This is a genomic window from Pseudomonas sp. EMN2, assembly GCF_009650555.1.
Lineage (GTDB): Bacteria > Pseudomonadota > Gammaproteobacteria > Pseudomonadales > Pseudomonadaceae > Aquipseudomonas > Aquipseudomonas sichuanensis.
Window position 1 is genome coordinate 1 of record NZ_VZZR01000038.1, and the last position, 55736, is coordinate 55736.

Below are 55736 nucleotides of genomic sequence, written 5' to 3' on the forward strand. Positions count from 1 at the left end.
AGCTTGAAGCGCTCGGTGTACTTGCCCATAAATCCCCCAAGGGTTGGATTGGTGTCCAACTTCTTGGGGGCAGTCCACATTGTGGGAGCCGGCTTGCCGGCGATGGCGAGGGCATAGGCAACGCCGAAGTCTCGTCAGAAGAACGTCCCGACCACCAGCTGCAGATAGGTCCCGGTATCCCGGCTACCCAGTTGCACCCCGCCGTTGTCGGCATTGCGCTCGGGTTTGTAGAACCCCACCAATGGGCTGATCAGCCAGTGCTCATTGACCATCCATTCCAGATACAGGTCCAACTCGCGCCCACCGAGATTGCCCCTGTCGGTGCTCAGCGGATCAAAGTCGAAATACAGCGCGCCCACGGTCAGCCCCTCACGGGGCGTGGCCTTGAGTGCCACATGGTGCACCTGACTGTTGCTGTTGAACGGCCCGGCATAGTTGGCCGCCACTTCACCCTGGAACCAGGTGCCGTAACCGCGGCTCAGGCCATAGAACAGCGGGTCGAAGCGTTCTGAAAAGCGGCTGTAGCGGTAGGTGGCGGTGGGTGACCAGGGCAGGCCGGAGAAGGTCCAGTTGCCTTCCAGGTACCACGCATCCTCACGCCCGCCGGTGCGGTCCTGGGTGACATATTCTGCCGCCAGCTCCAGGTCCTTCACCCCCAGGTTGCCGCGCCCGCGCAGGCTTACCGTGTCCATGCCATCGCGGTGCTCGAGGCCGAGGATCTCGGCGAAGCGCCGGTCCACGTCCAGGCCGTGGATCCAGCTCAGGCCGACGGTGCCGGCGTCGGCCACATGCTCAAGGTTGGCCACGGCCATGGCGCTGTCGGCCTGGAAGTGGTTGTCGGACTTGAGCCACATCAGGTCGCCGCGCCACCCCTGCTTGCCGCCCAGGCGCAGCACGGCGGTGCGGTCGAAGGCCTTGCGCGCGGCCAGGTAGTAGGCGCCGCCCCGGTCGAAGTTGGCGCCCAGGTCGACGTTGCCGGCGTTGACCGGGTCGCCCTGGATCAGGAAACCATCGCCCAGGGTGACCAGCTGGCGGCCACCGGAAATATCGATACCGTCTTCGCCCAGCGCCGGGAACAGGGTGCCGGAGCGCCAGCCCAGGTACAGGTCTTCGACGGCGGTGCGGCGTTCGTCGCCCAGGGTGAAACCGGCGGCGTCGCCATCGCCCCAGGTGGCGGAGCTGAGCAGGCTGAACGCGCCGTAGAGCGCGCCGCTGTCGGCGATGGCCTGGCTGGCGCTGAGGCCGTACTTGACGTAGCCCTCGCGCCAGTTGCTGCTGCCGGGCTGACGGTTGCCGAACTGGTTGAAGCTCTCGTCGCTGTGGAAGATGCCGAACAGGGCTTCGAGGTTGGCGTCGAGGGTGGTGCCGTTGTGGTTGTACAACTCGTAGGCTTGGCTGGCGGGTGCGCAGAACAGCAGGGCCAATGTGCAGGCGAGTGTGTGCCTCATGGTGTGCTCCATGTTTTTGTTGTTGTTTATGAGGTGGCATGTGCCGGCCCTTTCGCGGGTGAACCCGCTCCCACAGGATCACCACAGATATGAAAACCGTGGGGTCCTTGTGGGAGCGGGTTTACCCGCGAAGAGGCCGGTACAGGTAAAAGATCAGAGCTTGATCAGCACCGACTTGAGCTCGGTGTAATGCTCGATCGCCGCCGCGCCCATCTCGCGGCCGACGCCCGAGAGCTTGTAGCCGCCGAACGGCAGCGCCGGGTCCAGGGCGCTGTGGCAGTTGACCCAGACCGAGCCGGACTTGATCCGCGGGATCATCCGGTGCACTGCGGCCAGGTCGTTGGACCAGATGCTTGCCCCCAGCCCGTAGGGGTTGTCGTTGGCCATGCGCACCACCTCATCGAGGTCATCGAACGGCATGGCCACCAGCACCGGGCCGAAGATTTCCTCCTGCACCAGGCGGTGGCGCTGGTCGACGTCGACGATCACCGTCGGTTTGACGAAGTAGCCCGGGCCGAAGCCTTCGCCGCCGCAGGCGATGGTGGCGCCCAGTTCACGCCCCAGCTCGATGTAGCCGGTGACCCGGTCCTGCTGCTTGGCCGAGATCAACGGGCCCATCTGCACCGACGGGTCCAGGCCGTTGCCGAGCTTCATGCCATTGGCGATGCCGGCGATGTCGGCCACCACGTTGTCGAAATGCTTGCGGTGCACGTACAGCCGCGAACCCGCGCAGCACACCTGGCCCTGGTTGAAGAAGATCGCCGTGGCAGCACCGGCGGCGGCCTCCTGCAGGTTGGCGTCGGGCAGCACGATGGTCGGCGACTTGCCGCCCAGCTCCAGGGTGACGCGGGTCATGTTGTCCATGGCCGCCTTGCCGATCAGCTTGCCAACCTCGGTGGAGCCGGTGAAGGTCAACTTGTCCACGCCCGGGTGGCGGCTCAGCGCGGCGCCGGCGTTCAGGCCAGTGCCGGTGACCACGTTGAAGACCCCGGCCGGGTAGCCGGCTTCGTCCACCAGCTCGGCGAGCTTGAGCACGGTCAGCGGGGTTTCGTCGGCGGGCTTCAACACCATGGTGCAACCGGTGGCCAGGGCCGGGCCGAGCTTCCAGCAGGCCAGCAGCAGCGGGAAGTTCCAGGCGACGATGGCGCCGACCACGCCAACGGCTTCGCGACGCACGAAGCCATGGAACTGGTCGTTGGGCATCAGCGGCAGCGAAGGCTCGACCGTGCTGCCCTCGACCTTGGTGGCCCAGCCGGCCATGTAGCGCAGGAAGTCGATGGCCAGTTGCACGTCCATCACCTGGGCCACGGCGGCGCTCTTGCCGTTGTTCAGGCATTCCAGTTCGGCCAGTTGCTGGGCATCGCGCTGCATCAGCTCGGCCAGGCGCCACAGCAGGTTCTGCCGTTCACGCGGGCGGGTGCGGCTCCAGGCTGAATCGTCGAAGGCCTGGCGCGCGGCGCGCACCGCGCGGTCTACATCCTCCGGGTCGGCTGCGGGCACCTCGCCAAGGACTTCGCCGGTGGCCGGGTTGCGAAAGATCAAGGTGCGACCGCTGGCGGCGTCCTGCCAGTCGGCGCCGATGCGCATCCTGAGCTTGCGGGCGAGGAAGTCGCGGGTGGCGGGGAGGATCGGCAGTTCGGAATGCATGGGGGCGGTGCCTCTTGTCATGGTTGTGACCAGGGCTGGGGCAATGGGCGTGCCAAAGGACTCGGATGCCGGGCAAGGCCCGGCTGGCGGTGGTTTTTGCCGGATTGGGGGTGAAAGGAATCAGGGGTGATCTGTTGCATATTGAGATTGGGTGAGACGTCATGCGATACAGGTTTACGGGCGCTGGGGCCGCTGTGCGGCCCTTTCGCGGCACAAGGCCGCTCCTACACAGGCGACCGCGATCCTCTGTAGGAGCGGCCTTGTGCCGCGAAAGGGCTGCGAAGCAGCCCCAGCATCACCAGCCCCGGCGGTTGTCTCAAGGTGAAACACCCAGTCGCGAAATGGGACGTTCACCTACAATTCCAAACACTGGCCCATACCCGCAAAACCCAGGCAACTCACTGATCCAAAACATTTTTGCTGCAACTGGCACACTTCCTGTATCGCAACTGTCACATGCACACCGCAGTACCCAAGCGTGCAATAACGATAAGAACAACACCGTGGAGGTCTGACCTTGAAGACGACTCGACTCCGGCGGCAGGCGGGCACACTGGCGCTGGTCGCCACCGCACTGCTGTCCGCCCAGGCCATGGCGGCCGAGCAGGGCCCGAGCCTGTTGCAGAACAAGTGCATGGGGTGCCATATCCCCGAGGGCAACGACAGCTACAGCCGTATCAGCCACCAGCGCAAGACCCCCGAAGGCTGGCTGATGAGTATCGCCCGCATGCAGGTGATGCACGGTTTGCAGATCAGCGACGACGACCGCCGCACCCTGGTCAAATACCTGGCCGACAAGCAGGGCCTGGCACCCAGCGAAACCGACGGCGTGCGCTACGCCATGGAGCGCAGGCTCAACACCGTCGAGCACTTCGACGATCAACTCAGCCAGATGTGCGGGCGTTGCCACTCCGGTGCCCGGGTTGCCTTGCAGCGGCGCCCGGCCCAGGAATGGGAACATCTGGTCAACTTTCACCTCAGCCAGTGGCCGTCCCTCGAATACCAGGCCCAGGCCCGCGACCGCGACTGGCTGGACATCGCCCTCAAGCAGATGGTGCCGGACCTGGCCAAGCGCTTCCCCCTCGACAACCCGGCCTGGGCCGAATGGCTCAAGGCTCGGCCCAAGGCCGACGCGCTGGTGGGGCAGTGGGCGTTCAGCGGCCATATGCTCGCCAAGGGCGATGTGCGCGGGGTGATGAGTGTCAGCGCAGGCGAGGGCGACACCTTCAAGGTCGAGGTCAAGGGGGCTTATGCCGACGGCACGCCGTTCAACGGCAGCGGTTCGGCGATCCTCTACAACGGCTACGAGTGGCGCGGCAACGTCAAGGTCGGCGAGGCCAACCTGCGCCAGGTGTTCGCCGCCATCGACGGGCAGATGAAGGGCCGCATGTTCGAGGCCGAGCATGACGAGCGCGGCCTGGACTTCAACGCGGCCAAGGCTGGCCAGGGGCGTTTGCTGGCGGTGCAACCAGCCTTCATCAAGGCCGGCAGCGACAGCGAGATCACCCTGGTGGGCAGCGACCTGTCCGGCAAACCGGACCTGGGCGCGGGCGTGCAGGTGACCGAGGTGCTGGAGTCGACCCCGACGCTGATCCGGGTCAAGGCGCGTGCCGCCAAGGATGCCGCCGCCGGCCAGCGCGAGGTGTCGGTGGGCGCGCTCAAGGGCTTGCAGTTGGCGGTGTACGACAAGGTCGACGAGGTCAAGGTGGTGCCGGCGTTCTCCATCGCCCGCATCGGCGAAAACGGCGCCTCGGTGCCCAAGGTCCAGGGCCGTTTCGAGGCCGAGGCCTGGGGCAAGGACGCCAGCGGCCAGCCGCTGCGCATCGGCTACCTGCCAGCTACCTGGAAAGTCGAGCCGTTCAACGAACGGGCAGTCGAGGACGAAGACGTCAAGTTCGCCGGGCAGATGCAGGCCGACGGCGTGTTCGTGCCTGGCGGCGCCGGGCCCAACCCTGAACGCAAGATGATGACCAACAACGCCGGCAACCTGAAGGTGGTCGCCACCCTGGCGGACGGCGGGCAGACCGGCGAGGGCCACATGATCGTCACCGTGCAGCGCTGGAACAACCCGCCGCTGCCATGAGGGCAAGGGCGAAGCGCGTAAACACCTGACGAATCGATTATCGGGAGGTCGCCATGGGCGCACTACTGAACCTGGTCGAACGCAACCTGCACGAAGTGCAGGTGGACGCCGACCGCATGCTGTTCCATATCCCCAGCAGTTCGCTGTTCGCCACCGATGCGGTGACCGGCGGCATCATCGACACCCTGCGCCGCCAAGGCTGCTCTGCCGAGGAGCTGATGCAGCAGCTCGGCCAGCAGTTCGACGGGCAGGACATCCAGGAAACCCTGCGCGAGCTGATCGCCCTGGAAGTGGTCAGCGACGGCTCGCCGCTGACCCCGGAAATCGCCCTCAAGCAGGTCGAGCGCACGGCGCTCAACACCGTGGTACTCAACGTCAACACCGGTTGCAACCTGAGCTGCACCTATTGCTACAAGGAAGACCTCGACAAGCCTTCGGCCGGCAAGAAGATGAGCGCCGCCACCGCCGAGGCATCGGTGGAGATGCTGCTCAAGGAGTCGCCCGACGAAACCCGCTACAGCGTGGTGTTCTTCGGCGGCGAGCCGTTGTCCAACCGGCCGTTGATCGAGCACATGGTGGCGTACTGCGAGCGGCGTTTCGCCGAGGCCGGCAAACAGGTGGAGTTCATCATGACCACCAACGCCACGCTGCTCACCGAAGAGATCGTCGACTGGCTCAACGCCCACCGTTTCGGGCTGTCCATCAGCATCGACGGGCCCAAGACCGTGCACGACCGCAACCGCATCACCGTGGGCGGGCAGGGCACCTACGACGTGGTGCGGCGCAAGGCCGACATGCTGCTGTCGCGCTATGACAGCCGGCCAGTGGGGGCCCGCGTGACCCTCACCCGCGGCATCACCGATGTCGAGAGCATCTGGAACCACCTGTTCAACGAGATGGGCTTTGCCGAGGTGGGCTTCGCCCCGGTGACCTCTGGCGACATGGCCGACTTCAACCTCACCGGCGAAGAGCTGGTGCAGGTGTTCGACAACATGAAGGCCCTTGGCCGGCGCTACCTGGAGGCAGCGTTGGAGCACCGCAACATCGGCTTCTCCAACCTGCACCAGTTGATCACCGACATCCACGAGGGCCACAAGAAGGCCCTGCCGTGCGGTGCCGGGCTGAAGATGCTGGCGGTCGACCACCAGGGCGAGCTGAACCTGTGCCACCGCTTCACCGGCTCCAGCCTGCCGACCTTCGGCAACGTGCACCAGGGCGTGAAGCAGGCGCAGCTCAACGACTTCCTGTCACAGCGCCTGGACCGCACCGGCACCGGCTGCGACAGCTGCCGCATCCGCAACCTGTGTTCCGGCGGCTGCTACCACGAAAGCTACGCCCGCTACGGCGACCCGCAGCACCCGACCTACCACTACTGCGAGCTGATGCGCGACTGGGTCGACTTCGGCATCGAGGTCTACAGCCGCATCACGGCCGCCAACCCGGCCTTCATCGATCGCTACATCACCCCCAGGAAGGCGCACTGACATGAAGCACCTCAAACCGCTGAACAACAAGGCGCGCATCCTTGAGCAGGCCGCCGCCGAGGACCGTGTCGAAGAAGTGCTGGCGATGAGCGCCGTGGCTGGCTGCACCGCCACCACCGACCCGGGTTGGGAAGTGGACGCCTTTGGTGGCGTCAGCTCGCTGTGCCAGCCGATGGAGGCCGACCTGTATGGCTGTTCCGACCCTTGCTGGTGGCCGGCCCAGGTGCCGGACATGATGAGCACCTACCAGGACTGGAACGCCCAGGCGACCAACTCCGCCGAAGACTGGCGCAACCTCGGCACCGTGTTCCCGAAAGACAAATAGAACGACAAGGGGAAACCGCATGAAACCTGGATTCTGCGCGCAACTCGCGCTTACCGTCGCCGCCACGGCCTGCGCCTGGGCGGCCCAGGCCGACGACGCAGGCAAAGCCCTGCAGGCCGGCCACGAATACCTGATCGCCACCAACTACCCGAACAACCTGCATGTGGTCGAGGTGGCCAGCGACACCCTGTACAAGACCTGCCGCATGCCCGACTCGTTTGGCCCTGGCACGGCGATGATGGCGCCGGACAACCGCACCGCCTACGTGCTCAACAACCACTTTGCCGACATCTATGGCATCGACCTGGACAGCTGCAAGACCACCTTCCACGCCAACCTGTCCAGCGTGCCAGGCGAGGTGGGCAAGGCCATGTACTCCTTCGCCATCAGCCCCGACGGCAAGGAAGTCTATGCCACGGTCAACCCCAGCCAGCGCCTGAACGACCATTACGTGGTCAAGCCGCCGCGCCTGGAGGTGTTCCGCACCGGCGACGGGCTGGACGCCAAGCCGGTGCGCACCTTCCCGATGCCGCGCCAGGTGTACCTGATGCGCGCCGCCGACGACGGCAGCCTGTATGTGGCCGGGCCGGACATCTACAAGATGGACGTGAAGACCGGCAAGTACACCGTCGCCTTGCCGCTGCGCAACTGGAACCGCCCCGGCTACAGCGCACCCGACGTGCTGTACTTCTGGCCGCACCAGAGCGCGCGGCATGAGTTCTCGATGCTCTACACCATCGCCAAGTTCAAGGATGCCAAGCAGGACCCGGCCACCGCCGAGCCGCTGTACGGCTACCTGAGCATCGACCTGAAGACCGGCAAGGCCCACACCGAGGAGTTTGCCGAGTTGACCGAGTTGTATTTCACCGGCCTGCGCTCGCCGAAGGATGGCAACCAGATGTACGGCGTGCTCAACCGCCTGGCGCGCTACGACATCAAGCAGAAGAAACTGGTCAAGGCCGCGAATCTGGAACATACCTACTACTGCGTGACCTTCGACAAGGCGGGCGACAAGCTGTACCTGGGCGGCACCTTCAATGACCTGGCGGTGTTCGACCCGAATACCCTGGAGAAGGTGAAGAACATCAAGCTGCCAGGCGGTGACATGTCGACCACCACGCCGCAGGTGTTCGTCAGGTAACCCCATCGCGGGGCAAGCCCGCTCCCACGTGGTGAACTACTCCGTGGGAGCGGGCTTGCCCCGCGATGGCGTTGGTTCAGGTAGACCAGAACTACAAGAGATACCCATGACCCAGCCAAGCTATTCCCAAGGCAACCCCGACAAACCCTTGCTCAACCACTGCATCGGCGACGCCTTCGACGCCACCGTCGCCCGCTTCCCCGACCGCGAGGCCCTGATCGTCCGTCACCAGCAGTTGCGCTACACCTGGCGGCAACTGGCCGAAGCGGTCGACCAGCACGCCCGGGCCCTCATGGCCCTTGGCGTGCAGGCCGGTGACCGCCTGGGCATCTGGGCGCCCAACTGCGCCGAGTGGTGCATCACCCAGTTCGCCAGCGCCAAGGTCGGCGCGATCCTGGTCAACATCAACCCGGCCTACCGCAGCAGTGAGCTGGACTACGCCCTGGGGCAGTCCGGCTGCCAGTGGGTGATCTGCGCCGATGCGTTCAAGACCTCCGATTACCACGCGATGCTGCTCGGGCTGGTGCCCGGCCTGGGCGATAGCCACCCCGGTGCCTTGGCCAGCGAGCGCTTGCCCGAGCTGCGTGGGGTGATCAGCCTGGCCAGCGCGCCGCCGGCAGGTTTCCTGGCGTGGCCGGCCTTGCAGGCCAGGGCCGGGGAGGTGACCGGCGAGCAACTGGCCGCCCGTCAGGCCAGCCTGCGCCCGGACGACCCCATCAACATCCAGTACACCTCCGGCACCACCGGTTTCCCCAAGGGCGCCACCCTCAGCCACCACAACATCCTCAACAACGGCTACATGGTCGGCGAAAGCCTCGGCCTCACCGAGCACGACCGCCTGGTGGTGCCGGTGCCGCTGTACCACTGCTTCGGCATGGTCATGGCCAACCTCGGCTGCATGACCCACGGCAGCACGCTGATCTACCCCAACGACGCCTTCGACCCACTGCTGACCCTGCAGGCCGTGGCCGAAGAGCGCGCCACCGCGTTGTACGGCGTGCCGACCATGTTCATCGCCGAGCTGGACCACCCGCGCCGGGGCGAGTTCGACCTGTCCAGCCTGCGCACCGGGATCATGGCCGGCGCCACCTGCCCGATCGAGGTGATGCGCCGGGTGATCGGCGAGATGCACATGGGTGAAGTGCAGATTGCCTACGGCATGACAGAGACCAGCCCGGTGTCGCTGCAGACCGGCGCCGATGATGATCTCGAGCGCCGGGTGACCAGTGTCGGCCGCACCCAGCCACGGCTGGAGAACAAGATTGTCGACAGTGAGGGCGACACACTGCCGCGCGGCGAGATCGGCGAGCTGTGCACCCGTGGCTACAGCGTGATGCTCGGCTACTGGAACAACCCCAAGGCCAGCGCCGAAAGCATTGATGGCGAGGGCTGGATGCACACCGGCGACCTGGCGGTGATGGACGAGCAGGGTTATGTGCGTATCGTCGGGCGCAGCAAGGACATGATCATCAGGGGGGGCGAGAACATCTATCCGCGGGAGCTGGAGGAGTTCTTCTTTACTCACCCGGCGGTGGCTGATGTGCAGGTGATCGGTGTTCCGTGCAGCAAGTATGGGGAAGAGATCGTTGCCTGGGTTCGTTTCCATCCAGGGCACAGTGCCAGCGAGGACGAACTGCGCGAATGGGCTAGGGCGCGCATTGCGCATTTCAAGGTGCCGAGGCACTTCCGATTTGTTGATGAGTTTCCGATGACGGTGACGGGGAAGGTGCAGAAGTTCAGGATGCGCGAGATCAGTATTGGGGAACTGTCTGGGCGTTGAGCATTGCTTTCTTTGGCCTCTTCGCGGGTAAATCGCACCGGCGCACCGCCGCTCCCACAGGTACAGCGCCGACCTTGTGGGAGCGGGTTTACCCGCGAAGAGGCCGGCACTGGCAGTCCCCGATGATTCAGTCCTGCAGCAATTCCGGGCTGTTGAAGTTGCTCAGCCGCTGATCATCCTGCGCACACTCCAACCCCTGCACAGCCCCCACCAAAAGCGCCTTCTGTAAACTCCGCTCACCCGCCGCCCAAGCCTGCTCCAGCACCGCCAGCACCCGCCGCGGCAGCACACTGAACATCGGCTGCCAATACCCCCCCTGACGGACCATGGCCGCACTGTCGTGCTCTCCAGCCAGCTTCAGCAGGTCCTCTATCAGCCCTTGATCAACCAAAGGCGCATCGCACGCCAGCAGCACCACCCATTCATGCCTGGCCACTGCCAACCCGGCAATCACCCCAGCCAGCGGCCCAGGGAAGTCGACCTCGGCATCGCCAACCAGTTGGTCGGCATAGGGCCGATACAGCGCCTGGTTGCGATTGCAGGAAATCACCACATCGTCGGACAACCCACGCACCACCCGCTGCACATGGGCCACCAGCGGCTCGCCGCGCCATGGCACCAGGCCTTTGTCACGGCCGCCCATGCGCTGGCCGCGGCCGCCGGCGAGGATGAGGATCGAGCAGGGGGGCAGGGCAGTGGGCATGAAAAAGGGTTCCGGGCAGTCAATGCCGGGAACCCTCTCATTCAACGCAGGGGCTTGTCCAGTCAGCTTTCGCTGGCCACTGGCGTGCCTTCCCTGGCCCGGTCACGCCCGGCCAGGCGCATCACCACCACGAAGAACACCGGCACGAACACCACGGCGAACGTGGCGCTGAGCATGCCGCCGATCACCCCGGTACCGATCGCCTGCTGGCTGGCCGAGCTGGCGCCGCTGGCGATGGCCAACGGCACCACGCCGAGGATGAACGCAAGCGAGGTCATCACGATCGGCCGCAGGCGCAGGCGCGCGGCCTGGATCGCGGCCTGAGTGGCATCGACGCCCTGGTCGACCAGTTCCTTGGCGAACTCGATGATCAGGATGGCGTTCTTCGCCGACAGGCCGATCAGGGTAATCAGGCCGACCTTGAAGAACACGTCGTTGGGCAACCCGCGCAGGGTCACAGCCAATACCGCGCCAAGCACGCCCAGCGGCACCACCAGCAGCACCGCAGTGGGGATCGACCAGCTTTCGTACAGCGCTGCCAGGCACAGGAACACCACCAGCAGCGACAGCGCCATCAGCAGCGGTGCCTGGCTGCCGGACAGCCGCTCCTGCAGCGACAGGCCGGTCCACTCCAGGCCGGCGCCGGCAGGCAGCTGCGCCACCAGGCGCTCGATCTCGGCCATGGCTTCGCCCGAGCTGTAGCCGGGCGCCGGTTCGCCGGAGATCGACACCGCCGGGTAGCCGTTGTAGCGGGTCAGCTGCACCGGGCCGCTCTGCCAGTGGGCGGTGACGAAGGCGCCCAAGGGCACCATCTTGTCGCTGTTGTTGCGCACATGGATCTTGAGCAGGTCCTCGACCTGGCTGCGCTGGTCGCCTTCGGCCTGCACCACCACCCGCTGCATGCGGCCCTGGTTGGGGAAGTCGTTGACGTAGTTGGAGCCCACCGCGGTGTTGAGCACCTCGCCGATGGCGGCGAACGATACACCCAGCGCATTGGCCTGGCGGCGGTCCACTTCCAGCGCCACCTGCGGGCTTTCGGCCAGCGAGGCTTCGCGCACGTTGACCAGCAGCTTGCTCTTGCGCGCTTGTTCCAGCAGTTGGTCGCGGGCCTGCATCAGCTCGCTGTAGCCCATGCCGCCCCGGTCCTGCAGGCGGAACTCGAAGCCGCTCGACTCACCCAGGCCGTCGACCGGCGGCGGCAGCACCGAATAGGCGATGGCGTCCTTGAGCTGGGTGAAAGCCATGGTCGCGCGGTCGGCGATGGACTGCGCGCTGTCGTCGCTGCCGCGCTCGGACCAGTCCTTGAGCGTGGTGAAGGCCAGCGCCGCGTTCTGCCCGCTACCGGAGAAACTGAAGCCCAGGATCAGCGTGGTGTTGGCCACGCCCGGCTCTTCGGCGTTGTGCGCCTCGATCTGCCGCGCCACTTCGATGGTGCGGGCCTGGCTGGCGCCCGGCGGCAGCTGGATATCGGTGATGGTGTAGCCCTGGTCTTCGGTGGGCAGGAACGCACTGGGCAACTGGCTGAAGCCATACACCAGCACCCCCACCAGCGCGGCATACACCAGCAGGTAGCGGCCGCTGCGCGCCAGGGCGTGGGTGACCCAGCGCTGGTAGCCGTTGCTCATGCCGTCGAAACGGCGGTTGAACCAGCCAAAGAAGCCTTTGCGCTCGTGGTGCTCGCCCTTGGCGATCGGCTTGAGCAGGGTGGCGCACAGCGCCGGGGTGAGGCTCAGGGCGAGGAACGCCGAGAACAGGATCGACACCGCCATCGACACCGAGAACTGCTGGTAGATGACCCCCACCGAGCCTTTCATGAAGGCCATCGGCAGGAACACCGCCACCAGCACCAGGGTGATGCCGACGATGGCGCCGCTGATCTGGCCCATGGCCTTGCGCGTGGCCTCTTTGGGCGGCAGGCCTTCCTCGGCCATGATCCGCTCGACGTTTTCCACCACCACGATGGCGTCGTCCACCAGGATGCCGATGGCCAGCACCATGCCGAACAGGGTCAGCACGTTGACCGAGAAGCCCAGGGCGTTCATCACCGCGAAGGTGCCCATCAGTGCCACCGGCACCACCAGCGTCGGGATCAGGGTGTAACGGAAGTTCTGCAGGAACAGGAACATCACCGCGAACACCAGCACCATGGCCTCGACCAGGGTGTTGATCACTTGCTTGATCGACACTTTGACGAACGGCGAGGTGTCGTAGGGGATGTCGTATTTCACCCCGGCCGGGAAGTAGCGCGACAGCTCATCGAGCTTGTGCTTGACCAGGGTGGCGGTTTCCATGGCGTTGGCGCCTGGCGCCAGCTTGACGCTGAAGGCGCTGGTGGCCTTGCCGTTGAGGCGGGTGCCGTACTGGTATTCCTGGGCGCCGATCTCGACCCGGGCGACATCGCCGACGGTCACCGCCGAGCCATCGCGGTTGGCCCGCAGCACAATGGCGGCGAACTCTTCGGGCGTGCTCAGCTGGCCCTTGACCAGCACGTTGGCGGTGATTTCCTGGGTCGGCCGGGTGGGCAGGTCGCCGATACTGCCCGGCGCCACCTGGGCGTTCTGCGCGGCAATGGCCTCGGCCACATCGTTGGGCGTGAGGCTGAAGCCGACCAGCTTGGCCGGGTCGATCCAGATCCGCATGGCCCGTTCCGAGCCATACAGTTGCGCCTTGCCCACGCCCTTGACCCGGCGAATCTCGTTCATCACGTTGCGCGCGAGGATATCCGACAGGGCGATCTCGTCGAGGCTGCCGTCCTCGGAGGTGAGGGTGGCCAGCAGCAGGAAGCCGGTGGACACCTTTTCCACCTGCAGGCCCTGCTGGGTGACCGGGCGCGGCAGGCGCGACTCGATCACCTTGAGGCGGTTCTGTACGTCCACCTGGGCCAGGTCCGGGTTGGTACCGGGCTGGAAACTGGCAGTGATGGTGGCGCTGCCCAGGCTGCTTTGCGAGGCGAAATACAACAGGTTGTCGGCGCCATTGAGCTCCTGCTCGATGATGCTGACCACGCTTTCGTCCATGGTCGCCGCCGAGGCGCCCGGGTACACGGCGTAGATTTCCACCTGCGGCGGCGCCACGTCGGGGTACTGGGCCACCGGCAACTGCGGCAGGGCCAGGCCGCCGAGCAGCAGGATGAACAGCGCGACCACCCAGGCGAAGACCGGGCGGTCAATGAAGAACTGCGGCATGGATCAGGCCCTCACTGGCCGTTGTGCTGGACGATGGGGAGTGCGTCCGGTTGTTCGTCGACCTGCACCTGGTCACCGGCCTTGACGTGCTGCAGGCCCTCGACCACGACGCGTTCGCCCGGCTTGAGGCCGTCGTTGACGATCCAGCGGTCGCCCTGGGCGCTGCCCAGTTGCACCTGGCGCTCGCTGATACGGTCCTGCTGGTCGACCACCAGCACCTTGGGTACGCCGGCGCTGTCGCGCAGGATCGCCCGTTGCGGCACGCTGATGCCCTGGGGTTGCACGGCCTGGTCCAGGCGCACGCGCACGTAGCTGCCGGGCAACAGGTCGAGGTCGGGGTTGGGGAACTCGCTGCGCAGGGTGATCTGGTTGGTGCTCGGGTCGACGCTGAGGTCGGAGAACAGCAGCTTGCCGGGCAGCGGGTAGGCACTGCCATCGTCCTGGATCAAGGTGGCCTTGACCTGGCCCTGGCCGACCTGTTGCAGCTCGCCGGCCCGCAGCGCGCGGCGCAGGGCGTTGAGCTCGCGGGTCGACTGGGTGACGTCGGCGTGGATCGGGTTCAACTGCTGGATGGTCGCCAGTGGCGTGGTCTCGTTCTGGCCGACCAGCGCACCTTCGGTCACCAGTGCCCGGCCGATGCGCCCGGAGATCGGCGCGGTGACGGTGGCATAGCCGAGGTTCAAGCGGGCGCGCTCGAGGGCGGCCTTGGCCTCGGCCACCGCGGCGTCGGCCTGCAGGAAGCTGGCGCGGGCATTGTCGTACTCCTGGCGGCTGACCGCCTTGTCGTCGACCAGCTGGCGATAGCGCTGCTCTTGCAGGCGGGCCTGGTAAACCGTGGCCTCGGCCTTGGCCAGGGTGGCGCGGGCGCTGTCCAGGTCGGCCTTGAACGGCGCCGGGTCGATCAGGAACAAGACATCGCCCTGCTTGACGTCGCTGCCTTCGCGGTACACCCGCTTGAGCACCACCCCGGCGACCCGGGCGCGGACCTCGGCGGTGCGCGGGGCGAGGATGCGTCCGCTGAGTTCGCTGCTGATGGCCAGCGCCTGCAACTGCAGGGTTTCGACCCGCACCTGCGACACGGGCGCCTGTTCGGCCTGTTCGGCAGCGTCATCGCAGCCGGCAAGCGCGAGGGTTAACAGCGCCAATAGCGCCAAGGGGCGCAGGCGCGGAGTGCTCAGAATGGACATACGGATCTTCCAGGGTTGATCGGGCCTATGCTAAGGCAAGCGTTCGCGGGGGCGCTGTTAAGCTCTGTAGGGGGTATGTGAAAAAGTGTGAAGCAGCGGCGGCACCCGGCGCAGGATTCGATATCCTGCCTCCCTTCACTCCTTCGTCAAAGCCCTTTATGCCGAACCTTCTCCTGGTCGAGGACGACAGCGCACTGTCCGAGCTGATCGCCAGCTACCTGCAACGCAACGACTTCCATGTCCGGGTGATCGCCCGTGGCGACCATGTGCTGGATGCGTTCCGCCAGCTCAAGCCGGACCTGGTGATCCTCGACCTGATGCTGCCGGGCCTCGACGGCCTGCAGGTGTGCCGCCTGCTGCGCCAGGAGTCGCAGAGCCTGCCGATCCTCATGCTGACCGCCCGCGACGACAGCCACGACCAGGTGCTGGGCCTGGAGATGGGCGCCGACGACTACGTGACCAAACCCTGCGAGCCCCGTGTGCTGCTGGCCCGGGTGCGCACCCTGCTGCGCCGCAGCAGCATCCACGAGCCACGCCTGGACAGCGAGCAGATCCTCATCGGTGGCCTGCATATCGACCTGGCCGAGCGCACGGTGAGCTGGCGCGGCGAAGAGGTGGAGCTGTCCAGCGGTGAGTACAACCTGCTGGTGGTGCTGGCGCGCAACGCCGGCGAGGTGCTCAGCCGCGACCGCATCCTGCAGCAGCTGCGCGGCATCGAGTTCAACGGCACCGACCGTTCGGTGGACGTGGCCATCTCCAAGCTGCGCCGCAAGTTCGACGACAGCGCAGGCGAAGCGCGCAAGATCAAGACCGTGTGGGGCAAGGGCTACCTGTTCAGCCGCGTCGAGTGGGAGTACTGATACGCCATGCTGAAGATCCTGGTGCGCCTGTACCTGGTGATCATCGTCGCCTATGCCGGCGCCTTGCTGTTGATCCCCGATGCCATCGTCGGCGCCTTCCACGGGCGCTTCATGGCCTACAACCTGGACCAGACCAAGGGCGTGCAGTCGTTGATCGTGCGCCAGTTCCAGCAGGCGCCGCGGGAGCAGTGGCCCGCGGTTGAGAAGGAACTGGCCGAAGCCTTCGCGCCGCTTGAGGTGCAGCTGCTGGCCATGGACAAGGCCGACCTCGACCAGGAAGAGCGGGCCCGCCTGGAGCACGGTCAGCACGCTGTGCGGATCGCCGACTGGGGCTATTACGAAACGATACTGGCTCCGCTGGACAAACAGTGGCTGGTGCGCCTGCATTCACCGCCCGACCCGTTCGATATCAACGTGCTGTCGTGGGGAGTCACCGTGCTGATCGGGGCCGCCATGCTGGGGTGCCTGCTGCTGTGGGTGTGGCCGCACTGGCGCGACCTGGAGCGGCTCAAGGAAACCGCGAGGCGCCTGGGGCAGGGCGATCTGGCCGAGCGCACACACATCCCGCCGCGTTCGAACATCGGCGAGCTGGCCGGGGTGTTCGACACCATGGCCGGCGACCTGGAACGCCACGTCAACCAGCAGCGCGAGCTGCTCAATGCCGTGTCCCATGAGCTGCGCACGCCGCTGACCCGGCTGGACTTCGGCCTGGTGCTGCTGTTCGACGAAGTGCCACCTGCCTGCCGCAAGCGCCTGCTGGAGCTGGTAGGTCATGTTCGCGAGCTGGATGAGCTGGTGCTGGAGCTGCTGTCGTACAGCCGCCTGGAGAATGCCAACCAGGCCCGCGAGCGGGTCGAGGTATCGCTGCTCGAGCTGGTCGACAGCGTGCTCGGCAGTTTTGCCGAAGAACTCGATGGCCGGGGTATCCAGTGGGAAGTACGCAGCGAGGGCGACTTGCCGCGCTTCGTGCTCGACCCAAGGCTGACCGCCCGCGCGGTGCAGAACCTGGTGCGCAATGCCATGCGCTATTGCGACGAGAGCCTGCTGCTGCGCCTGCGCCTGGAAGACGACGGCGCCTGCCTGCTGACGGTGGAAGACGACGGCATCGGTATCCCGGTGGAGGAGCGCGAGCGGATCTTCCAGCCGTTCTACCGCCTGGACCGTAGCCGGGATCGCAATACCGGCGGGTTCGGCCTGGGGCTGGCGATCAGTCGGCGAGCCATCGAGGGGCAGGGCGGGACCTTGACCGTGGCGCAGTCGGCGTTGGGTGGGGCGCAGTTCAGGATTCGCCTGCCAGCGGGGTGATGCTGCTCATCGCGGGGCAAGCCCGCTCCCACAGGCAGAGTGCAGGTCTTGAGTTCGGCGCGGTCAGGTGGGAGCGGGCTTGCCCCGCGATGGCAGTTCAGGTTGCCACCAACTGTCGTGTCCACAACACGAACCGATCCTTGCCGCTGTGCTTGGCCGCATACAACGCCTGGTCCGCGCGGATCAGCGCCAGGTTCAAGGTGTCGCCACGGTCTACCCGCGCCAGGCCGATGCTGATGGTCACCGCGTGCTCGCCGACATCCTCACGCACCCGCCGGCACAACGCGCCGACCTGCTGCTCGGCGCCTTGCTCGTCCAGCCCCTGGAAAAAAATGGCGAACTCCTCGCCACCCAGCCGGGCAATCTCGTAACCCGTCATGGCGGCCCGAATATGCGCGGCCACGCGTTTGAGTACCTCGTCACCGATGTCATGGCCGAAGCGGTCGTTGACCTGCTTGAAGTTGTCGATATCGATCATCGCCAGGTATTGCCCCGGTGCGGCCAGTTGCAACTGGCGCTCGGCCTTGGCCATGAACGAGCGGCGGTTGGGGATTTCGGTCAGGGCATCGATGTAGGCCTGCTCCAGCAGCACCTTGGTCAGGTAGAAGTTGTGCAGCTTGGCCTGGCGCAGGCGCAGGTAGCTGTAGATCACCAGACCGCTGAGGAACACCGCATAGCTGAGCAGCAGGGCGCCTTCGAGCGCGAAGGGCTCGACCCGGGTGTGGTGGAAGGGGTTGAGCACCACCCAGGCGATGGCCATGGCGCAGAAGAACGACCAGCGCCGTACCGGCAGCACCGACACGGTGTACAGCACGGTCGAGACGGTCAGCACCAGCCACACCGGGCGCACGGTGATGGGTACGCCTTCGATGACCAGGCGCAGCCCGAGGGTGATCACCGCCATGAACAGCAGGTTGAGCACATCGAAGTGCTGGCTGCGGCGGGTAAAGCCCAGCACCACCGTGAGGCAGCCGAGCACGGCCAGGAAAATCGCCGAGCGCCAGGTCAGGCCCTGGTCGCCCAGGTAGCTGACGATCAGGTCGAACACCACCCAGATGCAGATGCCGACGCAGAAGATCAGCAGGCAGAAGCGGCGCATGGCCTCGAATTCGTGCTGGCGGAACTCGGCGCGCAGGGCGGCCGGGGCGACCTGCTGGCGGATGTGGGCTTCGAGGGTTTTGTACATGTTCAGGGTTGCCTGCAGCTGATGTTTTGTTGTCTCGGGCCTATCGCGGGGCAAGCCCGCTCCCACGGAGCCCCGTGAAGGCACTCACTCCAAATGGCAGGGTTCAATCTTGCGACAGCACACCTTTTGCCCAAGGCCGGTAACGCAAGGCAAACACCGCTTCGGTATGGCATCCCCCGGTCAACATCGGCTGCGCGGGCTCGGCGCGAAACGCTTGCCCTGGCGCACTGACCTGGCGAAAGGCTTCGCGAACGATCCCCACCCGGCACGGCAGCGCCTGTTCGTAAGCCTGGCGCACCAGTGGTGGCAAACGCCCGGTACCGACGCCGTCCTGCCACCAGACACTCAGCCCAAGGCTGGCGAGCTCGTCGAGCCAAGCGCCGTTGACCCCTGGCGAGAGCTGCCCGGCGCTGAACGTACTGATATGCAGCGGCTTGTCCAGTTGGCGGTTGAAAGCCTGAAGTTGTGTTTGCAGCGCTTGCCGACGCTCGGGGTCGCGAAAGTGCAGATCGTCCAGTTCCATGGGCAGGTACCAGCCGGCTACCGGCAGTTGCCAGCTGTCGCGCAGGTGCTGATAGTGGCTCAGCGAGCGGCCCAGCTGAGCCTTGAAGTAGTTGTTCAGGCCTTCACCATCCAGTTGCTCCAGCCGCTGGTAGTAGGCCGGGTCCATGTACAGCCCCAGCACCAGCTCCAGCCCTTGGGCACGGGCTTCACGCAGGCTGGCGGCGAGCCAGCCGTCGCTGCCGCCGAAATCGCTGTCGCCATAGGCGCTCCACTGCACGATCAAGGTCTTGCCGCCTTGGGCCACGGTGGCGTGCCATAGCTGCTGCCATTGGGCTGGGGTGACCGTGGCATCGCGGTTGAGCGGCTGGTAGAACAGGCGCTGGTCGGCCTGCGCGGGCAGGCACAGGGCAAGCAGGCAAGCCAGCATCAGCGTACGCATCAGAAGTTCATCTCCACACCCAGCAGTACACCGTTGGCCCGCTCGTAGAGGTTGCCGCCCAGCGACTGCTGGTACTCGGCACGCACCTTGAGGGAGCCGCGATAGGCGTTGTAACGGTCGTCGTCGAACCACCACTGCCAGCGCACGCCCACGCCCGTGCGGGCATCCTGGCGCCAGTCGTTGCTTGGGTCCTGGCTGGAAAACTCGAGGAAGCCGTAGGGCATGATCGTCTGCGGCGAGTCACCGCGCAGCTTCCAGGCATGCCCTTGCTGGAAGCGCGACAGCCAGGCATGGTCGCCGGCGCGGGTCCACCAGGCAGCGTCGAGGTAGAGGAAGCGCTCGTCCCAGTCGTCCTCGTCGATGCGCCAGTCGTTGCGGTAGCGGCCCTGGTCGAGGAGCGACGCCGTGGCCCGCAGCAGCAGGTCGTTGCTCGATTCGGCGTGGTGACGCAGGTCGCCCCAGTTGCCGCCGACCTTGGCCGGGCTGAGCAGCTCGCCCAGGCTCAGGCCGCTGTAGTGGTCGTTGTCGATCTGGCGTTGGTGGTACAGCTCGGCGTACAGGTTGAGATTGGCCTGGCCCAGCGGCTTGTAGCGCAGGCCCACGCCGGTGCCCATGCTTTGCGCGTAGTCAGTGCGGCTCTGGCCGCCGAACATCACCCGGCCATACACCGACAGCGTGCTGCCGTTGCGGCTGGGCTCTTCGCCCAGGGCGTGGTCCCACATGGCCAGCTGGACGTTCTGCGATTGGGCACGGCGCGAGCTGCCGCTGCGCTCGCCGGTATCGAGGAACTTGTCGTTGGTCGAGGTGCCGGCCGGCGACCAAGTGCTGGCCAGGGTGATGCTGTCACGCCGTGACAGGGTCTCGTGGGCGCGGCGCTGGCGGTATTTGCGTGCCTCCAGGCTGCCGAACTCGTCGTCGCCGTCGACCAGGCTCTGCTCCACGTCCAGTACCCGACGCAGCTCGCGGCGGGCGGCGGCGCTGTTTTCGGCTTCGTCGTAGCGCAGGGCCAGGGTTTCGCCGAGGCGGTAGTCCTCGGGGAAGTCGCGGGTGGCCTGCTCCAGGTAAGGAATCGACTGGCGGCGCTGCTGCGGGTCGGGCGAGCCGGCCAGGCGCATGCCGTAGTCGGCGCGGTAGCGAGGCTGGTTGGGTGCCAGGCGCACCGCTTCGGCGAGCCATGCGGTGCTCTGGGCGCTATCGCCGGCCTGCTGAGCGGTGCCGGCGGCGGCATAGTAGTGGTCGGCGCGCGGCGCATGGCGCAGGGCTTCGCGTTGGTACGCCAGCGCCTGCGTGGTATCGCCCTGGCGCTGGGCGATGGCTGCACCCAGTGCCCAGTCGTCGGCGCTGTTGTGCGCTGCGGCGTCCCAATGGCGGCGTGCGGCGTTGACGTCGCCGGCATTCAAGGCACCGCGGGCGGCGGTGAGGCGGGCGTTGTCGGTCCAGGCACTGGCCGGCAGGCTGTTCCAGATCGCCAGGGCCGCCTGGGAATCCCCCGAGGCCTCCAGGGCGTAGGCCAGGGGCAGCCGGCTGCCGGTGTCGCCCAGGCGCTCGGCGGCCTGGTAGTAGACCACCGCTTCGCCGGGCCGATCGGGCATGGCACAGCGGCCCAGGGCGCGGTACTGGCCTGCCTCGCTCGGGTTGGCCGGGACCGCCCGGCGCACGGCATCGCAGTGGCCGTTCTCGGCCAGGCGGCCGAGCAGTTGCGCGCGGGTGGCGGCATCCACACGCGGCACCAGGGCAAGCATGCGCTGGCTGTTCAGCGGGCCGTCGTTGCGGGCGTAGAGGTTGCCCAGGCGTTGCAGCAGCGAGGGCGTGAGGCGGCCCTGACGGCGGTCGTAGGCCTGCTCGAGCAGTTGCCGGGCGCGTTCGGCCTGGCCTTGTTGCAGCCACATGAAACTGGCTTGCTCCAGCGCGGCAAGGTCGCCGGTCTGGCGGTAACGCTGCTCCCATTGCGCAGGCGTGTGTGGCTGCGGTGGGCGAGGCGGGTCGCCGTACAGGCGCTGCTTGAGGATGGCGTAAGCGCGTTGATTGTCGTTGGCCTGGCATTGGCCTAATTGCTCGCGGGCCAGCGCCGGGTCTTTGCGCGACAGCCAATCGACGGTCTCCAGGCACGGGCGCTGCAATTGGTTGCTCAGGCTGCGCACCAGTGCGGCGTCGTTGCCTGCGCGGGCCAGCTCCCACAATTGCTGGCGCTGTTCAGGCTGCTGCAATTGTTCGGCGGGCAGGCTCTGCAACCAGCGCTGGGCCTGCCGGTTGTGGCCCATGGCGATGGCCCGTTCGGCCATGGCCAGGCGCGCCTGGGTGGCGGCCTGGGGTGACGGGGCGCTGGCCAGCAGGGCGGTCAGGCCCTGTTCGTCGACCTGCTGGATATAGGCGTTGGCCAGGCGCTGCCAGTCTGCCGGTGGTAACTGACCCTTGGCGGCCAAGGGTTGCAACTGCTCGATGGTTTCGCCCCAGTTGCGCAACTGTTCGGCGAACGTGCCCCGGGCCAGGCGCAGCACTTTGCCGTCGTCCCGTGGCGGCAACTGGTTGAGCCAGTCCAGGGCGCGGCGTGCGCCACCGAACTTGGCCAGGCTCAGGCTGTAGGCCTGCCACAGGCGGATGCGCTGGTTGACGTCGCTGCTGGCCAGCCAGCCTTCCACCTGGCTGGCGGGTGGTGGGTCCTGTTCGATCCAGGTCAGGCGCAGCTCCAGCAGAGCGTTGGCATGTTCCGGGTTGTCGTCGAGGTCATCGGCGATGGCCTCGGCCTCCTTGTAGCGGCGTTGGTGGGCAAGGGCTTCGGCGAGCAGGGCGCGGGCTTCGTTGTTGTTCGGCACGCGCTTGAGCACGTGGCGGGTCAGCCGCTCGACCTCGGCCCAGTTGTCCCGTTGCGCCTCACGGTAGCCACGTTCCATGAACGGGTAGCTGGTGAACCGCTGGAAGTCGCTCATCGGCGCCGTTGGCGCGGCCAGGGCGCAAGTGCACAGCATCAGGCTGGCCATACTCAGGGAAAAGCGCGGCGTCATGCCACCTCCCGGGTCAGTTCATAGGCGGCCTGCTGCTCGCTGGCCTGTTCGTCGAGCGCCTGCTGCAACACGGCCTCGGTGATGATCCCGCGTTCGATCAAATGTTCGCCAAGGCTCTGCCGTTCGGGATCGAAGTCGATCAGTGCCTGGTTGAACAGGGTGGTCGGGACCATGCCGCGTACTTGCAGCAGGGTGCCGAGCATGACCTGGTGGGTGCAGACGTTTTCCATCAGCTCGGCATCGTCCTGGTGGCGCTCCAGCACCTTGAGCATCTGCCGGGTCTCGGGCTGCTGCCAGGGGCTCGGGTAGTGGTAGCGCAGGCCGAGCGTGACCCGGCCCTGGGGGGCCAGGCGGGCACGCACCGGGCGCTTGAGCTGGCGGCTGATCACCCCCAGCGAGACCTGGCTGACCGGGCTTTCGCTGGCCAGCACCAGGGTGTCGCCGTCTTCCTCCACCGGTAACACGCCGTAGTGGGTGGCGAGCTTGCGCGGCAGCTTGTCGATCAGTTGCCGCTCGATCTTGAAGGGGTTGAGGGGCGCCCACGGCAGGTCGAGCTGCTCGGCCAGGGTCTGGACCAACTGTTCGCTGGTCAGCCAGCCGCGCAACAACAGCTCACGGCCCAGGCGCCGGCGCACCGGGCTGGTAATCGCCTGCTCCAACTGCTGTTCGGTGATCAGGCCCTTTTCCATCAGGCGATGCCCGAGTGGCGTGCGCGCCGGGGTGGCGAGGGCAGGGAACTCATGGGTGGTCTTGTCCCAGGCCACCCGTCGTGAGTCGCCCATCTCCATCACCTGGCGCAGGGCGCGCAGGTTGGCGAAGAAATTGACGAAGTTGCTCCACATCATGCGCGGCGCCGACAGCAGCCCCTCGAAGATGCCGTAGTAGCGGGTGACGAACCAGAACCGCTGGAACAGCCGGTTGACCAGCAGCAGGCCATTGAGCCAAAGCAGCAGGCTGAGCAGCTTGCTGTCGCTGAGGATCGACATGAAACGCCACGACTCCGGCGCGATCACCGTGACCAGCCACATGGCCAGCAGTACCAGCAGCAACAGGTTGACCAGGAAACTCAGCAGGTAGGCGAACAGGCCACGGCGATCGCGCCAGAGGAAGTAGTTGAGTGCGCCGGTGCGGCTCCAGCCGAGGTTGCTGGTGCCCTGGAACACGATGCCGACGATCCACCGCGACTTCTGCCGGATGGCGTGCTGCCAGTCGCGGGGGAAGTGCTCGCGCACGCAGATCACCTGGGCGAACGCGCGGCTCATGCCGGGGCGCCACTCCTGTTTGAGGGCCAGGGCCGGGTCGGTGATGGAGTAGCGGGCGAAGATGCACTTCATGCCCTTTTGCTTGAGCCTGAAACCGATGTCGTAGTCCTCGGTCAGCGATTGCACGTCGAAGGCGATGCCGTCGCCGTCCTCGAGCAGGGCGCTGATCGCCCGGCGGCTGAAGCAGGTACCCACGCCGGCGCTGGGCACCTGGCCGGTGAGCGCCTCGCGCACGATCACGTCCTTGCCGTGGTTTTCGGCGAACTCGTCGACATAGTGCCCGGCGGTGAAGCCTTTCCATTCCGGGGCGTAGGGGTACACCGGGATCTGGATCATGTCCTTGTTCGGCAGCAGGTAGTTGAACAGGCGCAGTTCCATGGGCGAGATGACGTCTTCGGCGTCATGCAGGATGAAGCCGGCGAACTCGATGCGTGCGTCCTGCTGGAAGCGCAGGATGGCGTCGATGATGTTGTTCAGGCAGTCGGCCTTGCTGGTGGGGCCGGGGCGGGCGCAGACCACCTTGTGCACGTTGGGGTAGTGCAGGCACACGGCATCGACGTCGGCCTGGGTTTGCGGGTCGTTGGGGTAGGTGCCGACGAAGATCTGGTAGTTCTCGTAGTCGATGGTCGACGCCGCCAGGCGGGCCATCTCGCCGACCACGCCGACTTCGTTCCAGGCCGGGACCATGATCGCCAGGGGTTTTTCCGGCACCTCGAACAGGCGTTTCTCGTCGGCCTTGTCGTGCTTGTCGTAGATGCGAAAGCGCCGGATCAGCGTACGGCCCCAGTAGCACAGGTCGATGAACAGGTCGTCCAGGCCGAGCAGGAACATCAGCGAGGCCAGGATGATGGCAACGATCTTCAGGCCGAACAGTACGTAGGTGAGGAAGTCGACGAAGGCCAGGCTCATGCGTTGGCCCGTGCGGCATGTTGTTCGGCGAACCAGCGGCTCAGGCGCTCGGCGATGCGCTCGCTGGCATGGCCGTCACCGAACGGGGTGTAGACCCGGGCCATGCGCGCGTAGGCGTCGGGGTCGTCGAGCAGTTGGCTGGTTTCGTGGACGATGCGTTCGGTCAGGGTGCCAACCAGCTTCACCGTGCCGCCCTTGAGCACGGCGGGGCGCTCGGTGACCTTGCGCAGGACCAGCACTGGCTTGCCCAGGGCGGGGGCCTCTTCCTGCACACCGCCGGAGTCGGTGAGGATCAGGTGGGCACGGTTCATCAGCCAGACGAAGTGCGGATAGTCCTGGGGGGCGACCAGGTGGATGTTGTCGCGGCCGGACAGCACGCTGTACACGGCATGCTGCACCTGCGGGTTGAGGTGCACCGGGTAGAGGAACTGTACGTCCGGGTAGCGCAGGGCGAGCTCGGCCAGGGCCAGGCAGATGCGCTCGAAACCGCTGCCGAAGTTTTCCCGACGATGGCCGGTGATCAGCACCATGCGCTGGTCATCGCGCAGCACGTTCAGCGGCGACTCGGCGGCGGGCCGCCAGTTTTCGCGCTGCAGTTTGTCGCGCATCCACAGCAGGGCGTCGATCACCGTGTTGCCGGTGACCTCGATGTGCTCGGGCGGCACGCCCTCACGGATCAGGTTGGCGTCGGAGTCGCGGGTGGGGGTGAAGTGCAGGTCGGCGAGCACCCCGGTCAGGCGCCGGTTGGCTTCCTCGGGCCAGGGTTGCTGCAGGTTGCCGGTGCGCAGGCCGGCCTCGACGTGGCCGATCGGGATGTGCCGGTGGAAGGCGGCCAGGGAGGCGATGAAACTGGTGGTGGTGTCGCCGTGCACCAGCACGATGTCGGGCCTGGTCTGCTCGTAGGCCCGGTCGAGCTTGTCCAGCAGGTCGCGGGCCAGGCCGTTGAGGGTCTGGTTCTGGGTCATCACCTTGAGGTCCTGGTCGACCCGCAGGCCGAAGGCGGTGAGCACTTGTTCGAGCATCTCGCGGTGCTGGCCGGTGGAGCAGATATGCAGGTCGACTTCGGGCCAGTTGCGCAGCACCCGGGCCAGTGGGGCCATCTTGATTGCTTCAGGGCGGGTACCGAATACCATCATGACGGTGTAGGCCATGGTCTAACTCCTCGTTCGATTCCCTGGACGAAGTTGTAGGACAAAGCGCTCCTCGCGAATGATTGATACAAGCAGTCGGAGGCGTGGTTGTCCAATGGGGGAGTGGGCGCAAGCGGTCCAGGTCAATGCCATGGGTTTGCACGGCAACTTGTGGAGTTGTGCGTGCCGGCGAGGGTTCAAAATTTATTGCAGGCTTTTTCAAGGAGGCCAGATTTTGTTATGTTGTAGCTCTTTGTTTTCGGGAGCGGCACATGCAAGGCAAGGCCCGCAAGATCGTCCAGGCCATCCTCTACGAGGCCATCGCGGTGGCCTGCGTGGCACCGGCGCTGGAGCTGGCGTTCGGCGCCGGCATGGCCGAATCGGCGGTGTTGTCGATGCTCATGTCGGCGATCGCCATGAGCTGGAACATGGCCTTCAACTGGGCCTTCGAGCGCTGGGAAGCGCGCCAGCCCCAGCGCAGCCGCACCTTCCTGCGCCGGCTGTTGCATGCCCTGGGTTTCGAGGGCGGGCTGGTTCTGATCCTGCTGCCGCTGGTGGCCTACTGGCTGGGTATCAGCCTGTGGGCGGCGCTGATCACCAACCTGGCGTTGTTCGCCTTCTTCTTTGTGTATGCCTTTGTCTTCCAGTGGGGCTTCGACAAGGTGTTCGATGTACCGCTATCGGCACAGGACGCCGCGAAAGGGTGTTGACTTGCCAGAACTGCGCAGGATAAGTTCCCGACCCATGAACACATTCCCGCACCTGCGCACCGCGAACATTATTATTACCGCCATTATCGGATTGGCGGGCTAGCGCGTACGTGCACCGAACCCGCCCTGGAGGCGGGTTTCTTCTCTCTGACTCCTGGGCAACATCAACAAGACCAGGAGTCATCGATGACCAATCTGAGCGTCAGCCCCCGTACCACGCCCCAGCAACTGCTGTCCGAGCAGGTGCGCCGCATTCTTGGCGCGCCGGTGTACGACCTGGCCATCGAAACCCCGCTGCAACCGGCTCCTGCGCTGTCGGCGGCGCTTGGCAACCCGGTGCTGCTCAAGCGTGAGGACCTGCAGCCGACGTTCTCGTTCAAGATCCGCGGCGCCTACACCCGCCTGTCACGCCTGAGCGACGCCCAGCGCGCACGCGGGGTGATCACCGCGTCAGCGGGCAACCACGCCCAGGGTGTGGCCATGGCGGCCTCGCACCTGGGTATCAAGGCCACCATCGTCATGCCCACCACCACGCCTTCGCTGAAGGTCGAAGGCGTGCGCTCGCGTGGCGGCCATGTGGTGCTCCACGGCGAGAGCTTCCCCCATGCACTGGCCCATGCGCTGGCTCTGGCCGACCAGGACGGCGCGACCTTCGTGCCGCCGTTCGACGACCCCGACGTGATCGCCGGCCAAGGCACCGTGGCCATGGAGATCCTGCGCCAGCACCCTGGCCCGTTGCACGCGATCTTCGTGCCGGTGGGCGGCGGCGGGCTGATCGCCGGCATTGCCGCCTATGTGAAGTACCTGCGCCCGGAGGTGAAGGTGATCGGCGTGGAACCGGCCGACTCCAACTGCCTGCAGGCCGCCCTGGCCGCTGGTGAGCGGGTGATCCTGCCGCAGGTGGGGACTTTTGCCGACGGCGTCGCGGTGGCGCAGATCGGTGCCCACTGCTTCGAGCTGTGCCGGCACTTCGTCGACGAGGTGGTGACGGTCGGCAACGATGAGCTGTGCGCGGCTATCAAGGACATCTACGACGATACCCGCTCGATCACCGAGCCCTCCGGTGCCCTGGCGGTGGCCGGGATCAAGAAATACGTGGCCCGCGAAGGGCTGCAGGGGCAAGTGCTGGTGGCCATCGACTCGGGTGCCAACGTCAATTTCGACCGCCTGCGCCATGTGGCCGAGCGTGCCGAGCTGGGTGAGCAGCGCGAGGCGGTGATTGCCGTGACCATCCCTGAGCAGCCCGGCAGTTTCCGGGCGTTCTGCCAGGCCCTGGGCAAGCGCCAGATCACCGAGTTCAACTACCGCTATTACCCAGGCAAGGAGGCGCGGCTGTTCGTTGGCGTACAGACCCACCCGCAGCACGACCCGCGCGAGCAACTGCTGGCGAGCCTGGCCGGGCAGGGGTATCAGGTGCTCGACCTGACCGACAACGAACTGGCCAAGCTGCATGTGCGCCACACCGTGGGTGGGCATGCCGCGCCAGGGGTGAACGAGAAGGTGCTGCGCTTCGAGTTCCCCGAGCGGCCGGGTGCGTTGCTGGGCTTCCTCGAGCGCCTGGGCAAGCGCTGGAACATCAGCCTGTTCCATTACCGCAACCACGGCGCGGCCGAAGCGCGGGTGTTTGCCGCGCTGGAGGTGCCGGATGACGAGTTGCAGGGGTTGCCGGCGGCGCTCGACGCGATGGGCTACCGCTATTGGGACGAGACCGACAACCCGGCATACCGCCTGTTCCTGGGGTAAGGCCCAAGCGGTTGCAGCTCAGCTGGAATGGGCGATATGCCCTTCGACCAGTTCGTCCGCAGGCTCTTCCTCGCCCGGCAGGGCGGTGATGACACTGAAGTCGCTGACTTCGACTTCACCGCCGCCGTAGCCCAGCAAGTGGAAGGAAAACGCCTTGCGCTGCGTCGGGTTGTCGAAGTCGAACTCCATCTCCAGCGGCTGGCCAGCGGTCACCAGCACCTCTTCGGGCAGGCCCAGCTGCACGTCCTGCTCGCTTTCCTTGGCCTTGAGGCGGATATAGGCGTCGTGCTGCGGGTCGAGCGCGCGGACCTTGATGCGCACCTTGGTGCGCGAACCCTCGGGCATCTCCAGGTATTGGGCGCCGATCAGGTTGTCGGCCCAGTCGTCGCGGATGCGCTCATGCAGGGCGATGGGCGCCGGCCCGCCGAACTGGTAGCGCAGGTTGAGCGGGGTTTGCAGCAGCGACTGGTCGAGGGTGGTTGCCAGCAGGTTGATCTGCGGTCCGAGGCTGTCCTCGCCACGGCCAAGGAATTTGGCCTGCTCGGCGATGAAGCCTGTGCTGGCGTAACGCCGGCAGCGTTGCTGGAAGTCGCACTCGCTGAGGGTGCCCTGGCCATCGTGGTAACGCAGCACGCCGTTGGTGTAGGCGATCATCTCGCGCCCGGTGTCGTAGTCGCGGTACAGCGAGCGCCCGGCCAGGGCCGCGGGGATCGGCAGGGCATAGTAGTCGAGCAGCGAGGTGGCCAGGTCGATATGGCCGTAAGTGCCGCGCTTGAGCCGTGGCAGCTGGGCCTGCTCGGGGGCGAGGGTCAGGTTGAAGCCCCAGGATGACGCCAGGCGCACGCCATCGATGCCGTGGGACTCGTCCGAGGTGATCACCACCAGGGTGTCCTTGAGCACACCCTGGCGTTCCAGGTTGTCGAGGAAGCTGCCCAGGGCATCGTCGAGGTAGGCAACGGCGGCCTGCTTGGCGGTGTCGTAGCGTTGCAGGTAGTCCTCTGGCGCCGAATAGGGCTGGTGGGTGCCGACGGTGAGCAGGGTGAGCATCCAGGGTTGGCGTTGCTTGCGCAGCTCGCCGACATAACCCAGGGCCCCTTCGAAGAAGGCGCGGTCGTCCTTGCCCCAGGGGAATTCCAGGTAGTTGTCGTTGTTGAACCATTCCAGGCCATGCACCGCGTCGAAGCCGATGTGCGGCATGATCCGGTCCTTGGCCATGAAACGCAGCCCGGCGCCCTGCAGGTAGTGGGTGGAGAACCCGGCCTGGCGCAGTTGCGCCGGCAGGCAGGCCTGGTTGCGCAGGTCCTGGGTCAGCAGCTCGACGCCCTTGGGCGTGCCGTTGGCCAGCTTGTCGTAGTCGCCGCAGAGCATGGCGTACAGGCCGCGAATGGTCTGGTGGGTGTGCAGCACGTAGTCCGGCGTGTTCATGCCGCGCTCTGCCCAGCGGCTGAGGTTGGGCATCAGGTCCTGGTCGAAGTGGCTGCCGATGGCTTCACGGTTGGCGCGAATGTAGGCGCCGGGGATGCCTTCCAGGGTGATGACCAGCAGATTGCGAGCGCTGCCAGGGCCGGCCAGCAGCCTCTGGCCGTTGAGGTCGGCCTGGGTCAGCCCGGCGCTGGGCAGTGGTGTCACCGGGGTTTCGCCCATGGCCAGTACCCGTGCGCGCTGCTGCAGGTTGCCAGTGGCGGCCGAAAGCAGTTGGTGCGGCAGGTTGTACTGGCGCCATTGATCGGCGTCGGAGGGGAACAGCTGCTCGCTGCCCCAGTGGCTTGCCAGCAGCACCACGGGCAGCGCCCAGGCTGCGCGTGGCAGTGGTTGGCTGCGCTTTCCACGGCTGAACCAGCTGCTGGCCAGCAGCACCAGCAAGGCACTGCCCAGCAGCCAGGGTAGCCAGGGGTGGGCGAGGGCGCCGCCGGTGGAGTTCTCCATGAACTGCGGGTCGAACAGGTAGTGCAGGTCGGTCTGGTTGGGCAGGCGGCCGACCGCGCTGACCAGCTCGGCCGAAGCGATCAGCAAGGCGCCCCAGGCCAGCAGTACGGGCAGGGCCAGCCAGCTTGGCCAGCGTCGCAGCAACATCACCAGCAGGCTGCCGATGGCCAGGTCCGAAAGGTAGCCCAGGGGGTCGGACCAGCCCAGCAGGGCACGCACCACCAGGGGGATGACCAGCACCAGTGTCACCAGGGCAAACAACCGGGCGCGGGGGTGGCCGAGCAGGTTTCTCACGTAAGCATTCCTCTTGCCATGAAACTGTCACACAAATGTGCGCGATGATATCAGGCCGGAGGTATGAAAGTGCCTTAGGACAAGGCTGGTTACCAAAACGTGGGCTCGTCACGCGAGCCCTGTTCTGCTGGCAAGTTCAGAAGTAGTACGGGAATTTCAGGCTGAACGAGAAGTCCGGCGCATCTTCGGTCAGGCCAATGGCCAGGTTCGGCACGATGGTCAGGTTGTCGGTGGCGGCGAAGGTCAGGCCGACGTTGAAGTTGGCTGCGTTGTAGTCGCTGTTGGAGATCGACTGCCAGTCGCCACCGTCGGGCCTGATCTTGCTTTTGCGAGCGAACTGGTCGGTGACCGAGAACGACATGCTCATCCGCTCGTTCAGGGCGAAGGCGATACCGCCGCCGATTTGCCAGGAGTCGCCGAGCTTCACGTCACCCTTGACCTTGGTGTTGGCCTGGGGGCTGATGTCGCTGAACGAATCCTGCACGTTATAGGTGTAGGACAGGCTGCCGAACAGCACGGCCGGGTCGAAGGTCTTGACCAGCGAGATACCCGGGGTGATCGACCACACGCCATTGCCGGTCGGCAGGTCTTCGGGGATCGCCAGGTTGTCGTTGCCTGGGTCCTGCCGGAGTTTGATCCCGTAAGGGTCCTTGCCGGTCGGTGCCTTGATGCGCAGCGTGGCGACCGCGTCAGGCCAGTTCTCCGACTCGTCGATGAACTTGTAGGCCACCCCGACGTTGACGTCGCCAAGGGTGGGGTCGCGAGTGACGGTGCCTTCGGAGTTCGCCGCGGCGGCCCCCCCCGCGCCCCCGGAGGAATAGGTGGATTCGCGATACACGATGGGCGCGTTGATGTCGAACTGCCAGCGCTGGTCGACGTTGTAGCGTGCGGTCAGGTCCAGGGTCCAGTTGTCAGCCTTGACACGGTCGATGTTGATGTTGCCAAGGAAAATCGCGTCCAGCGCCAGAAAGCCGTTGAGGGTCAGCGCACGGGTGTCGTAGTGGGTGTAGGTCAGGCCGGTTTCGACGCTGAACTTGCCGCCACCAAAGAAGCCACTGGCTTCGTCGTACAGGTTGGAGACGCTTTGCGCGGGCTGGGAGTCGTCCTGCAGCGACTGACCGTAGGAGCTTCCGGTCGTGCCTGGTGCGCCAGTGGCCACGGTATTGGAACCCTTGACCCCTTCGGCGGGCGACTTGACCAGGCGTTTTGGGGCAGGTGCTGGCGGGGCTTCCTCGACTTGCCTCAGGCGTTGTTCCAGCACCATCAGGGCATTTTGTTGCGCTTCATAGCGTTGCTTCAGTTGGACCAGCTCCTGTTTCAGTGCTTCGACCTGTGGGTCCGATGCTGCCATCAAGGTGGCCGGGGCCAAGGTACTCAAACAGACGATAGTTCTGAACGTCAACAAACGATGCATGGATTAGCCGTCCCTTCTGACTGCAAACGATGAGACTGAGCGTAGATCAGTATCCGAGATTGCGAAGGCCTTTGAGTTGGTCCAGGTTGGCGTTCATCGGCCCTGCCGCGGCGTTGTCGCGCAGCACCACATTGAGCGAGGTGATGTTGCGCACCTGGTTGCTGGAGCCGAGCAGGGTGGTGCTCTGCATCAGCCCACCCTGGCCCAGGCGCTGCAGGGTATTGCCCTGGTTGTTGCCGGCGATGATGTTCATCTGCACGCCATTGCCGGCCGAAGAGACACTCAGCGAACCTGCACCGTTGGCTCCGGTCAGGGTCGAGCCTGCAGCCAGCGCCTGGCCTTGCGCTTGGTCAGCCAGTGGCTGGTTGCCCTTCACAACGGTGATCTGGACATCGTTGTAGGCACTGTTGTAGTCGCCCGCCGCGCGTACCACTTGGGTGACCCCTTGGGTGCTGTTGAGGCCAGCACCCCCGGTGACGGTACCGGTACCGGCGCTTTGGGTCTGCGACGAGCCGCTGCCTTTTTCATTGATGATCGACACATAGAACTGTGGCTTGATAGTCGATTGTTGAATCTGCATCGAGGAGGTGGCGCCGATCACTTCACCGTTGGCGTTCTGCCAGGTGCTGGACATGACGATGCCGAAACTGACGATCCGCCCCGGCATCACGTAACGCCCGCGTAGATTCGCCAGTTCCTGGTCCTTGAGCTCGATGGGTTTGAACGTTTCTGCCTGGGTTGGCAGGCTTGCGGCCAGGCAGGCCGCAATCAGCCAGATCGGAGTCTTCATGGGAGGTTCCCCAGGGCGTCATGCCCGATTCGTTAGAAGAAGTCGCTTCTGATGAAACCGAAATCCAGCAACTCTGCGTCCTTGACCGGGGTGAATTGGTTGACGCGGTTCTTGGCGCTGAGCGGAAGGGGTGGCTCGAGCAGCGCATTGCCCTTGTCGTAGCCTTGGCCGATGACGGCGAAGATGATGCCGTTCCAGCCCTTGACGAAATCGTCGATCTTGAAGCGTTTGTGGCCCAGCACCGGGTCGCCGATGTAGACCCAGCCCCTGTCGACCCGCTGCATGACCACGAAATGCTTGTAGCCACGGATATCCATCAGCACCACTACCGGGATGCGGATGTCATGCAGGGACTCTGGCGCTACCCGATAGCCACGGGCGCGCATGCCCAGGCTTTCCACGTAGCGTTTCATGTCGAGCATCGAGAAGCCCTGGGTGCGGACCAGGTCCTGGTCGGCATTGGCCAGCATGCCCTCGATCACATGTTGCTCATCCACGTCCAGCCAGTAGGCCTGGCGCAGGATGGTTGCCAGCGACGCGGCGCCGCAACTGAAGTCGGTTTTCTGCTGCACAAGGTCGGCGAACTTGCGTTCGCGAATGCTCTGGATCGGTTTGTAGATGACCGCGCCACCCGGCAGGACGGACAACGGCATCTGGGCGGCTTCGATCACACTGGCCAGGCACAGCAGTAACGCCAAGGCGAAAATTCGCATGTTCGATGCCCCCATCGGTCCAGTTCGAAGGAAGGCCCCCCGAAGGGGGCCTCCTGGCTACAGCGATCAGAACGAGGTGTTGGAGATGGCCAGCGAGTTGCTTTGCTGGTTGCCCACACCGGCGGCCACGTTGACGCCCAGGTTGCCGCTGCCACCGTTCAACGAACCACTCATGGTGGCGTTGTTGGTTACAGGGTTGGCCCAGCCGGTCGGGGTCAGCACTTGGAAGGACACAGTGTTGCTCAGCGAGTACTCGCTAGCTTCGCTCCAGCTCTTCGAGATGCTGTCCGACGATTGCGAAGCTTTCTCGCCGGATTTCTCGTAGGCCGAAGCGTTGGCTTTTTCCCAGGCCGATTCGTGTGCCTTCTCGTATGCGTTGTTGCGAGACTTGTCATACGACGAGTCATGGTTGCGATCATACGAAGAGTCATACGCCTTCTCGAACGACGAGTTGCGAGTCTTGTCGAACGCCGAGTCGCTGGACGAGCTGTGCGACTTGTCGATCGATGCGTCGAGCGAGGCGGTCAGCGAAGCATCGAACTCACCACTGCTGGAGCGGGTGCGGTTGCCGAAGGTTTGCGACTGCGAGGCACTGCCCGCAGCGCTGGCATCCAGCGAAGCAGTCACCGAAGCGCTCGAGGTCGAGCTGTGGTCGCTGCTGGCGGTGCCGTTGACATTCGAGCTGTGGGAGCCGCTGGCATTCATGCTGTTGGAGCCGCTGGAGCTGCTGCTGTTGGAGCCACTGGCAGTCATGCTGCTAGAGCCGCTGGAGCTGCTGCTTTGCGAGCCACTGGCGCTGCTGCTTTGCGAGCCAGACGCGCTATAGCTGGAGCTGGAGCTCTTGTCGATGCTGGCATCGAACGAACCGCTGCTAGAGGACGAACCGCTCTTGGTGGTGGTGAGCGTTATCGTATCGACGCGGTAGGTGCGATCGGCTCTGTTTTCGACGGTCAGGCCAGGTCCATTCTGGTTGGCCGAAGCAGTGGCGGTGGAGTTGCCGACGGGCGCACTGTTGTTGGCAATGGCCATGGTGTTTTTCTGCTGGTTCAGGTCGCCGCCCGCGACGTTGATACCCACGTTGCCGCTGGTGTTGTCAGCCGAGCCGCTCATGACTGCGGAGTTTTGGGTAGACCAGTTGTACACGCGGTTGTTGTTGCTGTACTGGTCGACCTTGGCGGTGGCAGTTGCGGTGCCGAACACAAAGTCGTTGTCGGACGCGGTGTTGGCGATGGCCGCTGCGTTGTCCTGCTGGTTGCCATTACCGGCCGCCACGTTGATGCCGACGTTACCGCTGGCGCCACTGGCGGAGCTGCTCATCTCGGCATTGTTGACGGTGCCTTCGTTGATGATCTTGTTACCGGTGCTTCTTTGCGCATCGGTCGCTTTGGCCGTGGCGCTGGTGTAGACCGTTTTGTTGTGGTTGTGGCCACGCCGGTCGTTCTGATCCGCTTGTGCAGCAACAGCCATGACCGCAGCAATTGCGAAAACCAGAGGCTTGATTGCCATCGAGGGTTTCATGGTGTTTCTCCGTCTTTTTAGGTTAAGTGTTGTGCTTACCTTTTTGGGTCATTCCGCGACCCGGACGCTGAGGGTGTTGGCCATGCGGTTTCCCACCCCGGCGCTCTGATTCAACTGAATCACCCCACGGCTACCGGTGAATGCCTGGTCGCTGGTGCTGACCTGGCGATAGCCGGGTGCGGAGTCAGTTGCTTCGGAGGTGTTGCGCAGCGCCACGTTCTGTTGCAACAGGACGCTGTCATCGAGACTTTGCGGTTGGGCACTGATGCTGATGCGCAGTGCGTTGGCTTGCTGGGTACTTGCGCCGGCGCTCTGGTTCACGCCCAGTACGCCGCTGCCATGGCTGAAAGCATCGCCCTGGATGCTGGCGCGGCTGTCCCTGGCAGGGTCGACCGTGGTCTGCAGGCGTTGGCGGATCTGTGTCGTCGCATTGGCCGAGTGGCCATTGGCCAAGGCACGGGCGTTGGCTTGTTGCTGGAAGTCGCCGGCCGCCTGGTTGACCGCCATGTTGCCCCGGTACTGGCTGGCGGAACTGTCGATGATGGCGGTGTCGACTATGGGGGATTGGGCAAATGCCGGGGCACTGCAAAGGGTGGCCAGAATCAGCAGCGAATGCCTCATGTCATTGGCCTCGGGTAAGAGCTTGCAGAGGCGCAAGGCCGCGCTGCACGCTGGAATTGACCATGTTGGCGATGCCGTTGCCGGAGCCGGTGCCACGTCCGGCGGCGAGATTGGGCAACTGGGACTGGGTACTGATGTTGCCGCCCATGTTGTTGGTCTGCTGGGTGATCAGGGATGAGATGCCCGCGCCACTGCTGATACTGGCGAAATCACCATCGCTGAGCTCGTGGGTCTGCCTGATGATCTGTGCCGACGGGTTGGCATTGGCCGTGGTCGGGGACGGGTCTGGTATCACCGGCATGCGCGTTGCGTTGCGCACCTGCACATCACGAGTGATGACGATGAGGCCGTTATCGGCCTGGGCCACGAGGCTCAGACTTGCCCCCAGGGTGAAACCGACCAGCAGCAGGCAAGACACGCCTCTGTCGAATTTCCTCACGATGGCTACTCCCTCAATCGGACGCTGGTCGTTCAGCGTTGCGAGTACAGAGAGCAGAAGCTGTGCCGCTTTTTGTTTTCCGTTGAGAATCAGAGGCTTGTTCGAGCTAACTCGAAAAGCACCGCGATTGCTGTGTCAGCACTGAAACAGTGCCCTGTCCACAGGTGCCGCAGGCCGCGTAGTACGGGGGATGTGAAGAGATTGTCGGGCAGTGTCTCAGCGCTGACACACTTCCCTCATTTCTGGGCGGCGACCCCCATTTGCGGGGGCTGCGCGGTGGTGGGGTGTATCAGTGCATTAACATTCGGTGGCACAGGCTGGCACCTGGCCATCGAGCAGTCGCCCTACTGCGGCGAGGGCGGCGGCACTGCGCTGGGGCCAATCGCCCTCTATCACCTGATAGGGCCGTTGCTGTGCCTGCAGCCAATCCAGGCTGTCGGCAAAGAACTGTTGGCGCAGGGCAAGCTCAGGCTGGCAGCGCAGGCCATCGCCCACCCAGGCCACACCCTCGGGCCTGAGCAGCAGGTGCAGGTCGTAGTGGCGTGCGTTCAGCGCCTGCTCGATCCAGGGCGGGCAATCGGCGAACAGCGCGCGGCTCCAGAGGATGTTGCTGAGCAGGTGGGTGTCGAGAATCAGCAGGGACGGCGCCAGCTGGCGGGCCTGATCCTCCCATTGCAACTGGCCGCGGGCGATGGCGGGGATGTCGGCATAGCAGGTGTCGCGCTGCTCCTGCTCCATGAAATGGCGCACGTACTCACCCACCAGTACGCCACCGAAGTGCGCCTGGATCTCACCGCCAAGCCAGCTCTTGCCGCTGGATTCCGGGCCGCACAGCACCAGTGTCTTCATGCGGCGGCCAGCGCCGGGTCGCGGCGCCACTCCAGCCAGCCACGCACGGCGATCAGGGTGAACAGGGCGTACAGTGCGGCGGTGAGGTACAGGCTCTGGTACAGGAACAGGCCGACGAAGATCACGTCCAGCACTACCCACAGCGCCCAGCATTGCAGGCGTTTTTGCGCCATCCACAGTTGCGCCACCAGGCTGAAGCCGGTCAGCGCTGCATCGAGCCAGGGTTGCTCGGCATCGGTGTAGTGGCTCATGGCCGCGCCCAGTACCAGGCTGGCTGCCAGGCCAGCGGCCAGCCCCTTGAGTATCGGCGCCATGGCCAGGCGGGTGACCTGGCGGGCGTCCTCGACCCGGTCCGGGCGGATCCACTGCCACCAGCCGTATAGCTGCAACACCGCGTACACCAGTTGCAGAAGCATGTTCGAATACAGCTTCATCCCGTAGAAGATCCAGCTGTACAGCACGACCATCACCAGCCCGATCGGCCAGCACCAGGGGTTCTGCTTGACGGTGAGCCAGACGGCGATGACGCCGAGCGCGGCGGCGAAGAGTTCGAGGCCGGACATCGGCAATCCTTCAAAGCGGGGAAGGGCGCGATGCTACAAGCAAGGGGCGGCAGGCTTCAAGCGATCGCGGGGGTTTTGCTGGTATAGGGGGATTGGGTTTGGTTTGCGATGTGTTCGGCGAAGGAGATGCAGCGCCTATAAGATCGAGCGCCGCCCGCGCGGCGCTTCGCGGGTAAACCCGCTCCCACAGTTTATTTCGGGCCAATTATTCCTGTGAAAGTACCGGCGCCTGCCTTGGTGCATGCCTTGAGTCATGTGGAGCGGCGGCAACGCCCACACTGAAACCGCGTCGAACCAACAAGGCGGGCCAGGTGATGGCACAGGAAAGACTGGCCCGAAATAAACTGTGGGAGCGGGTTTACCCGCGAAGCGCCGCGCGGGCGGCGCTCGATCTCACAGGCGCCATCAATCTCGCGCCATACCCCTAAGCCCTAAACCCTGAACTGCCGCAGCAACTGCTCCAGATCCTCACTCAACCGCGCCAGGGCAGTCCCTGCATCACTGGACTGACGCGCGGCTTCGGCGGTCTGCTGGGACAGCCCGGCGGTTTCGGTGACGTTGCGGTTGATCTCTTCCACCACATGGGACTGCTGCAGGGTGGCGCTGGCGATCGAGGCGTTGAGTGCGCCCAGGTTGTTCAGGGCATGGCTGATGGCATCCAGGCTGGTGCCCGCTTCGCGGGCCTGCGCGACGGTCTGGCGCGAGGCCTCGCTGCTGGTGTCGATGGCCTTGACCGCGGCCTCGGACTGCCCCTGCAGGTGCTCGATCATGGTCTGGATTTCGGCAGTCGACTGGGCGGTGCGCTGGGCCAGCAGGCGCACCTCGTCGGCGACCACGGCGAAACCACGGCCTTGCTCGCCGGCACGGGCTGCCTCGATGGCGGCGTTGAGGGCGAGCAGGTTGGTCTGTTCGGCAATGGCGCGGATCACTTCCAGCACGCCGCCGATCTTGGTGCTGTGGCTGGCCAGTTCGCGGATCACCTGGACCGCCTGCTCGATGGTCGCCGAGAGCCGGTCGATCTGCTGCAGGCTGCCATGGATCGCCTGCTGGCCATGGCCGACCTGCTGCTGCGCATCGCGCATCTCGCTGGCGGCCTGTTCGGCATGCTTGGCCACGTCGTGCACGGCGTAGCTGACTTCGTTGATCGCCGTGGCCACCTGGTCCATCTGCAGTGATTGCTGGGTGCTGTGCGCCTGGGCGGAACCTGCGCTGTCGCCGACCTGTCCCGCTGACGCGGCCAGGGCGTGGGCGGCGCCCTGCAACTGGCCGACCACGCCCTGCAGCTTGCCGTTGAAGCGGTTGAAGTGCTCGCCCAGATGGGTGATTTCGTCGCGGCCGTGGGTGTCCAGGCGCCGGGTCAGGTCGCTCTCGCCGCTGGCGATGTTGCCCATGGCCTGCACCGCCTCCTGCAGTGGTTGGGCGATGCTGCGGGCAATGAGCATGACCACCAGGGCCATCAACAGGGCGATACCCAGGCCCACCAGCGATGCATCACGCAGTTGGCGGGCGAACTCGGCCTGCACGTCGTCGATGTAGACGCCCGAGCCGATGACCCAGCCCCACGGCTCGAACAGTTGTATGTAGGAGGTCTTGGCCACCGGCTCACTGGCGCCGGGCTTGGGCCAGCGGTAGTCGACCGGGCCGGCGCCCTGGGCACGGGCCAGCTTGACCATTTCGTTGAATACGGCAAACCCGTCGGGGTCGCGGATGGCCGAGAGGTCCTGGCCATCGAGCTTGGGGTTGGCCGGGTGCATGATCATCTTCGGTTGCAGATCGTTGATCCAGAAGTAGTCGTTCTGGTCGTAGCGCAGCCCGCGTACCACTTGCAGGGCCTGCTGCTGGGCGGCTTCGCGGCTGAGTGTGCCGGCGGCCTCCAGGCCCTGGTAGTGGGCCAGCACGCCTGCGGCGGTCTGCACCACATGGCGGGTCTTCTCGGCCTTGGCCTGGTACAGGTCGCCATGGATCTGGCGCAGCATCAGCAACCCCAGCACCAACAGCATGGCCACGGCCACCAACAGGATCAGCCACAGGCGGCGGCTGATCGACATCGACCTCAGGGTCTTCATGATGCGTTACTCCGGTCTTGTTCTTTTTATCGAAGGCATCCAAGCATGCTTTGCCGCCAAGCCACACACGACCAACGGCTAAGTGCGCACAGCGCGCGATCCGTGTTGCAGGTAACGCAAGCCTTGAACCAAGGGCTCTGCTAGGATTTCGGCCGTGCCAGATGAAACCTTTAGGCCGCCGGGCATTTGTGCTGGCATTGCCACTTCTGTCGCTGTAAAAAAGCCGCGCCGCGTGCGGCAACTACGTGAAAATCACTACAAGCGGCCCGCCAGGAGCGGTGCTGCATCGGGGGAATGATGGATTTTTGGAGTGCCTTGCAGGCAATCATCTTGGGCGTTGTCGAGGGCCTGACGGAGTTCTTGCCGATTTCAAGCACCGGGCACCAGATCATCGTCGCCGACCTGATTGGTTTTGGCGGTGAGCGGGCCATGGCGTTCAACATCATCATCCAGCTGGGCGCAATCCTTGCGGTGGTCTGGGAATTCCGGCGCAAGATCTTCGACGTGGTGCTGGGCCTGCCCACCCAGGCACCGGCGCGGCGCTTCACCGCCAACCTGCTGATCGCCTTCATGCCGGCGGTGGTGCTGGGGGTGCTGTTCGCCGACCTGATCCATGAGTACCTGTTCAACCCCATTACCGTGGCTGCGGCCCTGGTGGTCGGCGGGGTGATCATGCTCTGGGCCGAGCGTCGTCAGCACCGCATCGAGGTGGACCATGTCGACGACATGAGCTGGCACCACGCCCTGAAGATCGGTTTCGTCCAGTGTCTGGCGATGATCCCGGGCACTTCGCGTTCCGGTTCGACCATCATCGGCGGCCTGCTGTTCGGCCTGTCGCGCAAGGCGGCCACCGAGTTCTCGTTCTTCCTGGCCATGCCGACCATGGTCGGTGCGGCGGTGTACTCGGGCTACAAGTACCGCGAGCTGTTCCAGCCCGGCGACCTGCCGGTGTTCGCCCTGGGCTTCGTGGTGTCGTTCATCTTCGCCATGATCGCCGTGCGCGCGCTGCTCAGGTTCATCGCCAACCACAGCTATGCCGCGTTCGCCTGGTACCGCATCGTCTTTGGCCTGCTGATCCTGGCCACCTGGGAGTTCGGCTGGGTCGACTGGTCGACGGCGCACGGCTGATGGCGCGCCCGCAAACCGCTGCCCGTGGCGAGGCCCAGGGCGTCCGTAATCCACGCCTGAAGCTGCTGGTTCTGGCCGGGCTGTGCCTGTTGCCGGTACTGGGCGGCCTGCAGATGGGCTTGAGCGGGCAGTCGTGGCTGCCCTTGGCGCTGTACCCGCTGGTGAGCCTGGTGAGCCTGCTGCTGTACTGGCAGGACAAGCAGCAGGCGCGCAACCAGGCCTGGCGCACCCCGGAGAAAGTGCTGCACGCCAGCGAGCTGCTCGGTGGCTGGCCCGGGGCGCTGCTGGCCCAGCAGCTGTTTCGGCACAAGACCCGCAAACTGTCCTATCAGCTGGTGTTCTGGGGCATTGTCGCGCTGCACCAGGTGTTCTGGTTCGATCACCTGCTGCTGGGCGGTCGCGGGATGGGGCAGTTGCTGTAGCTAGCCATCGCGGGGCAAGCCCACGCAAAGAGCAGGCTTGCCCCGCGATGCAGAGTCAATCCAGCAACAACCCCACCTGCGTGCGCTTGGGCAAGCGCCGCACCACCAACTGGTGCGAGCGGCGCAGCAGGTCACACAGCTCGTCACGGCCTACGGGGTAGGGCGCAACCATGCTGACCCACTTCGCCCGTGCCAGATAAGGCGCCGGGCGAATCCCCGGCCGATCGCAGTAGCCCAGGAACAGGTCGTCGGCTACCTTGAACGACAAGCCGGCTCCCCCCAGGTCGGCGACGGCAAACATCTTGTTGCCGGCCACCGAAAACACCCGGATCCCGCCCCACTTGTAATCCTCGCGCGCGCCGGGCAACGCCAGGCAGAACTGCGCGATCTGTTCCTCGGTCATCCTTTTCTCAGACATAACGCTCTCCACAGGCTTCGAACGAAATCGCCAGGTGATCGATCCATGCCCGCACCGCCGGCAGCAGGCCGCGCCGGTGCGGATACACCGCCTGCAGGTAGCCGCCGGGCAGCGACCAGTCCGGCAGCAGGCGCACCAGTTCGCCACGTGCCAGCTCTTCCTCGCAGAACATGCTCGGCAGCGCGGTGAAGCCCAGGCCGGCACGCACGGCGGCGTTGCGCACGACGAAGTCATCGATGGCCAGGCGCGGCTCCAGGGCTACCTCTTCCTGGCGGCCGCCCGGCCCGTGCAGGCGCAGGTGCACCAGCCGGTCCGCCTCGGCGGCGCCCAGCACCGGCAGGCTGGCAAGCTCGGCGGGCTCGCGGATGTGGTCGGCAAAACCCGGTGCGGCCACCAGTTGCATCTGTGCCTGGCGCAGGCGCCGGGTGACCAGGGCCGGGTCTTCGTCACCCAGGTCGCGCACCCGCAGGGCCACGTCGATGCCTTCGGAAATCAGGTCGACCCGGCGGTTGAGCAGCACCATGTCCAGCTGTACCAGCGGGTACTGGGCCAGGAAGCGGCTGATTACATCGGGCAGGAAGGCATGGGCCAGGGCCACCGGGCAGGACACCCGCAGCCGCCCACGGGGTTCGCTGGACATGCTGGCCACCACTTCATCGGCCATCTCCGCCTCCAGCAGCATGGCCTGGCAATGGTGCAGGTAGCGTTCGCCCACGGCGGTCAGCTTCAATTGCCGCGTGGTGCGTTGCAGCAGGCGGGTGCCCAGACGTTCTTCCAGTTCGGCGATACGCCGTGACAGGCGCGACTTGGGGATGCCCAGCTGGCGGCCAGCGGCGGCGAAACCGCCGGCTTCGACCACCTGGGCGAAATAGAAGAGGTCGTTGAGGTCTTGCATGGAACCGTCTCATTGTTCTATCAGTGGGACAAACTAACGCATTTTTGCTGCCTTATCAGCCATTGGCTGGTTCGATAGGATTCTCCCCATCGTGATCGCCCACCGCCGCGGTCGTCATTTACAGGAGAGTCTCATGAAACTGTTGCACATCGATTCGAGCATTCTGGGCGACAATTCCGCCTCCCGTCAGCTGAGCCGCGAAGTGGTCGAAGCCTGGAAAGCCGCCGACCCGAGCATCGAAGTGGTCTACCGCGACCTGGCTGCCGACGCCATCAGCCACTTCTCCGCCGCTACCCTGGTAGCCGCCGGCACCCCGCAGGACCTGCGTGACGCCGCCCAGGCCCACGAAGCGCAACTGAGCGCCGAAACCCTGGAAGAATTCCTGGCCGCCGACGCGGTGGTGATCGGTGCACCGATGTACAACTTCAGCGTGCCGACCCAGCTCAAGGCCTGGATCGACCGCATCGCCGTGGCCGGCAAGACCTTCCGCTACACCGAAGCCGGCCCAGAAGGCCTGTGCGGCGACAAGAAGGTAGTCCTGGTGTCCACCGCCGGCGGCCTGCACCAGGGCCAGCCAACCGGCGTTGGCCATGAAGACTTCCTCAACGTCTTCCTTGGCTTCATCGGCATCACCGATGTCGAAACCGTCCGTGCCCACGGCCTGGCCTACGGCCCTGAGCACCGCGCCAAGGCCATCGACGCGGCTCAGGCGCAGATCGCCGGCGAGCTGTTCGCTGCCGCCTGATCACCTGATCCGCTGCAAAGCCGATCGTCGCCTCGAGCGCCGATCGGCTTTTTTCATTCAGTTTTCATGTAGCTGTGCTTGGCCGGGTTCTATGCTGGCGAAACACGTCCGCCCGGTCACGGGAGCGCCCCTGCATGACTCCGTTTCGTACCCTGTTGGCCATTGCCCTGTTCGGCGGCCTTCTGGCCCAGGCCAACGCGGCAACCTGGGTGGCCGGCCTGCACCGGCTCACCTTGGCCGACCCGGTGGACCACAGCCCCATGCAGGCGCTGGTGTTCTACCCCTCCAGCGGCGAGGCGCGGCCTGTGCGTATCGAGGGCTATCAGACCCGGGTTGCCCAGGACGCCCCCGTTGCAATGGGTCGCTTCCCTTTATTGGTGATCTCCCACGGCAATACCGGCAGCCCCATGGCCCTGCACGACCTGGCCAACGGCCTGGCACGCCAAGGTTTCGTGGTGGTGGCGGTGATCCACCCCGGCGACAACAGCCGCGACCGCAGTCGCCTCGGGACGCTCAGCAACCTCTATGGCCGGCCGCTGCAGGTCAGCGCCGCGATCACGGCCGCACGCGCCGATACGCTGGTCGGCCCTTATCTGAATGACGGCAAGGTCGGGGTGATCGGCTATTCGGCCGGCGGCGAGACGGCGCTGATCCTGTCTGGCGCGCAACCCGACCTTGATCGCCTGCGCCGTTATTGCCAGCAACGCCCCAACGACGCCGATGCCTGCAAGACCCATGGTGTGCTGATTGCCGACCACAGCGAACTGGGGCCACGGGCCGATGCGCGGGTGGGTGCGGTGATGCTGATGGCGCCCCTGAGCCTGATGTTCGGCCGCCACGCCTTGGCCGGGGTGCATGTGCCGGCGCTGATCTACAGCGGCGACTCGGACCAGTTGCTGGCCCTGGAGCACAACGCCGATGCCCTGGCGCGCAAGCTGCCGCAGACGCCGGACTACCGGTTGCTCGCCGGGGCCGGGCATTTCGTGTTCATGGCGCCGTGCGACGACGAGCAACACCAGCGCATGCCGGTATTGTGCAAGGACGCCGACGGCGTAGACCGCCGGCATATCCACCGTTCGCTGCGCAGCGAAACCACGGCCTTTTTCAGCCAGGCACTGGGCGCGCCCGAGCCTGCCGAGCGATCAGCCGCGCTGGGCGCGGCGGGCCAGCAGCAGCGTCAGGCCAACCCCTGACAAGGCGAGCAGGGCGGCGACGGCGAAGATCGAGGCGTAGCCCATCTGTATCGCCACCGCGCCCATCAGCGGGCCGGCAATGGCCAGCGCCAGGTCGAAGAACACCGCATAGGCACCCAGCCCGGCACCCCGGCTACTGCTGGGCACCTGCCTGATCGCCTCGACGCCCAGCGCCGGGTACACCAGCGACAGGCCGAAGCCGGTCAGCCCTGCGCCGACCATTGCCCACAGCGGTGAAGGTGCCTGCCACAGCAGTGTCAGGCCCAGCACCTCGGTGGCCATGCAGGCAATCGCCACGTTGTAGCCACCGAAGCGGTTGACCGCGTTGACGAACAGCAGCCGCGAAACGATGAAACACAGGCCGAACGCGCTCAGGCACAATGCAGCGCCTTTCCAGCCGCGCTCCAGGTAATAAAGGGTGACGAAGGTGGTTAGGGTGCCGTAGCCGATCGACGCCAGGGTCAAGCCCAGGCCGCAAGGCGCCACCCGGCCGAACGCCGACCAGAAGGGCAGGCGCTCGCCGCGCACTACCGTCACGTCCGGGCGTTTGCGCAGCGCCAGCAACGCGCCTATTGCCAGCACCAGCAGCGCCGGCCCCAGCACCCAGAAGCCCTGCATATCCACCAGCAGCACACCGACCGGCGCACCGATGGCGATGGCGCCGTAGGAGGCGATGCCGTTCCACGAGATCACTCGCGCGGTGTGCTCCGGCCCCACCTGGCCAATCCCCCAGCTCAAGGTCGCCACCCCGATCAAGCCTTGGGCGATGCCCAACAGCAGGCGCCCGCCGAGCAACAGCAGCAGGCTCAGCCAGGGCAGGGCGAGGGTCCAGGCCGAGAGCAGAGTGAGCACGCCGCAACCGGCGATGCCATACAAGCCGAAGCGAATCGCTCGCTTGCCGCCCAGGGTGTCGGCGACCCGCCCGGCAAAGGGCCGGCTCAGCAGCGTGGCGAGGTATTGCAGGCCGATAGTCAGGCCGGCGACCACTGCGCCGTAGCCGAGTTGGTCGTGGACATGGCTGGGCAGCACTGCGATCGGCAAGCCGATGCAGAGGAAGGCGATGAAGGTATAGAAAACGATGGCGAGGATTTGCAGGGTGATGCTTGAGGTGTTGCCGGGGGCGGGTTGTTGCACGGTCATGGGCACGTTCGCGGGTAGGCGGTTGGGCGTACCGGCATCATGGCCGTTGTGCGGGGGAAAAGAAAGCAGGCTAACGAATTATTCGTTGGGTGGTGCCATCCAGTTGGATTGCTGGTGGCTGCTTCGCGGGTAAACCCGCTCCCACAGGGTTTCGATTTACCTGTGGGAGCGGGTTTACCCGCGAAAGCGTCCTCCCAGGCGGTACAGACCGACCAGGAAGGCTCGATTACACCACCACGCCCTGACTACGCAGGTAATCGTCGTAGGTGCCGCTGAAGTCCACGGTACCTTCAGGCGTCAGCTCGATGATGCGGGTGGCCAGCGACGACACGAACTCACGGTCGTGGCTGACGAACAGCAGGGTGCCCGGGTAGTTTTCCAGCGCCAGGTTGAGCGCCTCGATCGATTCCATGTCCAGGTGGTTGGTCGGCTCGTCCATCACCAGCACGTTGGGCTTTTGCAGGATCAGCTTGCCGAACAGCATGCGGCCCTGTTCACCACCGGAAATCACCTTCACCGACTTGAGGATCTCGTCGTTGGAGAACAGCATGCGCCCGAGGGTGCCGCGGATCACCTGTTCACCGCTGGTCCACTGGCCCATCCAGTCGAACAGGCTCACGTCTTCTTCGAAGTCGTGGGCGTGGTCCTGGGCGTAGTAGCCCACTTCGGCGCTGTCGGTCCACTTAACCTCGCCCTTGTCCGGGGTCATTTCACCGACCAGGGTGCGCAGCAGGGTGGTCTTGCCGATGCCGTTGGGGCCGATGATCGCCACGCGCTCGCCGGCTTCGATGGTGAAGCTGAAGTCCTTGAACAGCACCTTGTCGTCGAAGGCCTTGGCCATTTTCTCGACGATCACCGCCTGGCGGTGCAGTTTTTTGTTCTGGTCGAAGCGAATGAACGGGCTGACCCGGCTCGACGGCTTGACCTCGGCCAGCTGGATCTTGTCGATCTGCTTGGCCCGCGAGGTGGCCTGCTTGGCTTTCGAGGCGTTGGCCGAGAAGCGGCTGACGAAGCTCTGAAGTTCGGCGATCTGGGCTTTCTTCTTGGCGTTGTCCGACAGCAGCTGCTCGCGCGACTGGGTGGCGGCGGTCATGTACTCGTCGTAGTTGCCCGGGAACAGGCGCAGCTCACCGTAGTCCAGGTCGGCCATGTGGGTGCAGACGCTGTTGAGGAAGTGACGGTCGTGGGAAATGATGATCATGGTGCTGTTACGCGCCGTGAGGATCGTTTCCAGCCAGCGGATGGTATTGATGTCCAGGTGGTTGGTCGGCTCGTCCAGCAGTAGCACGTCCGGGTCCGAGAACAGCGCCTGGGCCAGCAGCACGCGCAGCTTCCAGCCCGGTGCCACTTCGCTCATCGGGCCGAAGTGCTGTTCCAGCGGAATACCCAGGCCCAGCAGCAGTTCGCCAGCGCGGGATTCGGCGGTGTAGCCGTCCATCTCGGCGAATTCGGTTTCCAGCTCGGCGACGGCCATGCCGTCTTCTTCGGTCATTTCTGCCAGCGAGTAGATGCGATCGCGCTCGGCCTTGACCTTCCACAGCTGCTCGTGGCCCATGATCACGGTGTCGATCACGGTGAATTCTTCGTAGGCGAACTGGTCCTGGCGCAGTTTACCCAGGCGCGTGTTCGGCTCGAGCATCACCTGGCCGCCGGACGGATCCAGGTCACCGCCGAGGATCTTCATGAAGGTCGACTTGCCGCAGCCGTTGGCGCCGATCAGGCCGTAGCGGTTGCCGTTGTTGAATTTGACCGAGACGTTTTCGAACAGCGGCTTGGCGCCGAATTGCATGGTGATGTTAGCGGTAGAAATCAAGTGCTTGTCCTGCGGGGGTTCCAGAGGTGTATTTAGGCCCTCTCGTCAGTTTTGGGCCAATTCTGGGCCAATTCGACGCGGGGCGGCAGCTTCTCCAGCTCCCTCCAGTCCGAGGAGGAGCTGATCCATTTCGCGTAGGTAGAGAGCAACATCTCGACGCTATGGCCGAGCTGGTTCGCGATGAACGCTTTGGTTCATCCCAGCCATCAGGCACATGGTTACGTAGGTGTGGCGGGTGTCGTACTGCCGGCGTTCACGGATGTCCAGCGCCTTGGGCGCTGATTTGAAGTGGCGGATTGTAACACTTGGTTCGTTGATCCACAGCTGACTTTGAAGCTACCCGCCTCAAGTCGGCCTGGCATTGCGCCTGCCGTATGGCTTTGAGTGTTCGATCGTTCAGCAACGCCACCCGGTGATACGTTGTCTTCGTCCGGCCTGCAGGCTGGTGGTCAACGATGATGCGCTGGATTGTTGCTTTGCGCTGGGAGGCACAACGCTACTACGCCACGACCCAGGCTACCTACTGGCTTTCCGTCCAGGGTGGATGGGCGCATAGCCAACTGATAGGCTACTCGTTTTTCGATATCAAAATGCCATGAATACACGGATTGTTGCGGCGACGATCGCTGCGTTTAACCTTTTAGTAAGTCCATATGCAGCTGCTTGGTGGATGGAGGATGGTAGACCTCGGTATCTGGTATCCGAGATCAGATGGTGCGAAATCGTAGTAATGGATGCCGTCGACGTCATGGCGGCGAAGCAGTTCAAAGAGCCTCTTGCAGAGTACGACGGATCCCTCGGTGGATTAGGGGTTGGCTACAGATTTCGACTAGAAGAGAAGGCAAAGGAATACCCAGTTGGCGATACCCAAGACGAAAAAGCCAACATCCTTCGCAAGTTTGTAGAGGATTCAAGGGTTATGTGCTGGGGGGATCACAGGAAAATGGTTGCGCCCACCGAGCCTAAGCCAGGTCCATCCTTCCGTGGCTGAGCTTTTCACAAATAGCGCCGGGGTGGGGGGATGGCCGGATCCAGTTCCGGTATCAGCCCGTGCCTAATGGCATGAGCGGTGTACTGACTGACGGCAGGATTCATCAACACTGCACTTTTTCTAGATATTCTGGTTGTTTTTTTACTGGCTCGGCTGGCCAGTCGTTAAGATGGCCAGCCTGGGCCGGCTCCCGAAAAGCGATTGGCGAAGTGAGACCACCGAAAGAAATTGGGTATCAGGCGTTGGAATTGCGGTGTTTGCTTCCATCAGCATGTTGCTTTGGGGTCAGCTTTTTTGAAGATTGATCGGTCTGAAATGGATATTTCTGGTTAGGGAGAACGCTTATGGTTGCTGTCGGTATTGCGCTGCTTGCTGTTGGGCTGGGTACTTCGAACGCTGGCCTGTGGATACCGGGCGCCGCGCTCATGGCCGCCGGGGTCGTGAAGCGAGCAAGCAGCTGATTCCCGGGTTCAGTGACCTGGATCAACAACAGTGTCAAAGCCTCTGTCAAAGAAACTCCCAAGTTCTGGCTACAGCTTGAAAACGCCGCCCTAACCGCGTCAGCAATATCGTTGAATAGGTGAAGGCGCTGGCGGGCAGTGCCGTTCTGAGCTATTGCTTCGATCTCGGTCAATCCTCTCAAGGAGCATGAGATGAAGCGATTACTGCTGTTAGCTTTGCTGGTGGCGTCAGGCGCGGCTCAGGCTGGTATTCCACTGCTGAACGCAACATGCCCTGGTAAAATTGAAGTCCACGCGGACGAGGGCGGGCCGATCTACATCAATGGCAAAGAGGGCAAACTGAAAAAGTTCAACGAGAACTACTTCGAAGCCAAGGCCAGCGGAATAACCGTTTCGCTATCGATCAACCCGGACGGCTCTCCGAGCGTTGCCTATACCGGAAGGAACCGGGCCAATGGCATTTGCCAGGTGAAGGAGCAGGGTTCGTAAGGTCGCTGGCGGGCAGTGCAGGAGGGGCAGGAGATCGCTCCATTCTCACGGCCCTGAAAAGCCCGCGTTTCGCGGGCTGTTCTCAGGCAGCGTCAGTTTGATTTGGCTGTCTTGATGTCACTGATGATTTTTTGCGAAATCGCTTCGGCCTGTTTTTTCGTCATGGCCGACATCACGCCTTCCCAGGCGGACGAAGACGTGTCGTATGTGCGAGTGCCGATCAGTTTTTGCGATTTCAGGTACGAGTATTCAGCACTCGAGTTGATCCACGCATTGCCCACCATGACACCGGCCCCATAGCGAGCTCCGGGAGTCAGGTATCGGAAGTTCGTGACATTGATTTTGACGCAGACGGCATCGTTGTCATCGGTCAGGGCTGCCTTTTCAGCGGCAAGGTTGAAGCCTGCGCGACTAGCCTCGGCGCGTAGCGCTTCATTCCACTCCTGTTTGAGGCGCAGCCAATCGTCGTTCTGCTGAACCTTGGTGTTCCCTTCGAGAGTGACGACCAGATTCTTTTTGGCGGGTTCTTGAATGACGAGCGTTTCGGTTCCGCTGCTCTTGACGGAGGCCGCGCAGCCGGTGAGCAGTAGAACCGCAGATGTGCAGGCGAGAAGGACGGTGGATCTGAAGCCTTTCATAGAATTTCCGTATTCCTAAAAATGAATGCGGCCGAAGCCTATAGCGGCGGTTTGGGCGTTTCAAGCTCGATAATGGGGGGCGGTTGACTGCACGCCCCGCTGACGTCGATCAATGGCAACGGCAATGCCCGCCAGCACTATTGCCAGGGTGTAGGCCAGAAGGCCCAGGTTGACCCCCATGATCATTTTCTCGGAACCGTCGCTGAGCACCATCGACCCGCCGTAGCCGTCCCGCAGCCAATAGGCCAGCAGGAAGCCGCCCGTAACGAACAGGGTCAACAAGCTCGCCAGCCGCAGATCGTTCCTGCCCCAGACCAGCCACACGCTGAAGGCACCCAGCGCGGTATTGGTGAACAGCTGCCAGGTCTCGTGCAGCCGGGCGTGTGGCGCCCAGGCCTGGTTGAACACGTGGGTATCGTTGATTTCAAGAATCGGCACCACGACCGCATAGAAGACGATACCCACCGTCACCAAAAGCTTCGACAACATCGGCAACCTCCTTGTCAGTGAACTGGCCGCTGCCAGCGCCCCGCACTGTAGCGGCCAGTTGCCCGGGCATCCAGCTACGATCTGGCCAAAGTCTCGGTACGCGAGGGCATGACGCCGGTGTGCGGTGGTGTCCTCAGCTGAATCTCGGTGTCCAGGCTTGGCAACCATCGCGCACATGCGCCGACTGCGGCGGTAAAAGGGGCGGCTTCCAGTCCACTCGGCGGCAGGTGCACATGCAGTTGATGACGGCGCTGCTGGATGAGCTTGTTGATGCGCTTCATGGCGGCACACCTCGATTGGCGTGTTCAACGTCGGGTGAGAAGGCCCGAGCATCAGTAGGCGCCTGTTTGCGCTCGCTGTGGCCCAGGGCCGACCAGCGGATCCGGCCAGCGGCCGCGACATGCGCGCAACGCCTGGCCTCCATAGCGAACCGGCATAACGGGCCGGTGGCGCCGGGGCTAACCTTTGAAATCGTAAGCTGACTATTAAAAAGGGTGGTTGCTGTCCGTCACTGTCCAGGGTTTCCTGATGGGGTGATCGGAGGTTGTATGAAGCGCTCGATGAGACCCCTGGTGGCGCTGGCTGCCGGGCTGCTGCTGGCAGGTTGTGCCCATGACCCTGACCTGCGGGCAGGCCACGACAATACCTTTGGCTCCACCGCGAAAAGCCCGCCTGACTACCTGCGCTGCGTGAAATCCGAACTGCCCGACTCGGCGAAGACCTACACGGTGCAGAACCAGGACGCCCTCGAGCTATTCGTCGAGAGCACCGACCCAAGCAAGGCCGATGGCCTGGTCAAGGTCACAGGTTCCGGCGGGCAGCATCAATACTCCGCCTACCAGCGTGATGCCTGGTACGACCATGGGCGTTTGCTCGATGCCGCGCAGATGTGCGCGCGGACCTAGGGCCGGGCTCGCCCGGGGGCATGGCAAGAAAGCGGATGCGCACAAGCGGTGCGCTGGGTACAGTGCGAAGACCCTGACCTGACCGGAGCCTGCCATGCCCTGCGCCTTTACCCTGATGCATTCGCCCGTCGGCACGCTGACGCTGGTGGCCCGCGGTGCGTGTCTGGCGGCGGTACTGTGGGAAGAGGAGCGGGCCAACCGGGTACGCCTGGGCGAGCTGCAGCGCGATGACCAGCACCCGGTCTTGCGTGAAACGGCCCGCCAGCTCGGTGAATACTTCGCCGGTCAGCGCCGCACCTTCGACCTGGCGCTGGATTTTGCCGGCACCGAGTTCCAGCGCCAGGTGTGGGCGGCGTTGTTGAGCATCCCCTTCGGCGAGACCCGCAGCTACAGCGATATCGCCCGGCAGATCGGCAACCCCGACGCAGTGCGGGCGGTGGGGGCGGCCAACGGGCGTAATCCGATCTCGATCATCGCCCCGTGCCATCGGGTAATTGGCGCTTCGGGGAGCCTGACGGGCTTCGCCGGCGGCTTGCCGGCCAAGCAGTACCTGCTGGCACTGGAAGGGCGCCAGAGCCTGGCGCTGGATTTCCAGTAACCGCCGTCAACTCAGCCAGGCACACAGCAACGCCAGCAACAGGGCCAACAGGCTGCCGCTGAACAAGGCGTAGTGGCGGTGAGCGCGCCGGGCATGCTGCTCGACTTCACGCAGGTACTGGCCTGGCGGCGGTGCGTCCGGGCGATGACGCAGGTCTTCGGCGATGTTTGCCAGCCCGCCCTGGATCAGCAGCCCCACCAGGTAGTAGCTGGTGGCATAGCTGGCCAGCGTCAGCAACAGATACTTCATGCCGCGGGTACCTCGGGTGTGGCGCGGGTGTTCACGACGGCATCCATCCTTGGCATCGGTTCGGACGCGCAGGATACTATCGGGCAGATCGCCTTCGCCAGCAGGAAGGTGCCGATTCCAAGGACGGAATACCCAGATGACTTATACCGCGACCATTCCAGGCGACTCGTTGATCAGCGCCCACGCCGCTCAGGCCGGGTTCCGCCATTGCCGGGCGATCAGCCTGGCGCAACCGGCACAACCGGCCATGGTGTTGTTCCTGCGGCTGATGGCCGGCATGCCCGGCTGGATCGATGCATTGATGGTGCTGCGCAACCGCCTGGTGGCGCTGGTCGGCCTCAAGGACCTGGGCCGGCTCACGGCCATCGACCCCGCACGCCCGGCCAGCAACTATCAACCCGGCGAGCGCGTGGGCATCTTTACCTTGCTGGCCAATACCGAGGACGAAGTGCTGCTGGTCGACCGCGACCGCCACCTGGATGTGTACATTGCGCTGACCCGCCGCCCGGCAGCCGACGGCCAGTACCAGGTGCTGGTGAGCACCGTGGTGTGCACCCACAACCTGCTGGGCCGGTTGTACATGTTGCCGGTGGCGCCGTTTCACCGGCTAATTGCGCCGATCGCCCTGCGCCGCCTGCGCAACTGAGTCTCCGGCGTGCGGCGGCGGGGCAAAGCGCTGGCGGAACCAGTCGGTCAGCATGGCCTTCTCGGCATACAGCCGATCGCTGCTGCCTTGGCGCCCCGGGCGGCTCAGGTACATCTTGTCACTGAGGTGCTCGGCCGCCTGGCGCGCTGGCTGGCCGGGCTGGTTCAGGGTGTAGCTGAGGTCGATGCTCGGCCAGGTGATCTCGCGCATGAAGCGCACATCGTAGGCCTGGCTGTGCCAGGGCTCGTAACGCCCGGCCAGGTCGATGTCGCGGATGTCGATCACCAGTTGCTGGTCCGGTTGCAGGTAACGTTGGCCGAGCTTGCGCAAATGTTCGGTCAACGCCTTGATCACCTGCGGGTCGGCGCCACGCTCATAACCTTGGCCGTCGAGGCTGGCATCGCGGAAGTTTTCCGGGTGCTCGAAACGCACCTCGACCTGGGCGGTCGGGGTGCCCTGTGCCATGCTGTCAATTGCCAGCACCATCAGTACGGCACAGGCCAGGACGGTACGCATGATGCACCTCCGGGTGTGGATGGCTTGCCCGACCATTTTACGCCGGTGCCGAGGCCGTAGCAGAGGAACGATGCAATGAGCCGCTTCAGGCGGATAGCCGTCAACACCCGCGGGCGCGACCTGGCCGTGGGGGATATCCACGGGCACTTCCAGCGCTTGCAAGAGTGCCTGGATGGCGTCGGCTTCAACCCGGCGGTCGACCGCCTGTTCAGCGTCGGCGACCTGGTCGACCGCGGGCCGCACAGTGCCCAGGCACTCGACTGGCTGAGCCAGCCCTGGTTCCACGCGGTGCAGGGTAACCACGAAAGCCTGGCGATCAATTACCTGCGCGGTGGCCGGCTTGACCTGGACATGTACCGCGCGGCGGGGGGTGGTTGGTTTCTCGACTTGCCAGAAGATCAGCAACGGCCTTTTGTCGATGCGTTCCTCGAAATGCCTATCGCTCTGGAAGTGCAGACCCATGACGGACTGGTCGGCCTGCTGCACGCCGACAGCCCCTTCGCGCGATGGGAGGATCTGCGCGTGAGCCTGCTGGATGACGACGATCCGCGCATACGTGAAGTCTGCCAATGGTCACGGCGGCGCCTAAGGGAAGGCGACGAAGCCAGGGTCGAAGGGCTGCGTGCGCTGCTGGTCGGGCACACGCCGCTGCTCAAGGTCAAGGTGCTGGGCAATGTCTGGCACCTGGATACTGGCGGTTGGAGCAGTGGCTGCTTCAGCTTGCTGGACCTCGCCACGCTTGAGCTGGTCAGCCCCACGCCAGATGAGCCAGCACAGCGACAGCCAGGGCCATCAGCATCACCCCCGAGGCCCGTTCCAGCCAGGGCAGGGCTTGGGCAAAGCGGCGCAGTACCCGACGATTGCCAATAGCCAGCGCCACCAGCAGGTCCCAGGCCAGCACCGCAGTGAACATCCAGCCGGCGTACAGCCCTTTGAGCACGACGCTGTTGCTGCCGATCATGCTCGCCAGGCTGGCATAGAACAGCGCGTTCTTCGGATTGAGGATGCCTGAGGCGAAGCCCATGCCCAAACTGCCCAGCCAACCCCTGGCAGCCTGCCCGGTGGCCGTTGCGGCAGGTGTCAGGCTGCTGTGCCCGGCATGGCGCAAGAACAAGGCACCGATGTACAGCAGGTAGGCGCAACCGGCCAGTTGCAGGGCCACGAACATCGCACTGCCCGCGTGCAGCACCGCCACCCCGGCGAACGCTGCGCCGATGAATACGCCGTTGGCGAGGGCGATGCCCAGGCAGGCGCCACTGGCCACCCGCCAACCTGCGCTGGCCGAGGTGCGGGCCACCAGGAAAAAGTCCGGGCCAGGCGAGAGCAGGGCAAGAAAATGGGCGGTGGCGACGAGCAGGAACTGTTCCATCAAGCGGGTTTCCGAGGGGAAAACCGCAGTCTGTTCAGCTGCTGATCTGGCGTATTGAAGATTATTGCAAGCCGCCGCGGTAGGCCCCAGGCGTCACCCCGGCATGGGCCTTGAACACCCGCTGGAAGTGGCTCTGGTCGGCGAACCCCAGGCGATAGGCAACCTCCGCCAGCGCACAGCCCTGGCGCAGCAGCATCCGCGCCTGGTTGACCCGGGCATTGAGCAGGTAACTGTGCGGGGTCATCCCGGTGGCCGCGGCGAATGCGCGGATCAGTTGATAGCGACCCAGCCCGGCCTGCCGGGCCAGGCGGTCGAGGCTGAGTTCGGCCAACGCCTGCTCGTCGAGGCAGGCGACCAGCTCACCCAGCACTGAAGGGGCCAGCGCAGGCGCCGGTGGCAAGGTGGGCAGGGTGCTGAAGTCATGGTCGCCGATGAAGGCCACCAGCGCAGCTTCCTTCTCCAGTGGCGAAACCTTCGAGAACAGCAGCTCGTTCAACGCACAGAACTGCCGGTACAGCGTTGGCGAGCGGGTGATGCGCGCCGGCGCCACCGACTCACCCGCCGCCACACCGGACTCCAGGCGCAGGCAGCGCAGCCAGTCGGCGTCCAGGTGCAGCATCTGGTAGCTCCAGGCCTTGCCGGGTTCAGGGTTGCAGGCGTGCACCCGTTGTGCCGGCACCAGCACCAGAGTGCCGGGTGTCAGCGGCACCACGCCTTGGCCTGCGCCGGTGAAGTGGCTGTAGCCGACATCCACCGCGCCTATGGAGAAGCTTGGGTGGCTGTGCGCCTTGTAACAGGCGCGGCTATGGCAGGCGCGGCGGCTTTCGACGAAGGGCAGCGCCGGGTCATGCCAGATTTCACTGCGGGGCGAGGGCATGGCAGGCCGCCTGGTGGTCACGTGGAAGTCACTGTGTTGTGTTGCTTGCACTGGCCTCATCGCCGGCAAGCCGGCTCCCACAGGAGGACGCTGGTCTTGAGGCTGTACGATCCACTGTCTTGTTGTGGGAGCGGCCTTGTGCCGCGAAAGGGCCGCAGCGCGGCCCCATGATTTCAGCATGAAAGCAGAAAACTCTGGGGCTGCTCTGCAGCCCTTTCGCGGCACAAGGTGAACTGGTCAAGTAATTTTGGACACCGGTTAAGGTTTATGCCGCTGCCTTGAGCTTTTTCTCCATGGCTACTGGCGTTTCATAGCCGTTGTAGCTCAACCCAGCGCCGAAGCGCGGTAGGCCCAAGCCCAAGGGCTGCGCAGACCTCAGGAACTGACTGGCCGCCGTCCAGCACCATTTCGGCAGCTTGGACTTTGTATTCTCTTGAATAGGATTTACGCACTGATTTTGCCTCCAATTGGGCGCCATCATAGCGCCCGATGAAGGTGTCCAAAATCATTAGGCCAGCTCAAAGGCGC

General features: G+C 64.7%; 51 protein-coding genes and 3 pseudogenes. 19 read left to right on the forward strand and 35 right to left on the reverse strand.

Going from position 1 to position 55736, the window contains the following annotated elements; genetic code table 11:
* Positions 1-134 precede the first annotated feature (134 nt).
* Positions 135-1448 carry a hypothetical protein gene (locus F6X61_RS13170; RefSeq protein WP_153786985.1) on the reverse strand — a complete coding sequence of 438 codons (1314 nt, stop codon included), beginning with the start codon at positions 1446-1448 and terminating at the stop codon, positions 135-137.
* Between the two features lie 153 nt (positions 1449-1601).
* Complete coding sequence (locus F6X61_RS13175) at positions 1602-3095, reverse strand: aldehyde dehydrogenase (protein ID WP_153786986.1); 1494 nt, start codon at positions 3093-3095, stop codon at positions 1602-1604.
* Positions 3096-3612: 517 nt separating this feature from the next.
* Between F6X61_RS13175 and peaA the strand changes: the two genes are divergently transcribed.
* The 5 genes from peaA (at position 3613) to F6X61_RS13200 (ending at position 9908) form a co-directional block, all read left to right on the forward strand.
* Positions 3613-5178, forward strand: a complete 1566-nt coding sequence (peaA, locus tag F6X61_RS13180) for a quinohemoprotein amine dehydrogenase subunit alpha (protein WP_153786987.1) — start codon at positions 3613-3615, stop codon at positions 5176-5178.
* Between the two features lie 53 nt (positions 5179-5231).
* A complete protein-coding gene (peaB, locus tag F6X61_RS13185) occupies positions 5232-6662 on the forward strand; it encodes a quinohemoprotein amine dehydrogenase maturation protein (RefSeq protein WP_153786988.1) in 1431 nt (476 codons plus the stop codon).
* Between the two features lies 1 nt (position 6663).
* Positions 6664-6987, forward strand: a complete 324-nt coding sequence (qhpC, locus tag F6X61_RS13190; protein WP_046855356.1) for a quinohemoprotein amine dehydrogenase subunit gamma — start codon at positions 6664-6666, stop codon at positions 6985-6987.
* A gap of 19 nt (positions 6988-7006) precedes the next feature.
* A complete protein-coding gene (gene peaD / locus F6X61_RS13195) occupies positions 7007-8128 on the forward strand; it encodes a quinohemoprotein amine dehydrogenase subunit beta (RefSeq protein ID WP_110994492.1) in 1122 nt (373 codons plus the stop codon).
* 106 nt (positions 8129-8234) lie between these two features.
* On the forward strand, positions 8235-9908 hold the full coding sequence (locus F6X61_RS13200; protein ID WP_153786989.1) for a fatty acid CoA ligase family protein: 1674 nt from the start codon (positions 8235-8237) through the stop codon (positions 9906-9908).
* 127 nt (positions 9909-10035) lie between these two features.
* On the opposite strand, the gene mobA is transcribed toward F6X61_RS13200, so the two are convergent.
* The 3 genes from mobA to F6X61_RS13215 all read right to left on the reverse strand — a co-directional run bounded on the left by mobA (position 10036) and on the right by F6X61_RS13215 (position 14983).
* Positions 10036-10611 carry a molybdenum cofactor guanylyltransferase MobA gene (gene mobA / locus F6X61_RS13205; RefSeq protein WP_153786990.1) on the reverse strand — a complete coding sequence of 192 codons (576 nt, stop codon included), beginning with the start codon at positions 10609-10611 and terminating at the stop codon, positions 10036-10038.
* A gap of 62 nt (positions 10612-10673) precedes the next feature.
* Entirely contained in the window at positions 10674-13796 is a 3123-nt protein-coding gene (locus F6X61_RS13210) for an efflux RND transporter permease subunit (protein ID WP_153786991.1), read from the reverse strand.
* A gap of 11 nt (positions 13797-13807) precedes the next feature.
* The gene (locus F6X61_RS13215; protein ID WP_153786992.1) at positions 13808-14983 is read right to left on the reverse strand and encodes an efflux RND transporter periplasmic adaptor subunit; all 1176 of its coding nucleotides are present in this window, start codon (positions 14981-14983) and stop codon (positions 13808-13810) included.
* Positions 14984-15141: 158 nt separating this feature from the next.
* On the opposite strand from F6X61_RS13215, the gene F6X61_RS13220 reads away from it, so the two are divergent.
* Positions 15142-15843 carry a response regulator transcription factor gene (locus F6X61_RS13220; RefSeq protein ID WP_110994497.1) on the forward strand — a complete coding sequence of 234 codons (702 nt, stop codon included), beginning with the start codon at positions 15142-15144 and terminating at the stop codon, positions 15841-15843.
* A 6-nt stretch (positions 15844-15849) separates the two neighbouring features.
* Complete coding sequence (locus tag F6X61_RS13225) at positions 15850-17148, forward strand: ATP-binding protein (protein ID WP_153786993.1); 1299 nt, start codon at positions 15850-15852, stop codon at positions 17146-17148.
* Positions 17149-17245: 97 nt separating this feature from the next.
* Here the strand turns inward: F6X61_RS13225 and F6X61_RS13230 are convergent, their stop codons facing one another.
* From F6X61_RS13230 to wecB, 5 genes are all read right to left on the reverse strand, one after another.
* Entirely contained in the window at positions 17246-18334 is a 1089-nt protein-coding gene (locus F6X61_RS13230) for a diguanylate cyclase (RefSeq protein WP_153786994.1), read from the reverse strand.
* 103 nt (positions 18335-18437) lie between these two features.
* Complete coding sequence (locus F6X61_RS13235; RefSeq protein WP_153786995.1) at positions 18438-19277, reverse strand: DUF4434 family protein; 840 nt, start codon at positions 19275-19277, stop codon at positions 18438-18440.
* The gene (locus F6X61_RS13240; protein ID WP_153786996.1) at positions 19277-22279 is read right to left on the reverse strand and encodes a phage receptor; all 3003 of its coding nucleotides are present in this window, start codon (positions 22277-22279) and stop codon (positions 19277-19279) included. Before F6X61_RS13240 ends, F6X61_RS13235 begins: the two co-directional genes overlap by 1 nt.
* Positions 22276-24450, reverse strand: a complete 2175-nt coding sequence (gene nrfB / locus F6X61_RS13245) for a cyclic di-3',5'-guanylate-activated glycosyltransferase NrfB (RefSeq protein WP_153786997.1) — start codon at positions 24448-24450, stop codon at positions 22276-22278. The genes F6X61_RS13240 and nrfB overlap by 4 nt, the downstream gene beginning before the upstream one ends.
* Positions 24447-25601 carry a non-hydrolyzing UDP-N-acetylglucosamine 2-epimerase gene (wecB, locus tag F6X61_RS13250; protein ID WP_153786998.1) on the reverse strand — a complete coding sequence of 385 codons (1155 nt, stop codon included), beginning with the start codon at positions 25599-25601 and terminating at the stop codon, positions 24447-24449. The genes nrfB and wecB overlap by 4 nt, the downstream gene beginning before the upstream one ends.
* A gap of 251 nt (positions 25602-25852) precedes the next feature.
* On the opposite strand from wecB, the gene F6X61_RS13255 reads away from it, so the two are divergent.
* Entirely contained in the window at positions 25853-26290 is a 438-nt protein-coding gene (locus F6X61_RS13255) for a PACE efflux transporter (RefSeq protein WP_153786999.1), read from the forward strand.
* Between the two features lie 186 nt (positions 26291-26476).
* Positions 26477-28033 carry a threonine ammonia-lyase, biosynthetic gene (gene ilvA, locus F6X61_RS13260; RefSeq protein WP_153787000.1) on the forward strand — a complete coding sequence of 519 codons (1557 nt, stop codon included), beginning with the start codon at positions 26477-26479 and terminating at the stop codon, positions 28031-28033.
* Positions 28034-28051: 18 nt separating this feature from the next.
* Here the strand turns inward: ilvA and F6X61_RS13265 are convergent, their stop codons facing one another.
* The 11 genes and pseudogenes from F6X61_RS13265 to F6X61_RS27600 all read right to left on the reverse strand — a co-directional run.
* Entirely contained in the window at positions 28052-30253 is a 2202-nt protein-coding gene (locus F6X61_RS13265; protein WP_153787001.1) for an LTA synthase family protein, read from the reverse strand.
* A gap of 136 nt (positions 30254-30389) precedes the next feature.
* On the reverse strand, positions 30390-31667 hold the full coding sequence (locus F6X61_RS13270) for a hypothetical protein (RefSeq protein ID WP_153787002.1): 1278 nt from the start codon (positions 31665-31667) through the stop codon (positions 30390-30392).
* Between the two features lie 46 nt (positions 31668-31713).
* On the reverse strand, positions 31714-32457 hold the full coding sequence (locus F6X61_RS13275) for a hypothetical protein (RefSeq protein ID WP_153787003.1): 744 nt from the start codon (positions 32455-32457) through the stop codon (positions 31714-31716).
* Between the two features lie 32 nt (positions 32458-32489).
* Positions 32490-33170: a C39 family peptidase gene (locus F6X61_RS13280; protein ID WP_153787004.1), complete on the reverse strand. Its 681-nt coding sequence runs from the start codon at positions 33168-33170 to the stop codon at positions 32490-32492.
* Positions 33171-33236: 66 nt separating this feature from the next.
* The gene (locus F6X61_RS13285; protein ID WP_153787005.1) at positions 33237-34688 is read right to left on the reverse strand and encodes a heme utilization protein; all 1452 of its coding nucleotides are present in this window, start codon (positions 34686-34688) and stop codon (positions 33237-33239) included.
* Between the two features lie 48 nt (positions 34689-34736).
* Complete coding sequence (locus F6X61_RS13290; protein WP_153787006.1) at positions 34737-35309, reverse strand: adhesin; 573 nt, start codon at positions 35307-35309, stop codon at positions 34737-34739.
* Position 35310: 1 nt separating this feature from the next.
* Positions 35311-35748, reverse strand: coding sequence for a hypothetical protein (locus F6X61_RS13295; protein WP_153787007.1), 438 nt, complete (start codon positions 35746-35748; stop codon positions 35311-35313).
* 297 nt (positions 35749-36045) lie between these two features.
* The gene (locus F6X61_RS13300; RefSeq protein WP_153787008.1) at positions 36046-36597 is read right to left on the reverse strand and encodes an AAA family ATPase; all 552 of its coding nucleotides are present in this window, start codon (positions 36595-36597) and stop codon (positions 36046-36048) included.
* Complete coding sequence (gene pnuC, locus F6X61_RS13305) at positions 36594-37160, reverse strand: nicotinamide riboside transporter PnuC (RefSeq protein WP_153787009.1); 567 nt, start codon at positions 37158-37160, stop codon at positions 36594-36596. The genes F6X61_RS13300 and pnuC overlap by 4 nt, the downstream gene beginning before the upstream one ends.
* Before the next feature lie 431 nt (positions 37161-37591).
* Positions 37592-38326: a methyl-accepting chemotaxis protein gene (locus F6X61_RS27595; RefSeq protein ID WP_371923701.1), complete on the reverse strand. Its 735-nt coding sequence runs from the start codon at positions 38324-38326 to the stop codon at positions 37592-37594.
* A gap of 138 nt (positions 38327-38464) precedes the next feature.
* A pseudogene (locus tag F6X61_RS27600) lies at positions 38465-39226 on the reverse strand (cache domain-containing protein); the annotation flags it as partial.
* Between the two features lie 297 nt (positions 39227-39523).
* Between F6X61_RS27600 and F6X61_RS13315 the strand changes: the two are divergent.
* Both F6X61_RS13315 and F6X61_RS13320 read left to right on the forward strand, forming a co-directional pair.
* Positions 39524-40354: an undecaprenyl-diphosphate phosphatase gene (locus tag F6X61_RS13315; protein WP_153787030.1), complete on the forward strand. Its 831-nt coding sequence runs from the start codon at positions 39524-39526 to the stop codon at positions 40352-40354.
* A complete protein-coding gene (locus F6X61_RS13320) occupies positions 40354-40776 on the forward strand; it encodes a DUF1294 domain-containing protein (protein WP_153787011.1) in 423 nt (140 codons plus the stop codon). Before F6X61_RS13315 ends, F6X61_RS13320 begins: the two co-directional genes overlap by 1 nt.
* 55 nt (positions 40777-40831) lie before the next feature.
* Here F6X61_RS13320 and F6X61_RS13325 read toward each other — a convergent pair whose 3' ends face one another.
* Positions 40832-41194, reverse strand: coding sequence for an MmcQ/YjbR family DNA-binding protein (locus tag F6X61_RS13325; protein ID WP_110994517.1), 363 nt, complete (start codon positions 41192-41194; stop codon positions 40832-40834).
* Positions 41187-42089, reverse strand: a complete 903-nt coding sequence (locus F6X61_RS13330; protein WP_153787012.1) for a LysR substrate-binding domain-containing protein — start codon at positions 42087-42089, stop codon at positions 41187-41189. The genes F6X61_RS13325 and F6X61_RS13330 overlap by 8 nt, the downstream gene beginning before the upstream one ends.
* Before the next feature lie 133 nt (positions 42090-42222).
* On the opposite strand from F6X61_RS13330, the gene F6X61_RS13335 reads away from it, so the two are divergent.
* The gene (locus F6X61_RS13335) at positions 42223-42834 is read left to right on the forward strand and encodes an FMN-dependent NADH-azoreductase (RefSeq protein WP_153787013.1); all 612 of its coding nucleotides are present in this window, start codon (positions 42223-42225) and stop codon (positions 42832-42834) included.
* Between the two features lie 134 nt (positions 42835-42968).
* Positions 42969-44027: a dienelactone hydrolase family protein gene (locus F6X61_RS13340; RefSeq protein WP_153787014.1), complete on the forward strand. Its 1059-nt coding sequence runs from the start codon at positions 42969-42971 to the stop codon at positions 44025-44027.
* Here the strand turns inward: F6X61_RS13340 and F6X61_RS13345 are convergent.
* The 3 genes and pseudogenes from F6X61_RS13345 to F6X61_RS27405 all read right to left on the reverse strand — a co-directional run bounded on the left by F6X61_RS13345 (position 43977) and on the right by F6X61_RS27405 (position 47389).
* Positions 43977-45167, reverse strand: coding sequence for an MFS transporter (locus tag F6X61_RS13345; protein ID WP_153787015.1), 1191 nt, complete (start codon positions 45165-45167; stop codon positions 43977-43979). The two genes, F6X61_RS13340 and F6X61_RS13345, sit on opposite strands and share 51 nt — an antisense overlap.
* Positions 45168-45393: 226 nt before the next feature.
* The gene (locus tag F6X61_RS13350; RefSeq protein ID WP_153787016.1) at positions 45394-46980 is read right to left on the reverse strand and encodes an ABC-F family ATPase; all 1587 of its coding nucleotides are present in this window, start codon (positions 46978-46980) and stop codon (positions 45394-45396) included.
* A gap of 32 nt (positions 46981-47012) precedes the next feature.
* Positions 47013-47389: pseudogene (locus F6X61_RS27405) on the reverse strand (integrase).
* Positions 47390-47710: 321 nt separating this feature from the next.
* Here F6X61_RS27405 and F6X61_RS13355 point away from each other — a divergent pair.
* Complete coding sequence (locus F6X61_RS13355) at positions 47711-47971, forward strand: hypothetical protein (protein WP_153787017.1); 261 nt, start codon at positions 47711-47713, stop codon at positions 47969-47971.
* Positions 47972-48206: 235 nt separating this feature from the next.
* Here F6X61_RS13355 and F6X61_RS13360 read toward each other — a convergent pair whose 3' ends face one another.
* Positions 48207-48605 (reverse strand): hypothetical protein, encoded by a 399-nt coding sequence (locus F6X61_RS13360; protein WP_153787018.1) that lies wholly within the window; start codon positions 48603-48605, stop codon positions 48207-48209.
* A gap of 19 nt (positions 48606-48624) precedes the next feature.
* On the opposite strand from F6X61_RS13360, the gene F6X61_RS13365 reads away from it, so the two are divergent.
* Entirely contained in the window at positions 48625-48921 is a 297-nt protein-coding gene (locus F6X61_RS13365) for a hypothetical protein (RefSeq protein ID WP_153787019.1), read from the forward strand.
* A 92-nt stretch (positions 48922-49013) separates the two neighbouring features.
* Here F6X61_RS13365 and F6X61_RS13370 read toward each other — a convergent pair whose 3' ends face one another.
* From F6X61_RS13370 to F6X61_RS13380, 3 genes are all read right to left on the reverse strand, one after another.
* Complete coding sequence (locus tag F6X61_RS13370) at positions 49014-49559, reverse strand: DUF4410 domain-containing protein (RefSeq protein WP_153787020.1); 546 nt, start codon at positions 49557-49559, stop codon at positions 49014-49016.
* Positions 49560-49619: 60 nt separating this feature from the next.
* A complete protein-coding gene (locus F6X61_RS13375; RefSeq protein WP_153787021.1) occupies positions 49620-50048 on the reverse strand; it encodes a hypothetical protein in 429 nt (142 codons plus the stop codon).
* 74 nt (positions 50049-50122) lie between these two features.
* Positions 50123-50329, reverse strand: coding sequence for a hypothetical protein (locus tag F6X61_RS13380; RefSeq protein ID WP_153787022.1), 207 nt, complete (start codon positions 50327-50329; stop codon positions 50123-50125).
* A gap of 279 nt (positions 50330-50608) precedes the next feature.
* Between F6X61_RS13380 and F6X61_RS13385 the strand changes: the two genes are divergently transcribed.
* Both F6X61_RS13385 and F6X61_RS13390 read left to right on the forward strand, forming a co-directional pair.
* The gene (locus tag F6X61_RS13385; RefSeq protein WP_256671361.1) at positions 50609-50953 is read left to right on the forward strand and encodes a hypothetical protein; all 345 of its coding nucleotides are present in this window, start codon (positions 50609-50611) and stop codon (positions 50951-50953) included.
* A 94-nt stretch (positions 50954-51047) separates the two neighbouring features.
* Positions 51048-51551: a methylated-DNA--[protein]-cysteine S-methyltransferase gene (locus F6X61_RS13390; protein WP_153787024.1), complete on the forward strand. Its 504-nt coding sequence runs from the start codon at positions 51048-51050 to the stop codon at positions 51549-51551.
* A 6-nt stretch (positions 51552-51557) separates the two neighbouring features.
* On the opposite strand, the gene F6X61_RS13395 is transcribed toward F6X61_RS13390, so the two are convergent.
* Positions 51558-51800 (reverse strand): hypothetical protein, encoded by a 243-nt coding sequence (locus F6X61_RS13395; RefSeq protein ID WP_125464155.1) that lies wholly within the window; start codon positions 51798-51800, stop codon positions 51558-51560.
* 136 nt (positions 51801-51936) lie between these two features.
* Here F6X61_RS13395 and F6X61_RS13400 point away from each other — a divergent pair, with 136 nt between their 5' ends.
* On the forward strand, positions 51937-52446 hold the full coding sequence (locus F6X61_RS13400; protein WP_153787025.1) for a DUF2867 domain-containing protein: 510 nt from the start codon (positions 51937-51939) through the stop codon (positions 52444-52446).
* Here F6X61_RS13400 and F6X61_RS13405 read toward each other — a convergent pair.
* Positions 52408-52962, reverse strand: coding sequence for a DUF3016 domain-containing protein (locus F6X61_RS13405; RefSeq protein ID WP_153787026.1), 555 nt, complete (start codon positions 52960-52962; stop codon positions 52408-52410). The genes F6X61_RS13400 and F6X61_RS13405 overlap by 39 nt on opposite strands.
* A 75-nt stretch (positions 52963-53037) precedes the next feature.
* Between F6X61_RS13405 and F6X61_RS13410 the strand changes: the two are divergent.
* Positions 53038-53760, forward strand: a pseudogene (locus F6X61_RS13410) (metallophosphoesterase); the annotation flags it as partial.
* On the opposite strand, the gene F6X61_RS13415 reads toward F6X61_RS13410, so the two are convergent.
* From F6X61_RS13415 to F6X61_RS27260, 3 genes are all read right to left on the reverse strand, one after another.
* Positions 53711-54331 (reverse strand): LysE family translocator, encoded by a 621-nt coding sequence (locus tag F6X61_RS13415; protein WP_153787027.1) that lies wholly within the window; start codon positions 54329-54331, stop codon positions 53711-53713. The pseudogene F6X61_RS13410 and the gene F6X61_RS13415 overlap by 50 nt on opposite strands.
* A 61-nt stretch (positions 54332-54392) precedes the next feature.
* Positions 54393-55208 carry an AraC family transcriptional regulator gene (locus F6X61_RS13420; RefSeq protein ID WP_153787028.1) on the reverse strand — a complete coding sequence of 272 codons (816 nt, stop codon included), beginning with the start codon at positions 55206-55208 and terminating at the stop codon, positions 54393-54395.
* A 308-nt stretch (positions 55209-55516) separates the two neighbouring features.
* Positions 55517-55717, reverse strand: a complete 201-nt coding sequence (locus tag F6X61_RS27260; RefSeq protein ID WP_256671362.1) for a transposase — start codon at positions 55715-55717, stop codon at positions 55517-55519.
* Between the last annotated feature and the right edge of the window lie 19 nt (positions 55718-55736).

Coding starts and splice junctions, on each gene's coding strand:
- F6X61_RS13170 (WP_153786985.1), bottom strand. CDS start 1,448: ATGAGGCACACACTCGCCTGCACATTGGCCCTGCTGTTCTGCGCACCC.
- F6X61_RS13175 (WP_153786986.1), bottom strand. CDS start 3,095: ATGCATTCCGAACTGCCGATCCTCCCCGCCACCCGCGACTTCCTCGCC.
- peaB (WP_153786988.1), top strand. CDS start 5,232: ATGGGCGCACTACTGAACCTGGTCGAACGCAACCTGCACGAAGTGCAG.
- qhpC (WP_046855356.1), top strand. CDS start 6,664: ATGAAGCACCTCAAACCGCTGAACAACAAGGCGCGCATCCTTGAGCAG.
- peaD (WP_110994492.1), top strand. CDS start 7,007: ATGAAACCTGGATTCTGCGCGCAACTCGCGCTTACCGTCGCCGCCACG.
- F6X61_RS13200 (WP_153786989.1), top strand. CDS start 8,235: ATGACCCAGCCAAGCTATTCCCAAGGCAACCCCGACAAACCCTTGCTC.
- mobA (WP_153786990.1), bottom strand. CDS start 10,611: ATGCCCACTGCCCTGCCCCCCTGCTCGATCCTCATCCTCGCCGGCGGC.
- F6X61_RS13210 (WP_153786991.1), bottom strand. CDS start 13,796: ATGCCGCAGTTCTTCATTGACCGCCCGGTCTTCGCCTGGGTGGTCGCG.
- F6X61_RS13215 (WP_153786992.1), bottom strand. CDS start 14,983: ATGTCCATTCTGAGCACTCCGCGCCTGCGCCCCTTGGCGCTATTGGCG.
- F6X61_RS13220 (WP_110994497.1), top strand. CDS start 15,142: ATGCCGAACCTTCTCCTGGTCGAGGACGACAGCGCACTGTCCGAGCTG.
- F6X61_RS13225 (WP_153786993.1), top strand. CDS start 15,850: ATGCTGAAGATCCTGGTGCGCCTGTACCTGGTGATCATCGTCGCCTAT.
- F6X61_RS13230 (WP_153786994.1), bottom strand. CDS start 18,334: ATGTACAAAACCCTCGAAGCCCACATCCGCCAGCAGGTCGCCCCGGCC.
- F6X61_RS13235 (WP_153786995.1), bottom strand. CDS start 19,277: ATGCGTACGCTGATGCTGGCTTGCCTGCTTGCCCTGTGCCTGCCCGCG.
- F6X61_RS13240 (WP_153786996.1), bottom strand. CDS start 22,279: ATGACGCCGCGCTTTTCCCTGAGTATGGCCAGCCTGATGCTGTGCACT.
- nrfB (WP_153786997.1), bottom strand. CDS start 24,450: ATGAGCCTGGCCTTCGTCGACTTCCTCACCTACGTACTGTTCGGCCTG.
- wecB (WP_153786998.1), bottom strand. CDS start 25,601: ATGGCCTACACCGTCATGATGGTATTCGGTACCCGCCCTGAAGCAATC.
- F6X61_RS13255 (WP_153786999.1), top strand. CDS start 25,853: ATGCAAGGCAAGGCCCGCAAGATCGTCCAGGCCATCCTCTACGAGGCC.
- ilvA (WP_153787000.1), top strand. CDS start 26,477: ATGACCAATCTGAGCGTCAGCCCCCGTACCACGCCCCAGCAACTGCTG.
- F6X61_RS13270 (WP_153787002.1), bottom strand. CDS start 31,667: ATGCATCGTTTGTTGACGTTCAGAACTATCGTCTGTTTGAGTACCTTG.
- F6X61_RS13275 (WP_153787003.1), bottom strand. CDS start 32,457: ATGAAGACTCCGATCTGGCTGATTGCGGCCTGCCTGGCCGCAAGCCTG.
- F6X61_RS13280 (WP_153787004.1), bottom strand. CDS start 33,170: ATGCGAATTTTCGCCTTGGCGTTACTGCTGTGCCTGGCCAGTGTGATC.
- F6X61_RS13285 (WP_153787005.1), bottom strand. CDS start 34,688: ATGAAACCCTCGATGGCAATCAAGCCTCTGGTTTTCGCAATTGCTGCG.
- F6X61_RS13290 (WP_153787006.1), bottom strand. CDS start 35,309: ATGAGGCATTCGCTGCTGATTCTGGCCACCCTTTGCAGTGCCCCGGCA.
- F6X61_RS13300 (WP_153787008.1), bottom strand. CDS start 36,597: ATGAAGACACTGGTGCTGTGCGGCCCGGAATCCAGCGGCAAGAGCTGG.
- pnuC (WP_153787009.1), bottom strand. CDS start 37,160: ATGTCCGGCCTCGAACTCTTCGCCGCCGCGCTCGGCGTCATCGCCGTC.
- F6X61_RS27595 (WP_371923701.1), bottom strand. CDS start 38,326: ATGGACCAGGTGGCCACGGCGATCAACGAAGTCAGCTACGCCGTGCAC.
- F6X61_RS13315 (WP_153787030.1), top strand. CDS start 39,524: ATGGATTTTTGGAGTGCCTTGCAGGCAATCATCTTGGGCGTTGTCGAG.
- F6X61_RS13320 (WP_153787011.1), top strand. CDS start 40,354: ATGGCGCGCCCGCAAACCGCTGCCCGTGGCGAGGCCCAGGGCGTCCGT.
- F6X61_RS13325 (WP_110994517.1), bottom strand. CDS start 41,194: ATGTCTGAGAAAAGGATGACCGAGGAACAGATCGCGCAGTTCTGCCTG.
- F6X61_RS13330 (WP_153787012.1), bottom strand. CDS start 42,089: ATGCAAGACCTCAACGACCTCTTCTATTTCGCCCAGGTGGTCGAAGCC.
- F6X61_RS13335 (WP_153787013.1), top strand. CDS start 42,223: ATGAAACTGTTGCACATCGATTCGAGCATTCTGGGCGACAATTCCGCC.
- F6X61_RS13340 (WP_153787014.1), top strand. CDS start 42,969: ATGACTCCGTTTCGTACCCTGTTGGCCATTGCCCTGTTCGGCGGCCTT.
- F6X61_RS13345 (WP_153787015.1), bottom strand. CDS start 45,167: ATGACCGTGCAACAACCCGCCCCCGGCAACACCTCAAGCATCACCCTG.
- F6X61_RS13355 (WP_153787017.1), top strand. CDS start 47,711: ATGGATGCCGTCGACGTCATGGCGGCGAAGCAGTTCAAAGAGCCTCTT.
- F6X61_RS13365 (WP_153787019.1), top strand. CDS start 48,625: ATGAAGCGATTACTGCTGTTAGCTTTGCTGGTGGCGTCAGGCGCGGCT.
- F6X61_RS13370 (WP_153787020.1), bottom strand. CDS start 49,559: ATGAAAGGCTTCAGATCCACCGTCCTTCTCGCCTGCACATCTGCGGTT.
- F6X61_RS13375 (WP_153787021.1), bottom strand. CDS start 50,048: ATGTTGTCGAAGCTTTTGGTGACGGTGGGTATCGTCTTCTATGCGGTC.
- F6X61_RS13380 (WP_153787022.1), bottom strand. CDS start 50,329: ATGAAGCGCATCAACAAGCTCATCCAGCAGCGCCGTCATCAACTGCAT.
- F6X61_RS13385 (WP_256671361.1), top strand. CDS start 50,609: ATGAGACCCCTGGTGGCGCTGGCTGCCGGGCTGCTGCTGGCAGGTTGT.
- F6X61_RS13390 (WP_153787024.1), top strand. CDS start 51,048: ATGCCCTGCGCCTTTACCCTGATGCATTCGCCCGTCGGCACGCTGACG.
- F6X61_RS13395 (WP_125464155.1), bottom strand. CDS start 51,800: ATGAAGTATCTGTTGCTGACGCTGGCCAGCTATGCCACCAGCTACTAC.
- F6X61_RS13400 (WP_153787025.1), top strand. CDS start 51,937: ATGACTTATACCGCGACCATTCCAGGCGACTCGTTGATCAGCGCCCAC.
- F6X61_RS13405 (WP_153787026.1), bottom strand. CDS start 52,962: ATGCGTACCGTCCTGGCCTGTGCCGTACTGATGGTGCTGGCAATTGAC.
- F6X61_RS13415 (WP_153787027.1), bottom strand. CDS start 54,331: ATGGAACAGTTCCTGCTCGTCGCCACCGCCCATTTTCTTGCCCTGCTC.
- F6X61_RS13420 (WP_153787028.1), bottom strand. CDS start 55,208: ATGCCCTCGCCCCGCAGTGAAATCTGGCATGACCCGGCGCTGCCCTTC.
- F6X61_RS27260 (WP_256671362.1), bottom strand. CDS start 55,717: ATGATTTTGGACACCTTCATCGGGCGCTATGATGGCGCCCAATTGGAG.